At 53.3% G+C, this 57,671-nt stretch carries 53 protein-coding genes and 3 pseudogenes (2 of these 56 cut by a window edge); 49 read left to right on the top strand and 7 right to left on the bottom strand.

What is annotated here, in order from left to right; all coding sequences use genetic code 11:
* The 3 genes from BG910_RS11290 to BG910_RS11280 all read left to right on the top strand — a co-directional run.
* On the top strand, positions 1-1,428 hold the 3' portion of the coding sequence (locus BG910_RS11290) for a DASS family sodium-coupled anion symporter (RefSeq protein ID WP_089036928.1). 24 nt of this gene lie to the left of the window's left edge; only the last 1,428 of its 1,452 coding nucleotides appear in the window; its start codon lies beyond the left edge, outside the window; the stop codon is at positions 1,426-1,428.
* Between the two features lie 269 nt (positions 1,429-1,697).
* Positions 1,698-3,104, top strand: a complete 1,407-nt coding sequence (trkA, locus tag BG910_RS11285; protein ID WP_089036927.1) for a Trk system potassium transporter TrkA — start codon at positions 1,698-1,700, stop codon at positions 3,102-3,104.
* Between the two features lie 268 nt (positions 3,105-3,372).
* Positions 3,373-4,080 (top strand): SIMPL domain-containing protein, encoded by a 708-nt coding sequence (locus BG910_RS11280; protein ID WP_089036926.1) that lies wholly within the window; start codon positions 3,373-3,375, stop codon positions 4,078-4,080.
* 133 nt (positions 4,081-4,213) lie between these two features.
* On the opposite strand, the gene BG910_RS11275 is transcribed toward BG910_RS11280, so the two are convergent.
* A complete protein-coding gene (locus BG910_RS11275) occupies positions 4,214-4,546 on the bottom strand; it encodes a hypothetical protein (RefSeq protein WP_089036925.1) in 333 nt (110 codons plus the stop codon).
* A 669-nt stretch (positions 4,547-5,215) separates the two neighbouring features.
* On the opposite strand from BG910_RS11275, the gene BG910_RS11270 reads away from it, so the two are divergent.
* The 5 genes and pseudogenes from BG910_RS11270 to BG910_RS12920 form a co-directional block, all read left to right on the top strand.
* On the top strand, positions 5,216-5,548 hold the full coding sequence (locus BG910_RS11270; RefSeq protein WP_089036924.1) for a helix-turn-helix domain-containing protein: 333 nt from the start codon (positions 5,216-5,218) through the stop codon (positions 5,546-5,548).
* A 91-nt stretch (positions 5,549-5,639) separates the two neighbouring features.
* The gene (miaA, locus tag BG910_RS11265; RefSeq protein WP_089036923.1) at positions 5,640-6,575 is read left to right on the top strand and encodes a tRNA (adenosine(37)-N6)-dimethylallyltransferase MiaA; all 936 of its coding nucleotides are present in this window, start codon (positions 5,640-5,642) and stop codon (positions 6,573-6,575) included.
* A gap of 664 nt (positions 6,576-7,239) precedes the next feature.
* Positions 7,240-7,956, top strand: coding sequence for a tRNA adenosine(34) deaminase TadA (tadA, locus tag BG910_RS11260; RefSeq protein ID WP_089036922.1), 717 nt, complete (start codon positions 7,240-7,242; stop codon positions 7,954-7,956).
* A 220-nt stretch (positions 7,957-8,176) separates the two neighbouring features.
* Positions 8,177-9,073 (top strand): homocysteine S-methyltransferase family protein, encoded by an 897-nt coding sequence (locus tag BG910_RS11255; RefSeq protein ID WP_089037253.1) that lies wholly within the window; start codon positions 8,177-8,179, stop codon positions 9,071-9,073.
* A gap of 434 nt (positions 9,074-9,507) precedes the next feature.
* Positions 9,508-9,909, top strand: a pseudogene (locus BG910_RS12920) (phage virion morphogenesis protein); the annotation flags it as partial.
* A 93-nt stretch (positions 9,910-10,002) separates the two neighbouring features.
* Here the strand turns inward: BG910_RS12920 and BG910_RS12915 are convergent.
* Positions 10,003-10,803, bottom strand: a pseudogene (locus tag BG910_RS12915) (LysR family transcriptional regulator); the annotation flags it as partial.
* Between the two features lie 101 nt (positions 10,804-10,904).
* Between BG910_RS12915 and BG910_RS11245 the strand changes: the two are divergent.
* The 3 genes from BG910_RS11245 to BG910_RS11235 all read left to right on the top strand — a co-directional run bounded on the left by BG910_RS11245 (position 10,905) and on the right by BG910_RS11235 (position 12,858).
* Positions 10,905-11,210, top strand: a complete 306-nt coding sequence (locus tag BG910_RS11245) for a DUF1330 domain-containing protein (RefSeq protein ID WP_089036920.1) — start codon at positions 10,905-10,907, stop codon at positions 11,208-11,210.
* A 63-nt stretch (positions 11,211-11,273) separates the two neighbouring features.
* Positions 11,274-11,843, top strand: coding sequence for an NAD(P)H-dependent oxidoreductase (locus BG910_RS11240; RefSeq protein ID WP_089036919.1), 570 nt, complete (start codon positions 11,274-11,276; stop codon positions 11,841-11,843).
* Between the two features lie 289 nt (positions 11,844-12,132).
* Positions 12,133-12,858, top strand: coding sequence for a putative quinol monooxygenase (locus tag BG910_RS11235; protein ID WP_089036918.1), 726 nt, complete (start codon positions 12,133-12,135; stop codon positions 12,856-12,858).
* Positions 12,859-13,384: 526 nt separating this feature from the next.
* Here the strand turns inward: BG910_RS11235 and BG910_RS11230 are convergent.
* Entirely contained in the window at positions 13,385-14,233 is an 849-nt protein-coding gene (locus BG910_RS11230; RefSeq protein ID WP_089036917.1) for an MBL fold metallo-hydrolase, read from the bottom strand.
* A gap of 149 nt (positions 14,234-14,382) precedes the next feature.
* On the opposite strand from BG910_RS11230, the gene BG910_RS11225 reads away from it, so the two are divergent.
* The 3 genes from BG910_RS11225 (at position 14,383) to BG910_RS11210 (ending at position 18,183) form a co-directional block, all read left to right on the top strand.
* On the top strand, positions 14,383-15,315 hold the full coding sequence (locus BG910_RS11225) for a GlxA family transcriptional regulator (RefSeq protein WP_089036916.1): 933 nt from the start codon (positions 14,383-14,385) through the stop codon (positions 15,313-15,315).
* 636 nt (positions 15,316-15,951) lie between these two features.
* Positions 15,952-16,614 (top strand): YceI family protein, encoded by a 663-nt coding sequence (locus tag BG910_RS11215; RefSeq protein WP_089036914.1) that lies wholly within the window; start codon positions 15,952-15,954, stop codon positions 16,612-16,614.
* 138 nt (positions 16,615-16,752) lie between these two features.
* Entirely contained in the window at positions 16,753-18,183 is a 1,431-nt protein-coding gene (locus BG910_RS11210; protein ID WP_089036913.1) for a basic amino acid/polyamine antiporter, read from the top strand.
* A gap of 89 nt (positions 18,184-18,272) precedes the next feature.
* Here BG910_RS11210 and era read toward each other — a convergent pair whose 3' ends face one another.
* The 3 genes from era to rnc form a co-directional block, all read right to left on the bottom strand.
* The gene (gene era / locus BG910_RS11205) at positions 18,273-19,199 is read right to left on the bottom strand and encodes a GTPase Era (protein WP_089036912.1); all 927 of its coding nucleotides are present in this window, start codon (positions 19,197-19,199) and stop codon (positions 18,273-18,275) included.
* Positions 19,200-19,226: 27 nt separating this feature from the next.
* A complete protein-coding gene (locus BG910_RS11200) occupies positions 19,227-19,832 on the bottom strand; it encodes a DUF1349 domain-containing protein (RefSeq protein ID WP_089036911.1) in 606 nt (201 codons plus the stop codon).
* Positions 19,833-19,945: 113 nt separating this feature from the next.
* A complete protein-coding gene (rnc, locus tag BG910_RS11195) occupies positions 19,946-20,665 on the bottom strand; it encodes a ribonuclease III (RefSeq protein WP_089036910.1) in 720 nt (239 codons plus the stop codon).
* Between the two features lie 246 nt (positions 20,666-20,911).
* On the opposite strand from rnc, the gene BG910_RS11190 reads away from it, so the two are divergent.
* The 6 genes and pseudogenes from BG910_RS11190 (at position 20,912) to BG910_RS11165 (ending at position 28,172) form a co-directional block, all read left to right on the top strand.
* Entirely contained in the window at positions 20,912-21,235 is a 324-nt protein-coding gene (locus BG910_RS11190; protein WP_089036909.1) for a DUF2185 domain-containing protein, read from the top strand.
* Between the two features lie 114 nt (positions 21,236-21,349).
* Positions 21,350-21,832, top strand: coding sequence for a 6,7-dimethyl-8-ribityllumazine synthase (gene ribH / locus BG910_RS11185; RefSeq protein ID WP_089036908.1), 483 nt, complete (start codon positions 21,350-21,352; stop codon positions 21,830-21,832).
* Positions 21,833-22,174: 342 nt separating this feature from the next.
* A pseudogene (gene nusB, locus BG910_RS11180) lies at positions 22,175-22,590 on the top strand (transcription antitermination factor NusB).
* Positions 22,591-22,793: 203 nt separating this feature from the next.
* On the top strand, positions 22,794-25,628 hold the full coding sequence (uvrA, locus tag BG910_RS11175) for an excinuclease ABC subunit UvrA (protein ID WP_089036907.1): 2,835 nt from the start codon (positions 22,794-22,796) through the stop codon (positions 25,626-25,628).
* 30 nt (positions 25,629-25,658) lie between these two features.
* On the top strand, positions 25,659-27,392 hold the full coding sequence (locus BG910_RS11170) for a DUF262 domain-containing protein (protein ID WP_089036906.1): 1,734 nt from the start codon (positions 25,659-25,661) through the stop codon (positions 27,390-27,392).
* A 492-nt stretch (positions 27,393-27,884) separates the two neighbouring features.
* Positions 27,885-28,172 carry a hypothetical protein gene (locus BG910_RS11165; protein ID WP_089036905.1) on the top strand — a complete coding sequence of 96 codons (288 nt, stop codon included), beginning with the start codon at positions 27,885-27,887 and terminating at the stop codon, positions 28,170-28,172.
* 359 nt (positions 28,173-28,531) lie between these two features.
* On the opposite strand, the gene BG910_RS11160 is transcribed toward BG910_RS11165, so the two are convergent.
* Positions 28,532-29,869 carry a polynucleotide adenylyltransferase PcnB gene (locus tag BG910_RS11160; protein WP_089036904.1) on the bottom strand — a complete coding sequence of 446 codons (1,338 nt, stop codon included), beginning with the start codon at positions 29,867-29,869 and terminating at the stop codon, positions 28,532-28,534.
* Positions 29,870-30,108: 239 nt separating this feature from the next.
* On the opposite strand from BG910_RS11160, the gene BG910_RS11155 reads away from it, so the two are divergent.
* From BG910_RS11155 to BG910_RS11015, 29 genes are all read left to right on the top strand, one after another.
* The gene (locus BG910_RS11155) at positions 30,109-30,294 is read left to right on the top strand and encodes a DUF3460 family protein (RefSeq protein ID WP_089036903.1); all 186 of its coding nucleotides are present in this window, start codon (positions 30,109-30,111) and stop codon (positions 30,292-30,294) included.
* Positions 30,295-30,306: 12 nt separating this feature from the next.
* A complete protein-coding gene (locus tag BG910_RS11150) occupies positions 30,307-30,975 on the top strand; it encodes a class I SAM-dependent methyltransferase (protein WP_089036902.1) in 669 nt (222 codons plus the stop codon).
* Position 30,976: 1 nt separating this feature from the next.
* Positions 30,977-31,690 (top strand): tetratricopeptide repeat protein, encoded by a 714-nt coding sequence (locus BG910_RS11145; protein WP_089036901.1) that lies wholly within the window; start codon positions 30,977-30,979, stop codon positions 31,688-31,690.
* 81 nt (positions 31,691-31,771) lie between these two features.
* A complete protein-coding gene (gene purE, locus BG910_RS11140) occupies positions 31,772-32,257 on the top strand; it encodes a 5-(carboxyamino)imidazole ribonucleotide mutase (protein WP_089036900.1) in 486 nt (161 codons plus the stop codon).
* Between the two features lie 114 nt (positions 32,258-32,371).
* Positions 32,372-34,414, top strand: a complete 2,043-nt coding sequence (uvrB, locus tag BG910_RS11135) for an excinuclease ABC subunit UvrB (protein WP_089036899.1) — start codon at positions 32,372-32,374, stop codon at positions 34,412-34,414.
* A gap of 40 nt (positions 34,415-34,454) precedes the next feature.
* Entirely contained in the window at positions 34,455-35,006 is a 552-nt protein-coding gene (locus BG910_RS11130; protein ID WP_089036898.1) for a YniB family protein, read from the top strand.
* Positions 35,007-35,162: 156 nt separating this feature from the next.
* Entirely contained in the window at positions 35,163-35,513 is a 351-nt protein-coding gene (locus BG910_RS11125; RefSeq protein ID WP_089036897.1) for a DUF1801 domain-containing protein, read from the top strand.
* Positions 35,514-35,904: 391 nt separating this feature from the next.
* Positions 35,905-36,837 (top strand): ParA family protein, encoded by a 933-nt coding sequence (locus tag BG910_RS11120; protein ID WP_089037252.1) that lies wholly within the window; start codon positions 35,905-35,907, stop codon positions 36,835-36,837.
* Complete coding sequence (locus BG910_RS11115; protein WP_089036896.1) at positions 36,830-38,446, top strand: ParB N-terminal domain-containing protein; 1,617 nt, start codon at positions 36,830-36,832, stop codon at positions 38,444-38,446. The genes BG910_RS11120 and BG910_RS11115 overlap by 8 nt, the downstream gene beginning before the upstream one ends.
* Positions 38,439-39,056 carry an STY4526/YPO1902 family pathogenicity island replication protein gene (locus tag BG910_RS11110; RefSeq protein ID WP_089036895.1) on the top strand — a complete coding sequence of 206 codons (618 nt, stop codon included), beginning with the start codon at positions 38,439-38,441 and terminating at the stop codon, positions 39,054-39,056. The genes BG910_RS11115 and BG910_RS11110 overlap by 8 nt, the downstream gene beginning before the upstream one ends.
* Positions 39,053-39,790 carry a hypothetical protein gene (locus BG910_RS11105; protein WP_089036894.1) on the top strand — a complete coding sequence of 246 codons (738 nt, stop codon included), beginning with the start codon at positions 39,053-39,055 and terminating at the stop codon, positions 39,788-39,790. Before BG910_RS11110 ends, BG910_RS11105 begins: the two co-directional genes overlap by 4 nt.
* A gap of 16 nt (positions 39,791-39,806) precedes the next feature.
* Complete coding sequence (locus tag BG910_RS11100) at positions 39,807-40,016, top strand: helix-turn-helix domain-containing protein (protein ID WP_089036893.1); 210 nt, start codon at positions 39,807-39,809, stop codon at positions 40,014-40,016.
* Between the two features lie 14 nt (positions 40,017-40,030).
* The gene (locus tag BG910_RS11095; RefSeq protein ID WP_089036892.1) at positions 40,031-40,702 is read left to right on the top strand and encodes a DUF2786 domain-containing protein; all 672 of its coding nucleotides are present in this window, start codon (positions 40,031-40,033) and stop codon (positions 40,700-40,702) included.
* A gap of 15 nt (positions 40,703-40,717) precedes the next feature.
* The gene (locus BG910_RS11090; protein ID WP_089036891.1) at positions 40,718-42,235 is read left to right on the top strand and encodes a hypothetical protein; all 1,518 of its coding nucleotides are present in this window, start codon (positions 40,718-40,720) and stop codon (positions 42,233-42,235) included.
* Positions 42,236-42,821: 586 nt separating this feature from the next.
* On the top strand, positions 42,822-43,922 hold the full coding sequence (locus BG910_RS11085; protein ID WP_089036890.1) for an AcaB family transcriptional regulator: 1,101 nt from the start codon (positions 42,822-42,824) through the stop codon (positions 43,920-43,922).
* A 5-nt stretch (positions 43,923-43,927) separates the two neighbouring features.
* On the top strand, positions 43,928-44,443 hold the full coding sequence (locus BG910_RS11080; protein ID WP_157694087.1) for a hypothetical protein: 516 nt from the start codon (positions 43,928-43,930) through the stop codon (positions 44,441-44,443).
* 142 nt (positions 44,444-44,585) lie between these two features.
* Positions 44,586-45,035 carry a hypothetical protein gene (locus tag BG910_RS11075; protein ID WP_089036888.1) on the top strand — a complete coding sequence of 150 codons (450 nt, stop codon included), beginning with the start codon at positions 44,586-44,588 and terminating at the stop codon, positions 45,033-45,035.
* A gap of 56 nt (positions 45,036-45,091) precedes the next feature.
* The gene (locus BG910_RS11070) at positions 45,092-45,580 is read left to right on the top strand and encodes a hypothetical protein (protein ID WP_089036887.1); all 489 of its coding nucleotides are present in this window, start codon (positions 45,092-45,094) and stop codon (positions 45,578-45,580) included.
* Between the two features lie 53 nt (positions 45,581-45,633).
* Positions 45,634-45,771, top strand: a complete 138-nt coding sequence (locus BG910_RS12455; RefSeq protein ID WP_157694086.1) for a hypothetical protein — start codon at positions 45,634-45,636, stop codon at positions 45,769-45,771.
* Positions 45,772-46,283: 512 nt separating this feature from the next.
* Positions 46,284-46,694, top strand: a complete 411-nt coding sequence (locus tag BG910_RS11060) for a single-stranded DNA-binding protein (RefSeq protein WP_157694084.1) — start codon at positions 46,284-46,286, stop codon at positions 46,692-46,694.
* A gap of 65 nt (positions 46,695-46,759) precedes the next feature.
* The gene (locus BG910_RS11055; protein WP_089036884.1) at positions 46,760-49,249 is read left to right on the top strand and encodes a TraC family protein; all 2,490 of its coding nucleotides are present in this window, start codon (positions 46,760-46,762) and stop codon (positions 49,247-49,249) included.
* A 45-nt stretch (positions 49,250-49,294) separates the two neighbouring features.
* Positions 49,295-49,879, top strand: a complete 585-nt coding sequence (locus tag BG910_RS11050) for a TrbI F-type domain-containing protein (protein ID WP_089036883.1) — start codon at positions 49,295-49,297, stop codon at positions 49,877-49,879.
* Positions 49,880-49,884: 5 nt separating this feature from the next.
* The gene (locus tag BG910_RS11045) at positions 49,885-50,406 is read left to right on the top strand and encodes a S26 family signal peptidase (protein WP_089036882.1); all 522 of its coding nucleotides are present in this window, start codon (positions 49,885-49,887) and stop codon (positions 50,404-50,406) included.
* A gap of 73 nt (positions 50,407-50,479) precedes the next feature.
* Positions 50,480-51,442 carry a TrbC family F-type conjugative pilus assembly protein gene (locus BG910_RS11040; protein WP_157694083.1) on the top strand — a complete coding sequence of 321 codons (963 nt, stop codon included), beginning with the start codon at positions 50,480-50,482 and terminating at the stop codon, positions 51,440-51,442.
* Between the two features lie 7 nt (positions 51,443-51,449).
* Positions 51,450-52,661, top strand: a complete 1,212-nt coding sequence (locus tag BG910_RS11035) for a TraU family protein (protein ID WP_089036880.1) — start codon at positions 51,450-51,452, stop codon at positions 52,659-52,661.
* A 31-nt stretch (positions 52,662-52,692) separates the two neighbouring features.
* On the top strand, positions 52,693-53,709 hold the full coding sequence (locus BG910_RS11030; RefSeq protein WP_198344800.1) for a tetratricopeptide repeat protein: 1,017 nt from the start codon (positions 52,693-52,695) through the stop codon (positions 53,707-53,709).
* Positions 53,710-53,730: 21 nt separating this feature from the next.
* Positions 53,731-54,717: a conjugal transfer protein TraF gene (gene traF, locus BG910_RS11025; RefSeq protein WP_089036878.1), complete on the top strand. Its 987-nt coding sequence runs from the start codon at positions 53,731-53,733 to the stop codon at positions 54,715-54,717.
* A gap of 10 nt (positions 54,718-54,727) precedes the next feature.
* Positions 54,728-56,263, top strand: coding sequence for a conjugal transfer protein TraH (locus BG910_RS11020; RefSeq protein WP_089036877.1), 1,536 nt, complete (start codon positions 54,728-54,730; stop codon positions 56,261-56,263).
* Between the two features lie 27 nt (positions 56,264-56,290).
* Positions 56,291-57,671, top strand: the start of a protein-coding gene (locus tag BG910_RS11015) for a phage tail tip lysozyme (protein WP_089036876.1). It continues 3,161 nt past the right edge of the window; only the first 1,381 of its 4,542 coding nucleotides appear in the window; it begins with the start codon at positions 56,291-56,293; its stop codon lies off the right edge, out of view.

Here is a 57,671-nt window from a genome sequence, read left to right as displayed (position 1 = left end):
GCCGTCGCACTTGCGCTGACGCTGCTTATCTGGTTCGCCATTCCCGTGCCCGAGGGCGTATCGCCCGATGCATGGCATCTTTTGGCGCTGTTTGTCGGCATTATCGCCGGCATCATCGGCAAAGCCATGCCCATCGGCGCAATGGCGATTCTGGCCATCACTCTTGTCGCCTTTACCGGCGTCACCAGCGGCAAACCTGCGCAAGCCACTAAAGACGCGCTGAGCAGTCTCAACAACTCGCTCATCTGGATGATCGGTATCGCCATCATGATTTCGCGCGGCCTGCTGAAAACAGGTTTGGGTATGCGCATCGGCTACCTGCTGATTTCCCTGTTCGGCAAACGCACGCTCGGCGTGGGTTACAGCCTCGCACTGGCCGACCTCTTCATCGCGCCCGTTACCCCGTCGAATACCGCTCGCGGCGGCGCGATTGTGCACCCCATTATGAAATCCATCGCCCTGAGTTTCGATTCCGACCCCGAAAAAGGCACGGAAGGCAAAATCGGCAAATACCTCGCGCTGGTCAACTACCACGCCAATATCATCAGCTGCTGCATCTTCGTTACCGCCACCGCCCCCAACCCGCTGGTGGTCGAGCTGGTCGCCAAAGCCACCAATTCCAGCATCCACCTCTCTTGGGGAACATGGTTTGCCGCCATGGTCGTACCCGGACTGGTTGCCATGATTCTGATGCCGCTGGTGCTGTATGTCCTCTACAAACCCGAAATCACCCAAACTCCCAACGCCACTTCATTGGCCAAAGAACAGCTTCAAGCCATGGGGCCGATGAAGCGTGACGAAAAAATCATGCTCGGCATTTTCCTGCTGTTGCTGCTGCTGTGGGCAGGCGTACCCGAAATGCTGTTCGGCCTCAAAGTCGATGCCACCGCCACTACATTCCTCGGCCTTGCCCTCTGCCTGCTTACCGGCGTTCTGACTTGGGACGATGCCCTGAAAGAAAAAGGTGCGTGGGACACCATCGTCTGGTTCGCCGCATTGGTCATGATGGCCAACTTCCTGAATAAATTAGGCTTAATCGCCTGGCTCTCCGACTACCTCCAAACCGGCATCAGCCACATGGGCTTAAGCTGGGAAGCCGGATGCGCACTGCTCATGCTCGCCTACCTCTATTCGCACTATATGTTTGCCAGCGGTACCGCCCACGTTACCGCCATGTTCGGCGCATTCTACGGCGCAGGCCTCGCACTCGGCGCCCCGCCCATGCTCTTCGCCCTCGTCATGGCCGCCGCCACCGGCATCATGATGTCGCTGACCCACTACGCCTCCGGCTCCTCGCCCGTGATTTACGGTTCCAACTACGTCACCATGCAGGAATGGTGGAAAGCCGGCTTCATCATGAGCGTATTGGAAATCCTGATTTTCGGCACCATCGGCATTTTGTGGTGGAAAGTCTTGGGTTACTGGTAAACCGTTAAACAGATAAAGCAACACAATAAAAGGCCGTCTGAAAACAGTTTTTCTGTTTTCAGACGGCCTTTGTTATATAGTGAAATAAAATAATAAAGATACAAGGCGGCAAGGCGCAGACAGTACAGGTAATACGGGACAGATGAACTTGGCGCTTCGGCGCCTTAGTGAATCGTTCTCTTTGAGCTCAGCCGCTGCCAACAAAGTAGATTTTTTATTTTAATTCACTATAAAATAGCCGTATCTGTTTCCCCCGCACGCAAACTACCGTGAAAATCCTGATTCTCGGCAGCGGCCAAGTCGGTTCCACCGTTGCCCAAAACCTCGCCGCCATTCCCGCCAACGATGTGAGCATCATCGACATCGACGAAAAAGCCCTGCAACAGCTCGGCAGCCGTTTGGACGTGCAAACCATCGTCGGCAACGGTGCCTCACCGTTTGTGCTGCAACAGGCCGGCGCGGCCGATGCGGATTTGCTGCTCGCGCTGACCCGCAGCGACGAAACCAATATCGTCGCCTGCAAAATCGCCGCCGACCTCTTCAATATTCCCAGCCGCATCGCCCGCGTGCGTTCCAGCGAATACATAGAATACCTCCACCCCACCGAAGACAATCCCGAAGCCACCAGCCTCGACGTTTTCGGCATCACAGAAAACATCAGCCCCGAGCAGCTCGTGACCCAGCAGCTTGTCGGCCTGTTGAGCCACACCAGCTCCCTGCAGGTATTGAGTTTTGCCGACGAACGGGTGCGCATGGTGATTGTTCAGGCGCGCAAAGGCGGTTTGCTGGTCAACAAAGAAATTTCGCAGATCAACAGCCACCTGCCCGACGGCGTCGATTGCCAAATCTGCGCGATTTACCGCAACAACCGCCTGATCGTCCCCTCTTCCAAAACAGTGATTATCGAAGGAGACGAAGTCTTTTTCCTCGCCAGCCGCGACAATGTTTCCGTCATCATGCGCGAACTGCGTCCGCAGGAAGCCCGCAGCCGCCGCATCATGATCGGCGGCGGCGGCAACATCGGCTACCGGCTGGCCAAACAGCTCGAAAGCCAATACGACCTCAAAATCATCGAACACAGCCCCACCCGCGCCGCGTGGCTTTCCGAAAACCTCGACAGTACACTGGTGTTGCAAGGTTCGGCTACCGACGAATCGCTGCTCAACGAAGAATACATCGACGAAATCGACGTTTACTGCGCCCTGACCAACGACGACGAAAACAACATCATGTCCGGCCTGTTGGCCAAAAACCTCGGTGCCAAGCGCGTGATTGCCATCGTCAACCGTTCCAGTTACGTCGATCTGCTCGAAGGCAACAAAATCGACATCGTCGTCTCACCCCACATGGCCACCATCGGCTCGATCCTCGCCCACATCCGCCGCGGCGACATCGCCGCCGTCCACCCACTGCGGCGCGGCACCGCCGAAGCCATTGAAGTCATCGTCCATGGCGACAAACGCACCTCCGCCATCGTCGGCCGCCGCATCAAAGACATCCAATGGCCGGAAGGCTGCCACTTCGCCGCCTTAGTGCGCGGCGAAGAAGTGATTATGGGACACCACGATGCCACTGTTTTGGAAGACGGTGACCATGTCATCTTCTTCGTCGCCCGCCGCCGCGTCTTGCGCGAATTGGAAAAACTGATTCAGGTCAGAATGGGTTTTTTCGGGTAAACGGCGTTTCAGGCCGTCTGAAAAACTCAAAACATACAACCGCAGGCTGGGCTTCAGCCCAGCGAACCCTCTGGAATATTTTTTAATTTGCTGGGCTGAAGCCCAGCCTGCGGCCTAAAAGTCCGCAAGCAAACACCGTAACAAACTTTTAAACCCCAACCTTTCAGACAGCCTCAACAACCATCAAAGGCCGTCTGAAAAAACCGCACACCCCGTCTCTTTTCAGACGGCCACCCCCTAAAAAAACCTCTTAATAAGGCAAACCACCATGTTCCGCACCGTCCTCGCCGCCGCCGTTCTCGCCGCGCTTGCTCTGCCCGCCGCCGCCGAACCGCTCAATTACAACATCGTCGAATTTTCCGAAAGCGCCGGCACAGAAGTCGCCCGCGACACCATGGCCGCCCAATTCCAAATCCGCGCCGAAGGCAAAGACCGCAGCGCCGTCAGCACTGCGTTTACCAAAAAGTTCAACAATTTCAACAGAAAAACCAAAGGCAGCGCCTTCAAAACCGAGCTCCTCAGCCGCCGCGCCTCGCCGCGCTACCAATACAGCAACGGCAAGCAAACCCAAACCGGTTGGGAAGAAAACGCCGAATTCAAAGTCGAAAGCCAAGACTTTGCCGCCCTCAACCGCCTGATTGCGGAAACCCAAAACGACGCCAACGTCGAACACACCTATTTCAGCGTGTCGAAGAAAAAACGCGAAGACGCCATCGACGAAGTGAGCAAAGCCGCGATTGTTCGTTTCAAAGAACGCGCCCAAACCATCGCCCGAACCATGGGTTTTTCCCACTACAAAATTGTCAAACTCAGCCTCGGCCACATCGGCAGCCGCAGCATCGGCCATGAAAGCGGTATGGCGCTGAAAATGGCGCGCGCCATGCCGATGGCGGAATCCGCCGCCGCGCCCGTCGATACTGCCCCCTCCGGCGTAGAAGAAATCAGCATCACCGTATCCGGCTCGATTCAGATGTAAGGCGAAAAGGCCGTCTGAAAACGGGCAAACGCATTTTCAGACGGCCTTGTATCGGGTTACTTTTACGACTGCATTATAGACTCCGACTTCATGAAAATAGTGTAATTTCGACCGCTTGCTATCAACCTGAAAACTAACACAGTTTTTGTATCACAATCGCTTTATCATACCGACCCAATGCGCCAAAACCATTATTGTTATTTTGGGCTTTGGTTTTAATATAACCGGTTAGGCAGATATTTCTTTTGACTAAAAATGCATCATTTTTAGCACGTTCCTGTGCAACTAATTCAGACAATACATTTCGCTCATCATTTAAATAATATATTTGTTTTTGATAGATAAATTTAGCTTCTTCAACGGATATTTGTATTGTTCCATTCATATCGATAGGATTGACTGAGGTATCCGTATCAGTTTGGATACAGGCAGTTAATAAGAGCAAAACAAAGAAAGGAAATCTCATTGTGCTCCTTCCAATTATAAATTAAAGATAACGAAAATACCCACCTAATTTTAGGCGAGGTATTTTCGTCATTTTAGCTCAATTACTGCCAACTAAAGCTTAAGTCCCTCCAGCTATTTGGCAGAATATTACCTGTCGCCCAGTAATTAGCTATCGGATTAGGGACATAGAAATGCGGGCTGATAAAAGGAGTATGAACATACCCTGAACGCATATTCTCTACATTCATACTGGGAGTACGTCCCTGCCAACGCAAACCGCCACTTACTGCATTCAATTCTTGTGTAGAAAGTTCTATCATAATTAACTCTATTAAGTCAATGATTACAAAAATTACTGTACACGGATTATCCGTTACAATACTCAGTATCTTAATCATAAGAAACTTAGTTGAGATACAATTAAGCACTAAGGCTTGCTTGCTAATATCAGCTCAAATTGTACCCAAGCAGTTTTTTAAGGTGTCTCATCTTATTGAATATTAATATCACCCGTACAGAGTCAAATTGACTGATTTTCGGCTATTTCGTCAGATTCTTGGCGTTTTTTGCAGAGAATAGCCAATATGAAAGGAATTACATTATGAATAAACATGTTCCCAGCCTTGATGTTGAAAAAATCCGCAGCCTGCGCGCTTCCAAGCAATAGACACAAGAATATGTAGCCGAAATGCTGCATATTTCCCCATCCCAATATGCGCGGATTAAACGCGGTGAAATTTCCCCGCGTTTAGAACTACTGTTTAAACTGGCAAGCTTATTTGAAAAAGATGCACTGGAATTGCTTGAAGTCGGCCAATACTTCACTAAAACCCAATTCGCATACGACAGCCCTGATACCACACAGGCGCAGCAAAGTAATGTGTACCATAACAATTATTACGGCAATGACACAATGGCTGCTGAAATCGAAAAATTAAAGCAGGAATTACGACATAAAGACGAGTTATTGCAGCAAAAAGACAAAATTATTGCGTTGTTGCAGAAAAAGCAGGCGGATTAGCCTAATAGCGCTTGGAAAGGTCAAAATTCAAGTTTATAAAATTGATTCTCCTAAAATTTATAGCTGCCCTTAAATATTCAGGTTCCACCCCATGACCCCGAAAACCTTCGCCCTGCTCGGCCCTACCGCCTCCGGCAAAACCGGCCTCGCCCTGAAAATCGCCGAAAACCTGCCCGTCGAAATCATCAGCCTCGATTCCGCGCTGGTCTACCGCGACATGGACATCGGTACTGCCAAGCCCACCGCCGCCGAGCGCAGTGCTGTGCCGCACCATCTTATCGACATCATTTCCCCGCTGGAAAGTTACAGCGCCGCAGAATTTGTCGCCGACTGCGTCCGCCTTGCCGCCGAAATCCGCGCGCGCGGACGGCTGCCGCTGATTGTCGGCGGCACCATGATGTATTTCCACGCCCTGACCGAAGGCCTGAACAATCTGCCCGAAGCCGACCCCGCCGTCCGTGCCGGATTGCAGGCCGAAAAAGCTGCGCACGGCCTCGAAAGCCTCTACCGCCGCCTGCAGGAAACAGACCCTGCAACCGCCGCCCGCCTCGCACCCGCCGACAGCCAGCGAATCAAGCGCGCGCTGGAAGTGTTCCTGCTCACGGGCAAACCGCTGAGCCGCCACTTCGCCGAAAAAGCCGCCCACACCCCGCCGCTGGATTTGTCTACAGTAGCTCTGATTCCCGCCAACCGCGCCCTGCTTCACGCCCAAATCGGCAAGCGTTTCAAGCAGATGCTCGAACAAGGCTTCCTCGACGAAGTCCGCGCCCTGCAACAAAAATACCCCGCCCTCCACCCCGACATGCCCGCCATGCGCTGCGTCGGCTACCGCCAGGCATGGGACTACCTCGACGGCGCGTTTGACTACGGCGAACTCGTCGAAAAAGGCAGCGCCGCCACCCGCCAGCTCGCCAAACGCCAGCTCACTTGGCTGCGCAAAATCCCGCTCACGCAAAGCATAGACCCCTGCGCCGACAGCTGTTTTCAGACGGCCTTAGCGGCGGTCAAGCGGCATTTTGGCGTGTGAGAACGTGGATGACTTCCCACATCCTCAGACCTTTGCGAAGATAAAAATGTATATTTGGATACCGTCTGAAACGCTTGATTCTTCAGCCGACATCATTTCCGCACAGGCACGCTGCTGTCCGGAATAAATTCCTGAGGCCGTCTGAAATTCTGAAATGCTGATGATTCCCGCGTTATTAGCTTCGATTGGACTCAAAATCGGCAACGGTTGGGTTTCTGCAATCTACTCCCTCCTCCCCTGCGCCTTGCGCGGGAGTGGGCTGGGGTAGGGGTAGTTTTCCTCCTGAAATGGTAAATTTTTCTGAAAACCAAGCAAAACGTTGCTTCTACGAAGCACCACCCTCTCCCGCGCAAAGCGCAGGAGAGGGGACAGATTGTAGGAACTTCAAAATTGGGCGTCGAAAATCAGCCGTTTTCACAGATTTAAGTTTCACCAACTTTTTGATATTTCGATGTTTTCATCTCATCCGAAATGCCAATTTCGTAATATTTTGATATTAAAAAATTTATTCCGGACAGCGGTGCGCCTGCACGGGAATGACATCCGTAAAAATTCAGTTGCTGAGCGTAGTCGAAACACTTACGCTGAGCCTAACCGAAGTGTCGGACGGCCATTCTGATTTTTACAACGCGTTCATGCCGTCTGAAAACCACACCAAAAAGACATGCTCACCACCCCGCCCCTCGCCCCCAAAACCCTTGCCGCCCTGCAAAGCCTCGGCATCAACACGCTTGACGACCTGCACCGCAGCGGTTCGACCAAAACCTTTCTGCTGCTCAAAGCCGCAGGGCTGACCATTACCGACAGCACCCTCTGGCAGCTCGAAGCCCTGCTGCACGGCTGTACACCGCAAACTTTAGATAGCGCCGCCAAAGCCGCACTCCTCGCCACCGTCAAAACCCATCCGCCCGTCGCCGCGTTCCCTGTGCCGTCTGAAATGGAACGCTTCATGCGGATTGCGCTGAATGAGGCCGAACAATCCGCCGCCGCAGGCGAAGTACCCGTCGGCGCGGTGGTGGTAAAAAACGGCGGCATCATCGCCGCCGCCCACAACACCTGCATTACCGACTGCGACATCAGCCGCCACGCCGAAATCCGCGCCCTCGCCCAAGCCGGTGCCGCGCTGCAAAACTACCGCCTCGACGGCTGCGACGTTTACATTACCCTCGAGCCCTGCCCCATGTGCGCCTCCGCCCTGATTCAGGCGCGGGTCGCAAGAGTCGTTTTCGGTGCCGCCGAGCCCAAAACCGGCGCCGCAGGCAGTGTCATCAATCTCTTTGAAAACAGCCTGTTAAACAAACATACCGCCATAACCGGCGGCATTCTGGCCGACGAATGCCGCGCCGTTTTACAGCGTTTTTTTGAAACACGGCGCGGGTGAATTTTCAGACGGCATCAAACCCCGACGGTGGCTGAACGTAATCGGAGCCGCTTTACGTGACCGTGTGAGCGCATTGAAACGTTAAAATGACGTCTGAAAAATTAGGAATATTTTCAGACGGCATCAGGATCTTTGCGGGTACGCTTTGCGCGGGGCAAAACCAACCGTTCCTATGCCGTATAAAAACCCTGCCAACCGCTGCATACCGAAAGGAAACACCATGAACCCCATCCTCATCCTAGACGGCGGCATGGGCCGCGAGCTGTTGCGCCGCGGCGCGCCGTTCCGCCAGCCCGAATGGTCGGCGCTCGCGCTGACCGAAGCGCCTGATGCTGTGCGCGACGCACATTTGGATTTTATCCGTGCCGGTACGCAGGTCATCACCACCAACAGTTACGCCGTCGTGCCCTTCCACATCGGTGCGCGTTTCGATAACGAAGCGCAGATTTTGGCCGCCTCGGCGGGACGTCTGGCGTGCGAGGCGGTCGGACAGAGCGGCCGGAACGTGCAGGTCGCCGCCTCGCTACCGCCGCTGTTCGGCTCCTACCGCCCCGATTTGTTCGACGCGGAAAAAGCGCCGACACTGGCCGCGCCGCTGGTAACGGGCTTGGCGCCGTATGCCGATATTTGGCTGGCCGAAACCGTCTCCTCGCTGGCCGAAGCCCGTGCCTGGAAAGCCGCACTGCCCGACGACGGCAAGCCGTTCTGGCTGTCGTTCACGCTGGACGACGCCGCGCCGCACACTGTTCCCCAAATCCGCTCGGGCGAAAGCGCGACGCAGGCGGCGCAAACCGCGCTGGAGCTGGGTGCCGCCGCCCTGCTCTTCAATTGCAGCGCGCCCGAAGCAATGGAAGCCGCCGTACGCACCGCGCGCCACACCGTCGGCAGCAAAATGCGCGTCGGCGTCTATGCCAACGCGCTGGTGACGGAAGACAACAACAGCGACGACGCCAACGGCGAACTCAGCAGCCTGCGCGACGACACCCAACCCGAAGCCTATCTGCGATGGGCGCGGCAATGGATTGCCGCCGGCGCAGACACCGTCGGCGGCTGCTGCGGCATCGGCCCAGAACACATCCGCGTATTGGCGGACGGGTTGGCCGGTCAGGCCGTCTGAAAACCATAAACGGCGACGGCGCCACACCCGAACCGGAAAAAGCGACCCGCCAAGTATCGGAAACGGAACTGTCCGTCCTTCGGCACCCGATAACGTCTTCAGCGCGTCCTCCGGCATCTGGGATGCAGCCCGTTAAAAATGCCTGTCTGAAAACGGTTTTTCAGACAGGCATTTTTAGTGAAACAAAACAAAAAGATACAGGACGGCAAGCCGCAGCCTGCGAAGCAGATTTCTTGATGTGGGTTCGCGATACGTTACCGCTCCGCCATTCCCGCTTTAATCTTCTCCGCCAAAAATTCCGCCGCCGCCCTCACCCTCGGCGCCAGCAGGGCACGGTGGGGGTAAAAGCCATAAAACTCATTGCCTGATTCGAACAGGATAATACGCGACACGATGACGTGGCCGTAACCTTTCCAGTAGGAAACCCGAGTTTTATGGCTATTGAGAGCAATATACCCATGATCGAAATAAAAATCAACACAAAAGAGCTGGAAAGCCGTCTGAATGAGGCAGCCGACAAAATCGGCAACACCAAGCCCTTGATGGCGGATTTGGCACGGATAATGCACAACGCCGTGATTGAAAACTTCGAGGCAGGCGGACGGCCTGCGCGCTGGGAGCCGCACAAGTATCCGCCGCTGCGCAAGGGGTCGGGCATTTTGCAGGCGACAGGCCGTCTGAGAAACTCGATTACGCAGGCGAGCACCGGCAACGAAGCCGTTGTCGGCACGAATGTGGTTTATGCGGCCATCCACCATTTCGGCGGCAAAACGGCGGCGCACGTTATCCGCCCTAAACGTGCCAAAGCGTTGCGGTTTGGCGGCAAGTTTGCAAAGCAGGCCAACCACCCGGGCAGCAAGATTCCGGCGCGGCCGTTTATGGTACTGCCGCCGGAATTGGAGCACGAGGCGGGCGCTGTCTTTGTGGTGCTGTTTGGACAGAACGGTTTTCAGACGGCCTGTTTTGAGGTGGGCTTGGGCGAGGTAAAGCGGCAGCTCGGCGATTCCGCAGCCGGCAAGCGTGGCTTCGAGCAAGGTTTCGGGTTCGGAGAGGATGAGTGCAGGGGCAGCGGGCAGGTAGGTTCGGATGCCGCCGTCTGCATTTTTGAAGTGCCACGGCATGAGTTGGTCGGTGCCTAGACGGCGCACGATGAGGCGGTGGGCGGACAGGCCGTCTGAAAAACGGGGCGTGCCGTATCGGGAGAGATAGTCGGGCGAGGCGGCGAGGCAGAGGGGCATTTCGGCCAGCTCCCGCGAAACCATGGAGGAATCGGGGATATTGCCGCCGCGCACGGCGAGGTCGCAACCGGCTTTGACGAAATCGACGGGGCGGTTGTCGAAATCCAAATCGAGCCGTATCAGCGGGTGACGCTTCTGCCATTCGGCCAGATGGGGCACGACAAACAGCCGCCCGACAGTGTTGGGCAGGGAAATGCGCACGCTGCCGGCGCTGTCCTGTCCGGCTGCGAGACGGACGTTTTCGGCGGCGTTTTGCAGGAGTTCGAACGCTTCGGCGGCCTGCGCGGCAAAGAGACGGCCTCCGTCGGTCAGGTTTAACGTGCGGGTGGTGCGGTTGAACAGGCGGATGCCCAGCGATTTTTCGAGGGTGGAAACGTTTTTGCTGACAGCGGCGGCGGTAAGGCCGAGTTGTTGGGCGGCGGCGGTAAAGCTGCCGCTGTGCGCGGCCTGGATAAAGGATTGGATGCAGCGCCAGTCTTCGGTTTTCTGCATGATTGTCAACTACCGGTTGAGTATGTTTTTCCGATTATAGGATTTTTCAGACGGCCCGAACACGTCATAATGGCTTCCGTTCTTCGAACAGGAGCAAAAACATGGGCAAACCCGTTTACTTTATCATCGACGTCAAAATCAACGACCCCGAAGCAATGAAACCCTATCAGCAGCAGGTTGCCGCCACATTTGAAAAATTCGGCGGCCGCCGTCTGATTGCAGGCGGTGCGGCCGAAACGCTGGAGGGCCGCGCGCCCGAGGGCAAAATCGTGATGGTGCGCTTCGACAGCATGGAACAGGCGCACGCCTGGCACGAATCGCCCGAGTACCAAGCCATCATCGGTATCCGCCACACCGCCGCCGAAAGCCGCGCCTGGTTTGTCGAAGGCGTGGAACAGGCCGTCTGAAAAACAGATGTCTGTCTGAAAAACCCGGTTTGACAACCCTCCAACGCCCAAAGGATTCCCAAAATGAAAACCCTTGTCATCGTATCCCACCCCTACTACAAAAACTCCCGCGTCACCCGCGCGCTGGCCGAAGCCGCAGGCGCCGTCGAAAACGTAACCGTACGCAACATCGACGAGATGTACGGCAGCGATTTTGCCGCCATCGACGTCGCAGCCGAACAGGCCGCGCACGAAGCCGCCGACCGCATCGTTTACCTGTTTCCCGTCCACTGGTTCAACCTCACGCCCATGCTCAAAGCCTATATGAACGCCGTCTGGGCATACGGCTGGGCGTTTGGCGAAGGCGGTTATGCACTGGAAAACAAAGAGCTGCAAATCATCGCTCCCGCAGGCGCCGCAGCGGAAACCTATACCCGCGAAGGTTTGGTCCAGCGTACGCCCGAAGACGTCTTCAGCCCGCTCGAAGCCAGCGCCTACTACACCAGCATGACCTACAGCACACCGCTGATGTTCAACGGCTCGAATGCCGTAGACGATGCGGGCCTGAAACAATGGCAGGCCGCCGTAACCGAACGCCTGCAATCCCCGCTCGGCAGCCATGTTCGCGGCAAGTCCGCACGCCGCCACCACTGACACACCCAGGCCGGACATCAATGCCCGGCCTGCAAACCTTTCAGACGGTTCAAACAGCCCGAAAGGCCGTCTGATGAAAAAAGCAAAATGCCTGTCTGAAATCTGATTGCCGGACGCAGCCTGCAATCTTTCAGCACCGTAACCGTAGGCTTGGCATTTACGCCTGACGCAAATTGAAACAGGCGGAGCCAAAGCCTGCACGAATGCCCGGCCACAAAACCTTTCAGACGGCCAAAACAGGCAGCCTGAAAGGACGTCTGAAAACCGCTTCCAAATAAGGAATCCCGCCATGTTCAAAAAATCCCTTGCCGTAGCCGCATTGGCCGCCGCGTTGACCGTTCAAACGGCCGCTGCCGCGCCCGTGTTTAACCTGTTCGAACTCGGCATCCAAAACGGCAAAACCGCACATTACGACGACATCGGCAGCCGCAACATCACCGCCTCGGTCGGCGGCGAAAAAGGCACGCCGGCGATGTATTCCGTCAAGCGCAAAGACAATCCGAACCTGGCCTATATGGTTGAAATCTATGCGGACAATGCCGCCTATCAGGCGCATTTGCAGTCGCCGCAATACAAGGCGTTCCTTCAAGCCTCGCCGCAGATTCTGACCGACCATAAAAAGCGCATCGAACTGGTGTCACAGTTTCTCGGCGACAAAACCGTGCGGCAAAGCGCCGCAACCCGCACCAACCTCGTCATCGTCGATGTCAAACCCGAACACGCCGCCGCGTTCGCCCGCACCGTTCACGACGAAATGGCGCAGGCCGTGGCAAAAGAGCGCGGCGTACGCGCCATCTACGCCGCTACCGAAAAATCCGCGCCCAACCGCTGGTATTTCTTCGAAATCTACGCCGACGATGCCGCCTATCAGGCACACCGCCTAACACCGCATTTTCAAACCTACCTCAAACAGACCGCGGACATGACGGCATCCAAACAGGCCGTCGGAATCACCCCTGCCCTTCTGCAAAACAAAGGCGGACTGCGTTTCGACGTTTTAAAAAGCAGGGAGTAACACCCTAAAAAAACCTACCAAAAATCTCATTGGGTACCTGATTTTGGGGCACACGGCAGTACGGCCTCCACCTCTGGGACACCGCCGCCGTATACGGCATGGGTTCGTCCGAAACCGCGCAAACCGCCATCACCCGGGCAATCGCCAAAGGCATGCCGCCGCTTATCGGGCTTAACCAAACCGCACCACGTTACCGACGCCGCAGCCGCTGCAAAAATCGTTTTATCCGCCGACGAAATCCAAACTTTCGAGAAGCTGGCGGAAGAAACCGGCGCCGATACCAAAGGCGCATGGGAAAACCCGATGGTGTGAGGGTTTTCAGACGGCCCGGCTGTTTTTTTTCAGGCCCTCTTGCCGTCTGAAAGACAGAATGCCTGTCTGAAAACAGTACCGCCGCAGGACGGGTATCGATACCAGGCCTGTCCTCCGCAAAGACCCTCTGAAACATCAAATGCCTGTCTGAAAATCTTTTCAGACAGGCATTTTGTCGTTCGAATGGCGAAGCGGGTACCTCGAACGGCCGGCATCAATACTTCAACACTTCTCCTTCTTCCGGCACGGCGACGCGCTTGCCCAACCCGTTGGCTTTCACATAGCGCCGCATATCGTTGCGGCTGACGGTAGCATGATTGACCGCATCCATGTGCACGGTAATGATGTTTGCGTTCGGTGCGGCACGGTAGGCCCTGCCCACGTCTTCCGTACCCATGATGATGCCGCCCTCCATATTCTGCAGCATGGCTTTGCCGGTGTTCATCACGATGATTTCGGGCTTGTATTGCGCAAGTGCGTGGTCAACATGGTAGTTCCACAATGTATCGCCCATGATGTACAGGGTTTTTTCGTTCGGAGCTTGGAACACGACACCCATTGCTTCACCGAGCAGCTCGGCCAGCTGCGGAACTGCATACATTTGATCGGTGCCGTGCTGGCCGCCCGTTTTACTCAGGCGTACATTTTTAAATACGGTGTTTTGTCCGACTACGCGTACATCCCGGAACCCTTGGCTGCGGATGATTTTGGCATCGCCCGCATTTTGTACGAATACAGGCAGATTTTTCGGCAGCAGTTTCTGCGCGGCCTTATCCCAGTGGTCGTCGTGGGTATGGGTAACAACAACGGCATCCACGCCTTTGATGATTTCGGCCGGAGAAGATTTCATATCAATCAGCGGGTTGCGTTTCCGGCTGTTGACCGTACCTTCGAAACCCGCATACGCACCTTTGCCGGCGAGATACGGATCGACTAGGAAGGTTACGCCGCCGTAGTGGATTTTGGCGGTTGCGTTGCGGATATGCCGGTAACCGACTTCGGCCATCGCCGGAACGGCGGCAAGCAGTGCGGCGGTCAGGAGCATGGTTTGACTGGCTTTCATGGTATTTCCTTATTCTTGCATCGGGTTGAACGGATAAAACGAATTGTATCTATGTAAAAATCTCCCGATAATTGACTATCGGCTCAAAAAACATAAAAATCGGGTCAGATATTTTTCCATGCCGCCTGATTCCGATTCGGATACCAACCATGCTCAAAACCGCCCTGCTGCTCTATCCCGACATCAATCCTTTCCATTTTTCCGTTCCTTATATGGCTTTCCAAGATGCATCGGAAGGCTTGTTTGACGTTAAAATCATCACGCCGACGGGCAAACCCTTGGCAAACAATATCATGCAGCCGAAAATCGACGGCGGCTTGGATCTCTTGGAAGAATGCCGCATCATCGTCATTCCCGGCTGGGCAGACGCAGATACGCAGCCCGATACCGCAACGGTCAAAGCGCTTCAGGCCGCCTGCGGACGCGGCGCATGCCTGGTGGGGCTTTGTTACGGCACGTACGCGCTGGCCTATGCCGGACTTTTGAACGGCAAAAAAGCGGCCACGCATTGGCTGGGAAGCGACGATTTCCGCCGCCGTTTTCCCCAAGTGGCGCTGGACATCAATTCGATCTACGTCGAAGACGGCAACATCATTACCTCTGCGGGCACAGCAGCGGCACTAGACTGCTGTCTCCATATTATCCGCAAATTCTACGGTGTGAAAGCCGCCAACAAAGCGGCCCGGCTCCTGGTCGTACCGCCGCACCGCGAAGGCGGGCAGGCACAGTTTATCGAACGGCCGCTGGCGCAATCAACCCGAGACAAGAAAATCAACATATTGATAAATACGTTGAAAGACACGCTGCATTTACCGCACAGTACCGACAGCGCAGCCGCACAGGCCAATATGAGCCGCAGCACTTTTACCCGCCACTTCAAAAAAGCCACCGGCATCACTTTTCTCGAATGGCTGCACCAAGAGCGCCTGCAACTCAGTCTGGATTTACTGGAAAACACCTCGCTCACCATCGACCAAATCGCCGAACGCTGCGGCTTTCAAAATACGGTTTCGTTCCGTACGCAGTTTTACCGTTACTATCAGGTACAGCCGAACGCGTGGCGCAAGCAGTTTGGCAGGTAAAAAACAAAAAAGCCAGCCGCAGCTTGGGTCAGCCGCGCCTTTTGCGGCGTAACCCGACACCCGCTGCAAACGACCCAACCCGTTCAACCCAAACGAGTAGGGTGTATGCCGAAGCATGCACGCGTTCTATGAGATTCACAAATAAAGCCGCCTGAAAAAACTTCAAACAGGCTTTTTTCCAAAACCTGTTTTTCAGACGGCATGACCCGCCCGAAATCAGCGGCGGCTGTAGCGCCTGCATGAAAAAAACCAGCCTGCATCAGCCGCGCCCGCCGTATATCTGCCCTGATACGGCAGCGGCCGCGTCCGTTTTTCAGACGGCATTCTTTTACATATGAATGCCGTCTGAAACTTTCGGAGCACCACCGCCCCGCGGCTGCCGTGCCATGCCGTCTGAAAACAAGGCATCCCGCTTTTTTGTCCGAATATTTTTCCCAAACGGTTTTTTACAGAAAACATACCGAAAACAACAGTTTAAAAATTTTTTAAAAATAATTGTCAGATTTCTTCATGCTGTCCGTCAAATCAGACAGATTCAGTTCGCAACACCTTTCCTCCCGCCGCCTACCGTTCTGGAAACATCCGAAATCCGGTGCAGGTGCGGAATAAACTCTCACTTTTAAAGAAAGAAATCATATGTTCAAACAAACACTTATCGTAACCGCGTCTTTACTCGCCCTTGCCGCATGCTCGCCGGCCAGCTCTGGTTCGGCTTCGACAAAAGCCGCCGATGCGCCCGAAGTCATGATGGCCGTACCGCAAACAGCGGCAAACTGGGAAGTATCCGATGCAACCATTTCTTTCCTCAGCAGCAAAATCAACAAGCAGCTCGGCAGTACCACCGAGCAATCGAGCTTTACCGCCAGCCAAGCCATGCTGGACAAACAGGGCGAATTTAAGATGGAAGTGGATTTGAGCAGCGTCAAAACCGGCATCGAAATCCGCGACCAACGTTTGAAAGACTGGGTATTCGAAACCGCCAAATTCGCCAAAGCCGGCATCAGCGGGAAAGTAGACGTCGATGCAGTCAGCAAATTGGCACTGGGCGAAACCCTCAAGCTGAAACAGCCTTTGGTGTTGGACATCCACGGCCAGCAAATCAACCTTGAAGCCGATTTGTCTGCCCAACGCGTCAGTGCGGATAAGATTATGGTCAGCACATTGAGCCCGGTTATCCTGGATATTAAAGCCATGGAAATGACCGAAGGCGTGGCCAAACTGGTCGAAGTAATGGGCTTGAGCTCTATCGTCCAGCAGATTCCCGTTTCATTTAATGCAGAATTCACCCGCAAAGAGTAAGGAGCAACGCAAACCGAACAATCAGATTTTTTCATTTTTCCTTCTTCATCGAGGCCGCAGGCCGTCTGAAAATTTCAGACGGCCTGCGGTTTATTTGCGTACAATCGCTTCCTTTCGACCAACAAAGGAGAATATTTCATGAGCAGCAAATCACAAATCGGCCTGACCGCGCTGACGGCGCTGGTCATCAGCTCGATGATAGGTTCCGGCATTTTCAGCCTGCCGCAGAATATGGCGGCGGCGGCAGGCTCGCAAGCTCTGCTTATCGGCTGGCTGATTACGGGCGCGGGGATTATGTTTCTCGGCGTGTCGTTTGCCTGTTTGGCAAAGCTGAAACCCGATCTGGACGGCGGCATCTACACCTACGCGCGCGACGGCTTCGGCGATTTGATGGGCTTTTTCTCGGCGTGGGGCTACTGGCTCTGCACCACGGTGGGCATCGTCGGCTATCTGGTGGTGGCCTTTGAGGGCATCGGTACGCTTGTGGATACTCCGGATGCGGTGGTGTTCGGCAAGGGCAATACGACGGCCTCGTTTGTCGGGGCGTCGGCGGTGGCGTGGCTGGTGTATGCGCTGGTGGCACACGGTATCCGCGAGGCGGCGGGCGTGAATCTGGCGGCGACGTTTGTGAAGGTTTTCCCGCTGCTGCTGTTTATCGGTTTGGCGGCGTATTTCTTTAAAAGCGATGTGTTTGCGGCCGACTGGTCGGGCGCTTCGCTGGCGACGCCGGAAAATCCCGATACTTCGCTGATGACGCAGGTGAAAAACACGATGCTGATTACGCTGTGGGTGTTTACCGGCATCGAGGGCGCGGCGGTGTTGTCGAAACACGCGAAAAGCCGCGCCGATGTGGGCAAGGCAACAGTCATCGGCGTGGCGCTGACGCTGGCGATGTATGTGGCGATTACACTCTTGGCGCAGGGCGTGCTGCCGCGCGCCAAGATTGCGGCAATGGCGAATCCGTCGATGGCGGGCGTGCTTGCGTATATGGTCGGCGGCTGGGGTAAGGTGCTGATTACGGTTTGCCTGATGGTGTCGGTTTTGTCGTCGTATCTGAGCTGGACGCTTTATGCGACGGAAATTCCGCATCTGGGTGCGAAAAACGGCACATTTCCGCCTTCGTTTATTCCGCTCAACAAAAACGAAGTGCCGCAGGGTTCGCTGCTGTTTACCACGCTGACGGTGCAGCTTTGCCTGTTTCTGGTTTGGCAAACGGGCAACAGTTACAGCGCGCTGCTGATGATTTCGACTTCGATGATTCTGATTCCCTACCTGCTGGTCGGCGCATATCTGCTCAAGCTGTCGTTTACGCAAAAGCTCGCGCCGAAATACAGGCTCATCGGCGCGGCGGCGACGCTGTATTCGCTGTGGATTGTTTATGCGGCAGGCACGGAATACCTGCTGTTTTCGGTATTGCTCTATCTGCCGGGCGTGTTGCTGTTTCTCTATTCGCAACGCAAACACCACGGTGGCTGGCGGTTTAACGGCTATGAAAAGGCGGTGTTGCTGGCATTGGTGGTATTGGCCGTGCCGGCAGTGATGAAGTTTGTGGAGAGTTTGGGGGCGTAAGGCTGTCTGAAACCTTGCCCACCGTTTGACCATCAATCAAACGGCCGTCTGAAAACTTTCAGACGGCCTTTGTTTACACCAAACCCACTCTACAGCCCGATCTCGCGCAGGAAGCGGATATCGTCCGCCCAACCGGATTTGACTTTCACCCACACTTTTAAAAACACTTTGGTATCGAAGAGTTTTTCCATATCCAAGCGTGCTTCGGTGGAAATTTTCTTCAGTTTTTCGCCGCCTTTGCCGATTAAAATCGCCTTTTGGCTGTCTTTGTCGACCAACACCGCGATATAAATCCGATACAGCCCGTCTTCTTCCTCAAACTGCTCGACCTCCACATTCATCGCGTAAGGCAGCTCCTCACCCAGATAACGGAACAGTTTTTCGCGCACGATTTCCATCGCCAGAAACCGCGCCGATTTGTCGGTAACCATATCCTCGGGGTACATCGGCACGCTCTCGGGCAGATACGGTTTCAGGCACTCGAACAGATTGGCGATGCGCAGGCCGTGTTTTGCGCTGACGACTTCGTGTCCGGCAAATTCGAATTCGGTTTTGACTTCGTTCACAAACGCTTCGAGCGCGTATTTGTCTTTGGCTTTGTCTTTGTCGATTTTGTTGACAACCAATAATACGGGCGTGTGTTTCGGGAGCTGTTTCATCACGACACGGTCGGCGTCGGTAAACCGCATGGCTTCGACGACGAAGACGACGGCATCGACGCCGCTCAAGGCTTCGGTGACGTTTTGGTTCAGGCGGTCGTTGAGCGCGTTGCGGTGGTTGGTTTGGAAACCGGGGGTATCGACGAATACGAATTGGGCGGTGTCGTCGGTGTAGATGCCGGTTACGCGGTTGCGCGTGGTTTGGGCTTTTTTGCTGGTGATGCTGATTTTTTGGCCGATTAAGTGGTTCATCAGCGTGGATTTGCCGACGTTGGGGCGGCCGACGATGGCAACGAAGCCGCAGCGATAGCCGTCGGCGGATCGGGTTTCGTTGTTCAGGAAGGTTTCGATGTCCATGTTTGCTTTCTGCTGGATTGGGTTTTCTTAATCGGGCTGTTGGCCGTTGTGTGCCTGCCATTGGCACTCGGTCAAAGCCATCTCGGTAAAGACGGCTTTAAACGACGAATCTTCGGGCGAACACGCATATACGCCGAAACGGATGCGCTCCGCACCTTTCCATAAATGGCACACCCGCATTTGCCGGAAATCCGAGCCGTCAAACGAGCATTCGATGCAATAATCGTCTTCGCGCCTGCTCAGGCGGTACCACATGGTTTTGATTCCGGCAGCGATTTCGGTCGTCGCCCAATCGGAATAACCGTGGTTCGTGACCACGCTGCCCAAATGCTGAATCCGTTCGTTTTCGTATTCGACGGAGGCTTTCAGCCAATTTTCGCTGTCCAGATAAACCGCAATGCCGCATTGGTCGAACCGCTGATGACTTCCGTGAAATTCCGTTTTCACGGTAAAACTGAAATAGCGTTCGTCGGTCGTCATTTGCAGCACGGGCGCATTATCGTTCCGGAAACGGTAGTAAGTGCGCTGCCACAAATCGGTATGCGGTTCGGTCGTGATTTCGATACAGTCTTCGCCGATATGGAAATCTTTCGGCGGCCGCGTCCAATGAAAATCATGCAGATTGAGTGTCATATGATTCTTCCCGACATGAAGCCGATGTTTTGAAACGTAAAATCCATAGAGTTTAAGTTTCGCCAGATGCCGTCTGAAAATTTCATACGCGGCCTCAACTCCAAAGGTTTTGTTTATTTCTTGGGCTTTTTCATCGGAAACTTCTGCTCCAGCCATTTCAAGGCTTCGGCGGCGGTTTCCTGCTCGGCGGCCTTGCGGCTTGCGCCCTCGGCGCGGGTAATGAAACCGAGTTCGCCCAGGTCGCACGAGATGACGAACCGGGTATCCGAACCGCTGCCGGTCTGCCCGTCAATCCGGTATTTCGGCAACGGCAAACGGCGCGCCTGCAATGCTTCCTGCAATGCGGTTTTGTTGTCTTTGCCCTGGTTTTTGAAATTGACGTGTTTCACGCGTTCGGCAAACAAATGACGCACGACTTTTTCGGCGGCGCCAAAATCGGCATCGAAGCTCACGGCGGCAAACAGGGCTTCCATCGCATCGGCCAGAATCGAAGGCCGTCTGAAACCGCCGCTTTTGAGTTCGCCCGCGCCCAAATACAGACCGTCGCCGACATTCATTTCCAGCGCGATTTCGGCCAATACGCCCTCGTTGACCAAATTGGCGCGCAGCCGCGACAGCTCGCCTTCGGTCAGTTTGGGGAATGCGTCAAACAGCATTTTCGCCACGGTATAGTTCAACACCGAATCGCCGATAAATTCAAAGCGCTCGTTGTTTTGCGCACCGAAACTGCGGTGCGTCAGCGCCTGCCGCAACAGCGCCGGCTGCCGGAATTCATAACCCAGACGCCGCTGGATGCCCCGCTGCGCCTGCTCTTTGATTGCATCTTTTTTCATCGTCGTTTCCGCAAAAAGGCAGCCCGAACGCGTTTCGATACTTTATGGATTCCGTAAAAACCAAATACCGAAGCACTTTAAAGCTGCGATTGAAAAAGGCCGTCTGAAGTCGATACCACCGCTTTCAGACGGCCCGAATTGTACATCAAACCGCGCCTACCCGCGATTGCAAGATGGCGGCGCCACCGTGCGGAAAACGCCCGAATCGTGTAAAATCGTGCCTGATTTTATCCGCCGGGAAACGCCGTGAACCTTTTTGCCCAAGCCCTCTCTGCCGCGCTCGACCGCTGCATCGCCACCAAAACCGTCACCGAAGGCGGCGAACCTGTCGGCTTCCTCTACCGCGAAGCCCCCGTATTCGAACACGACAGCGGCTGGCGCTTTTTCAGCGGCGACGAAAGCGACGAATACACCGACAATCCCGACAATTTCACCGTGTGCAGCGTGGCCGACATTACCGCGCGCAATCCCGAAATCGCCGCGCTGCTGGCCAAACCCGAAGGCAGCGCTTGGGAAACCGGCGAAGACGGCGCATTTCAGGCCGTTGCCGACTGGCAGCCGCAGGATTGAAAAAACGGTGCGTTCCAAACCGAACGCCGTGTTCCTTATTTTCATTTTTCAGACGGCCTCAACATCAAAGGCCGTCTGAAAACAAAAAACCATTTCTAAAAACAAGGATTTAAAATGAATACCATCACCCCGAACCTCGACGGACGCCAACTGCGCATCGGCATCGTCCAAGCCCGTTTTACCAACGAAATCGGCAGCGAAATGCTTAAAGTCTGCTGCCGCACCCTGAAAGAATTGGGCGTGGCCGATGAAGACATCACCGTCGCCACCGTGCCCGGCGCGCTGGAAGTGCCGATTGCGCTGATGAATCTGGCTTCGTCCGAACAATTCGACGCGCTGATTGCCATCGGCGTCGTCATCCGCGGCGAAACCTACCATTTCGAGCTGGTCTCCAACGAATCCGGCGCCGGCGTTACCCGCGTCGGCCTCGATTACAACATCCCGATTGCCAACGCGATTCTGACCACCGAAAACGACGAACAGGCCGTCGCCCGCATCGAAGAAAAAGCCTCGGACGCCGCCAAAGTCGCCGTCGAATGCGCCAACCTCGTCAATCACCTGCTCGAAGCGCAGTTTGCGGAAGAAGACGAAAAATAAGGTTCAGACGGCCGGCCTGAGACTGTTGCAAAAATCGAAAAGGCCGTCTGACACTTCGACTGCGCTCAGTACAAAAATTTTCACGAACGTCATTCCCGCGTAGGCGGGAATCCATATTTGATTTTCTGAAACTGTGTTAAAACAAAATATTGTTGTCTGTTTTTAACCGCAGATTCCCGCCTACGCGGGAATGACGTCGGTTATAAGATTGGCCGTTTCAGACGGCCTTTAGGCGGATTCTTCTGATTTTTGCAAAAGTTTCGGCCTGAAGTTTCGTTAGTCTGAAAAACAGCCCGCCGCTTTCAGACGGCCTGAACAACTGTTTCACCCAAAGGAATCCCCATGAAAACCCCACGCCGCCGCGCCCGCGAATTTGCCGTGCAAGCCCTGTATCAGGCCATGCTCAACCAAACCGCCGCGCCCGAAATCGCCAAAAACATCCGCGAAAGCGCCGATTTCGACAAAGCCGACGAAGCGCTGTTTTCTTCGGCGCCAGCAGCAACACCGCCGAATACATGGCGCACATCCGCCCGCTGCTTGACCGCGACGAAAAAGACCTCAACCCGATCGAGCGCGCCGTCCTTCTCGCCGCCTGCCACGAACTTGCCGCCATGCCCGAAACGCCGTATCCCGTGATTATCAACGAAGCCATCGAAGTGACCAAAACCTTCGGCGGCACCGACAGCCACAAATTCGTCAACGGCATCCTTGACCGCCTCGCCGCAGAACTGCGCCCGAATGATCCGAAGCGCGGTTAACGCCAAAATCTAAAAAAACAAAAAGGCCGTCTGAAATTTCAGACGGCCTTATCAATACCGGCATCCGCATCAGTCCTATTCAAACGCCGGCTGCAAGCACAAATCCGCCAGACAAACCGTTTCCGCATTTCCTCCGCATTGCGCATCCCCGTCCCAAAGCCTAAAATGCTTGGTTTCTTGATAATTTCAGACGGCCTTTTCCCATGAGCAAACTCCACGACAACGACACCATCCGCATCCGCGGCGCACGCACTCACAATTTGAAAAACATCGATTTGGACATTCCTCGCCACAAGCTGGTGGTGGTAACGGGTTTGTCGGGCAGCGGCAAATCGTCGCTGGCGTTCGACACGCTCTATGCCGAGGGGCAGCGGCGTTATGTGGAAAGTCTTTCCGCTTATGCGCGCCAGTTTTTGCAGATGATGGATAAACCTGATGTCGATTTGATTGAAGGCTTGTCGCCGGCAATTTCCATCGAGCAGAAATCCACCAGCCATAATCCGCGTTCGACTGTCGGCACAGTAACCGAAATCCACGACTATCTGCGCTTGTTATACGCGCGTGTCGGTACGCCGTATTGTCCCGAGCATAATCTGCCGCTGTCGAGCCAAACCGTTTCGCAAATGGTCGATAACGTGCTGGCATTGCCTGAAGATACGCGTGTGATGATTCTTGCGCCTGCGGTACGCGAACGCAAAGGTGAGTTTGTCGATTTCTTTGCCGACTTGCAGGTGCAGGGTTTTGCGCGGGTGCGCGTGGACGATGAAGTCTATACGCTTGACGAAGTGCCGAAGCTGGAAAAAAACATCAAGCACAATATCGATGTGGTCATCGACCGAGTGAAAGTGAAAGCCGATATAAAACAGCGGCTTGCCGAAAGTTTCGAAACCGCGCTGCGGCACGGCGGCGAGCGCGCGCTGGCTTTGGAAATGGACAGCGGCGAAGAGCATTGGTTTTCCGCCCGCTTCGCCTGCCCCGTGTGTTCGTACAGTTTGCAGGAGCTGGAGCCGCGTTTGTTTAGTTTCAACAACCCGATGGGTTCCTGCCCGACCTGCGACGGCTTGGGCAACATGAATTTCTTCGACCCCGAACGCGTGGTGCTGCACCCCGAATTATCGCTGGCCGCGGGTGCGATTAAGGGCTGGGACAAGCGCAACCAGTTTTATTTCCAAATGATACAGTCGCTGGCCGCGCATTATGATTTCGACGTGAACACGCCGTTTGAAGGCCTGTCTGAAAAAGTGCAGAAAATCGTGCTGCACGGATCGGACAAGGAAGTGATTGATTTCAAATACTTATCCGAAAAAGGCACGACCTTCAACCGCAGCCACGCTTTCGAGGGCATCATTCCCAATCTGGAACGCCGTTTCCGCGAAACCGACTCCGCCACCGTGCGCGAAGAGCTGATGCAGTACCAAAGCCACCGCGCCTGCCCGAGCTGCGGCGGCGCGCGCCTGCGCAAAGAAGCGCGTTACGTTTATGTCGGCAAACAGCCGCTGCACGAAATTTCCGCTTGGCCGCTCACCAAAACCCACCAATTCTTCGAAACTCTCAATTTGGGAGGCAACAAAAAACAGATTGCCGAAAAAATCCTCAAAGAAATCACCGAACGGCTCGGCTTCCTGATTAACGTCGGCCTCGACTACCTCAACCTCGCCCGCTCCGCCGAAACCCTGTCCGGCGGCGAAGCCCAGCGCATCCGCCTTGCCAGCCAAATCGGCAGCGGCCTGACCGGCGTGATGTACGTGCTTGACGAACCCTCCATCGGCCTGCACCAGCGCGACAACGACCGCCTGCTCGCCACCCTCAAACGCCTGCGCGACCTTGGCAACAGCGTCATCGTGGTCGAACACGACGAAGACGCCATCCGCGAAGCCGATTTCGTCGTCGACATGGGGCCGGGCGCAGGCGAACACGGCGGCAACGTGCTGATTGCCGACACACCCGAAAACGTTGCCAAAAATGAAAATTCCATTACAGGCCAATACCTCAGCGGCAAAAAAACCATCGCCGTGCCGTCTAAAAGAACGCCCGCCAACCCCGAGCGCATGCTCGTCTTAAGCGGCGCGCGCGGCAACAACCTCAAAAACGTCACCCTCGAACTCCCCCTCGGCCTGATCACCTGCATCACCGGCGTTTCAGGCAGCGGGAAATCCACCCTGATTAACGACACGCTGGCCAAAATCACCGCCCGCGAACTCAACCGCGCCCACGAAGAACCCGCCCCCTACGACGACATCCGCGGCCTCGAACACCTCGACAAAGTCATCAACGTCGACCAATCCCCCATCGGCCGCACCCCCCGTTCCAACCCCGCCACCTACACCGGCCTCTTCACCCACATCCGCGAACTTTTCGCCGGCGTCCCCCTCTCGCGCGAACGCGGCTACAACGTCGGCCGCTTCTCCTTCAACGTCAAAGGCGGCCGCTGCGAAGCCTGCCAGGGCGACGGCGTCATCAAAGTCGAAATGCACTTCCTGCCCGACGTTTACGTCCCCTGCGAAGTCTGCCACGGCAAACGCTACAACCGCGAAACCCTCGAAATCCAATACAAAGGCAAAAACATCAGCCAAGTGCTCGACATGACCGTAGAAGAAGCCCGCCAATTCTTCGACGCCGTGCCCACCGTATCACGCAAACTCCAAACCCTCATGGACGTCGGCCTCGGCTACATCCGCCTCGGCCAATCCGCCACCACCCTCTCCGGCGGCGAAGCCCAACGCGTCAAACTCGCCCTCGAACTCTCCAAACGCGACACCGGCCGCACCCTGTATATTCTCGACGAACCGACGACGGGTCTGCACTTCGCCGACATCGCCCTGCTGCTCGAAGTCATAGGCCGTCTGAAAGGTAAAGGCAACTCTATCGTGATTATCGAACACAATCTGGACGTGATTAAAACCGCCGATTGGATTGTGGATTTAGGGCCGGAAGGCGGCGATGGCGGGGGGCGGATTATTGCTGAAGGTTCGCCGGAGGAGGTAGCGAAAATTAAGGGAAGTTATACTGGCAAGTACTTGAAATCAATTATAAAATAATCTAAATTTATCATCATAAAGGACTTCATTATGGCAGCGACGAATTTTAAAACTGAAAATAATACTTTCAGAAAATTAATTGGCAATGGACTAACTTACCGTATACCACGATTTCAACGCGATTACAGTTGGGAAGTGGAGCAATGGGAAGATTTATGGGTGGATATTCTATCCAGCCTTAAACAAGATGAAGATTCTGCACACTATATGGGTTATTTAGTATTGCAATCAGCTGATGATAAATCATTTGATGTTATAGATGGGCAGCAACGCTTAACGACAGTTAGTCTGATCGTCCTTGCGATTCTTAAAAATATTCAACGACTGATCGAATTAGGTAATGAAGCAGAAGCCAATACACAGCGTTTGAATCAAATACGACAAACCTACATTGGTTATTTGGATCCCATTACCCTAATTTCCCGCCCAAAATTAACACTTAACCGTAATAATAACGAGTATTTTCAAACCTATCTGATACCTTTAGGCCATTTGCCGCAACGTGGCTTCCGCGCATCGGAACACCTTTTACGAAAAGCATTTGAATGGTTTGATAAACGGATTTCCGATTATTTGAAATCCAGCATAGGAAACGAAGGCCAACGCCTGGCTCAACTGGTTGAAAATATTAGTGATAACTTATTTTTCACTGTTATTACAGTAACAGATGAATTGAATGCATATAAGGTGTTTGAAACGTTGAATGCCCGAGGAGTCCGTTTATCATCAACCGATTTATTAAAGAATTATCTATTTTCTGTACTAGATCGAGGCCAAGAAACTGAACATGAATTGCGAACCCTAGAAGAACGTTGGGAAAGTATAGTAAGCCGTTTGCAGTCAGAAAAGTTTCCGGATTTCTTAAGAACATATTGGAACAGTCGTTATAAACTGACTAGGCAATCCGAACTATTTAAGATAATTCGAAATCATATAAAAGATCGGGAGAAGGTTTTTTCTTTAATTCGTGGTATGGAAGAAGATTTAGATAATTATCTTGCTCTTACCTCTCCTGATATTTCAGATTGGTCTCAAGATAATAAATATTTAGCAAATGTGTTAAAGATGTTTCGCGTGCGTCAACCGTTTTCTCTGCTTTTAGCTGCACGGCGGAAATTTACTGATTCGGAATTCAACACATTATTACGTGCTATTATGGTTATTTCACTTCGTTATAACACAATAGGCGCATATAGTCCCAACGAACAGGAACGAGTATATAACAATGCCGCTGAACAAATCAGTAGTGGGGAAATAAATAATTTAAGCCAATTATGGAATCTTTTAAAATCAATCTATATTGATGACAACCGATTTAAAGCAGACTTTTCTGAAAAAGCAATTCGTACATCTGATTCACGTGGAAAGAAAATTGTGCGATTTATTTTATGCGGATTAGAAAAGCAAGTATCGGGTAGTGAACATGATTTTTCTAGTGATAGCTTTAATATTGAACATGTGCTACCACAGAATGCACCTGATAATTGGGGAGGATTTACCTATGAAGAAAGTACAGCATTAGTCGACCGTTTAGGAAATATGACTTTACTGAAGACTGGAACCAACCGTGATCTTGGTACAGAGGAATATTCACAAAAACGAAATGCTTATGAAAATAGCAATTTCGAATTAACCAAACAGCTAGCAAGACAAAACCAAGAATGGGCTCCAGAAAAAATAACGACACGGCAAAACTGGATGGCTGATCAAGCAACTGCTATTTGGCGTATAGCACAATTAAGTTATTTATACAATACATTATAAATAGCAAGCAAGCGTAGCTTGGGTTGTAAACCCAACATTTCGGAACGGTAAACGGTTTTGTTGGGTTTACAACCCAACCTACGAAAAAACGCACGCCACCATCAATGCCTGTCTGAAAACAAGTGTAGCGAGTTTCGCTAAAACATCTTTCAGACGGCCTGTCATCGTAGGATGGGTGTCAACCCATCGTGCCGAAACACCCCGAAACAGCGGCTTCCCCCACCACCGTTTCAGACGGCCTTGCCATCCGCAATGCCTTAATTCCGTCATTCCCGCGCAGGCGGGAATCCAGACCTCGTCAGCATTCCGAAACGGCAGCGGCTGCTGGCATTACGACCTGAAAGCAGCCTGCCCCAACCTACATCTGCCAATCCGTTCCCCTGTATCTGTCCCCGCAAAAGGCCGTCTGAAAACCTGCTTTCAGACGGCCTTTTGTACGACAATAACGTTTTCAACCACTGAACCGCCAAACGGTTTGTTTAAGGAAACGCCATGAAAAAATTATCCGCCCTGCTTTGCCTGATACCCCTTGCCGCCTGTATGTCCGTCGGCTCGTCCGAACAGGGCAGCGACTACCCGCAAGGCACTTACGAAGTGAAAGTGTTCGAACGCGACGGCCACCAAGTCTCCCGCGGCGCCCGCCTGCCCGTGCGCGAATACGAGTTGGATGCTACCCTTGCCGCCGTCTGCCGTATTCATGCTGGCAAAGGGGTTACCGCACGCGTGTACAGTCCTAACGGACAAGAATTTACCACGCTCAGCCCGCGTCAGTGCCGCTGAGGTTCAATGCCTGTCTGAAGTGTTTTTTTCAGCAAGCGCAGGTTGGATTGCAAACCCAACAAAACAGTCCCTCTTTCTCTGAAACGTTGGGTTTACAACCCGACCTACAAAACTGCATACAGCAAGTGCAGCATGTATGTATGAGCAACAATCCACGCACGCATCTTCCCCAATCCGATGCCGTCTCAAACCATAAATGCCCGACTGACAGTTTTTCGAAACATGGTGGGTTTACACCACCCTACGCAGTTCTAACCATATCTGCGCAGGCTTGCATTCTGATTTACCACCCTATAAGCCAAAGGCCGTCTGAAAACTTCAACCTCAGGTTTTCAGACAGCCTTTAGTGTTTCAAACCTTTAATCCGCCGCGGCTTTTTTCCTTCGCGGTTTACGGCGACGGCGTTTGGGTTTGTCGGCGCTGTCGCCGTTTTGCGGGGCGGTGTTGCTCATTTGGTTGCGGGTTTCGTCGTCGGCATGTTGGAAGCGCGTCCACCAGTCGGCTAACTCCTGCGGCACTTCGCCGGTTTGGGTGCGCAGGACGAGGAAATCGTAGGCGGCGCGGAAACGGGCTTGGGCAACGAGACGGTGGGGGCGGGCGCCGAGCCGGTTGTCAAACTGGGGCTGGAGCTGCCAGATTTCGCGCATGGTGGCGGAAAAGCGCTGCGGTACGCCCCAGCCTTTTTCGACGGTATCGCGCATGGTGTTGACGGCTTCGGTGAGCGCAGGTACGGGCTTCATGCCGTGTTTGCGGTAGTGTTGCCAGTGTTGTTCGAGCCGAGGCCATAAGACGGCGGCCAATACGAAGCCGACGGAAACGGGTTTGTCTTGGCGCAGGCGCTCGTCGGTGTTTTTCAGGGCGAGGGTGATGATGCGGTTTTCGGGTTGTTCGGCGGTTTTGAGCGCGGTCAGAAGCGGATGGATGTCGTCTGAAACGCCGAGGGTGTTGAGCCGGCGCAGGCAGTCGCGGGCGTGGCCGGAGAAGAGGATTTTCATGATTTCGTCAAACAGCCGCGCGACAGGCTCGTGTTTCAGACGGCCTGCACATTCGGGGATGGGGGCGGCGGTTTGCGCTTCGACGTCGAAGCCGAGTTTGCCGGAAAGGCGCACGGCGCGGAGGATGCGTACAGGATCTTCCTGATAGCGGGCGGCTGCGGCGCCGATGATGACGAGGCGGCGTGCGGCGATGTCGGCGGCGCCGTTGTGAAAGTCGGTGATTTCTTGGCGGATGGGGTCGTAATAAAGCGCGTTGCAGGTAAAGTCGCGGCGCTGCGCGTCTTCTTCCATGCTGCCGTAGGTGTTGTCTTTCATGATGCGGCCGTGGGCGTTTTGCAGCGCGTTACTGCCGCCGCGGAAGGTCGTGACTTCGATGGTTTCGGGGCCGACCATGACGTGCACAATCTGAAAGCGGCGGCCGATGATGCGGCTGCGGCGGAAGATTTTGTGCACTTCTTCGGGCGTGGCGTTGGTGGCGACATCGAAATCTTTCGGCTCGACGCCCAAAAGCAAATCGCGCACCGCACCGCCGACGACATAGGCTTCATAGCCCTGCTCGTGCAGGCGGCGGACGACTTTTTCGGCGGCAAAACTCAGCATATCCTCGCGGATGCCGTGTTGCGAAAAGGGAATGACGGTTTTGTGCAGCTTGGATTTGCCTGCTTTGGCGGGCATGACTTTGCGCAGCAGTTTTTTCAGCATGATGTGGATTTCTTTTTGTATCAGGCCGTCTGAAACTGACGGGTTCCGCAGATTGAAACCTTTGCGGAGTCTTCTTGATAAAAACACTCGGCAAAGGTTTCAGACGGCCTGTTTTTTCAATAAAAACAAAACGGCGGCATCGCGCCGAAACAGCTCGCCATTATACCTGAAACCCTGCCGCGCCTGAAAATATCGGCTATAATAAACCGCATCGAAACTACCGTTTTGGGGAACAGAAAATGTATGACTACCAATCCGATGCCACCAAGTTTTTAAACAAACTGCTCGAAGAGCGCCCCGAGCTCGCGCAGCAGCGTTTGGACAACCGCAACCTGCTGTGGGACGTTACCCTCAAGCCCGAAGAAGAGGCCGGTTTTGAAGCCGCCAAAGTCGCCAAAAAGCCCTACACCTATTACCAAGATTAATTTTCAGACGGCATGACCACGCACACCGCCAACATCGCCCCCGCGCTGCAAGCCTATCTCAACAGCATCGGCGAGGCCGAACATCCCGCGTTGGAAAAGCTGCGCCGGCGCACCAAATCACACCGCTTGGGCAAAATGGCGATTGCGCGCGAGCAGTCCGCCCTGATGACTTGGCTCGCACGGCTGATCAAGGCCGAAAAATATCTGGAAATCGGCGTGTTCACCGGATACAGCAGCACCGCGATGGCGCTCGTTCTGCCCGAACACGGTCGCATTACCGCCTGCGACATCAGCGTCACCTTTACCGACCTCGCCCGCGAAAGCTGGCAGGCCGCAGGCGTGGTGCACAAAATCACGCTGCACCTTCAGCCCGCGCTGCTGACGTTGGACGACTTGATTGCAAACGGCGAAGCCGGCAGTTACGACCTCGCCCTCATCGACGCCGACAAACCGCCGACCCCGCAGTATTTCGAACGCTGCCTGACTTTGGTCAGAAGCGGCGGCATCATCGCCATCGACAACATCCTGCTCGGCGGCCGCGTGATGGAAGACGACATCGCAAACGCCCCGCCCAGTTTGGATATTTTGAAAACCTTCAACCGCAGCCTGCCGCACGATACGCGCATCGTTCCGATTACCCTGCCCGTCGGCGACGGCCTGACCCTGTTAATGAAAAAATAACATGAACATCATCAAACAAACCGCCATTCTGCTCAGCATCATCGCCCTTTCCGCCTGCGCCAACCTCCCGCCGCCGGCGCCCGACAGCGCCGAAGCCGTGCCTGACAAACACGAAGATTACCGCCGTCCAGGTAAGCAAAGCGAGCTCAACCGTCTCAACATGCAGCTTGCCGGCATGGAATACGAAATCGAGCGACTCAAAACCCGCGTGCAGCAGCTTGAGCGCAGTGGCAAGATTCCGTCGGAGAAACGTCCGCCCGCCGACTACCGCATCAACGATGCCAAACTCAAAAACCAATACCTGAAAAGCAGCGCCGCCGGCGTCGGCGCGGACGACACCGTTGCCGCCCGCGAAACCCGCCTGTATGCCCACGCATCCAAACTCTATAAAAGCGGCAACTATGCCGCCGCCGCCGCCGCCCTCAAAGGCGCAGACGGCGGTAACGGCAGCGACGCCGCGCGGCGCAATATGTTTTTACTTGTTCAAAGTCAGCAGAAACTCGGCAATTGTGAAACCGCCATCGAAACCGCCGGCCGTTTAGCCAACCGTTTCCGCGGCACGTCCGAAGCGCCCGAAGCGCTGTTTGTCATCGGCCAATGCCAATACAGAATGCAGCAGAAAGACATTGCCCGAAACACTTGGCGCAAGCTGATCCAGACCTACCCCGACAGCCCCGCTGCCAAACGCGCAGCGGTAAGCATCAAGCAGCGTTAGGATTTTTCAGACGGCCTTTGAAAGCAGATTAGGCCGTCTGAAAACCATTCCCCCCCTACCAACCCGCCTCTAGGAAAACACATGATTCAAGTCGGTATCATTATGGGCAGCAACAGTGACTGGCCGGTTATGCAGCACGCCGCCGAGTTTTTAAAACAGTTCGGCGTCGAATTCGAAGCGAGCGTCGTTTCCGCACACCGCACGCCCGATTTGATGTTTGAATACGCTGAAACCGCCCGCGCGCGCGGCATCAAGGCCATCATCGCCGGCGCAGGCGGCGCCGCACACCTGCCGGGCATGGTCGCCGCCAAAACCACCGTCCCCGTGTTGGGCGTGCCCGTGCCGAGCAAATACCTGCGCGGCGAAGATTCGCTGCTGTCCATCGTGCAGATGCCCAAAGGCGTGCCCGTCGCCACCTTTGCCATCGGCGAAGCCGGCGCCGCCAACGCCGCGCTGTTTGCCGTTTCGCTTTTGGCCAACGAAAACGCCGAACTCGCTCAAAAACTCGCCGCCTTCCGCGCCAAGCAGGAAGCCGCGGTTTTGGCGATGGAACTGCCGCAGGAATAGTCTGCAAAATATATAAAAGCCGTCTGAAAACTCTGCCCACCGAGCGCAGCCGAAGTTTTCAGACGGCCTTTTGCTATAATTCCTTCTTTCCGCATCCCTTTAGGCCGTCTGAAAATGCAAGTCATCCAATATCCCGGTTCCCCCTTCAAACTCCACCAGCCTTTCCCGCCCGCAGGCGACCAGCCCTCCGCCATCGCCGGCCTGCTCGAAGGGCTTTCAGACGGCCTTGCTTACCAAACCCTGCTCGGCGTAACCGGTTCGGGCAAAACCTACACGATGGCGAACGTCATCGCACAGAGCGGCCGCCCGGCCATCATCATGGCGCACAACAAAACGCTGGCGGCGCAGCTTTATGCCGAAATGCGCGAGTTTTTTCCCGAAAACGCGGTGGAATATTTCGTGTCCTACTACGACTATTACCAGCCCGAAGCCTATGTTCCGTCACGTGATCTGTTCATCGAAAAAGACAGCGCGATTAACGAACACATCGAGCAGATGCGCCTTTCCGCCACCAAAAACCTGATGACGCGCAACGACGTGATTATCGTCGCCACCGTGTCCGCAATTTACGGTATCGGCGACCCGACCGAATACCAGCAGATGGTGCTTTCCGTGAAAGAGGGCGACACCATCGAGCAGCGCGACATCATTTCCATGCTGGTTTCCATGCAGTACGAACGCGGCGAGATGGATTTCAAACGCGGCTCGTTCCGCGTGCGCGGCGACGTGATTGACGTGTACCCCGCCGAAAGCTCCGAAAGCGCGCTGCGGATTTCCCTGTTCGACGACGAAATCGACCGCCTCGATTTGTTCGACCCGCTTACCGGCGGCAGCCTGCAAAGGGTGGGGCGCTACACCGTGTTCCCGTCCAGCCACTACGTTACCCCGCGTGACACCGTTTTGCGTGCCTGCGAAAGCATCAAGGCCGAGCTGCGCGAACGCATTGATTTCTTTACCAAAGAAAACCGACCCGTCGAGCAGCAGCGCATCGAGCAACGCACCCGCTTCGATCTCGAAATGCTCTACGAAATGGGCTTCTGCAAAGGCATCGAAAACTACAGCCGCCACTTTTCCGGCAAAAAAGAAGGCGAACCGCCGCCCACGCTGATGGACTATCTGCCCGACAATGCCATCATGTTTATCGACGAAAGCCACGTTACCGTCACCCAAATCGGCGGCATGTACAAAGGCGACGCCAGCCGCAAGCAAAATCTGGTGGACTACGGCTTCAGGCTGCCTTCCGCCCGCGACAACCGCCCGCTCAAATTCCACGAATTCGAAAAAATCATGCCGCAAACCATCTTCGTATCCGCCACCCCCGCCAAATACGAAGAAGAACACGCAGGGCAGGTGGTCGAACAAGTCGTGCGCCCCACCGGACTGGTTGACCCGCAAATCATCATCCGCCCCGTTGGCACGCAAGTCGATGATTTGCTAAGCGAAATCAACGACCGTCGCAAAAAAGGCGAGCGCGTGCTCGTAACCACCCTCACCAAACGCATGGCCGAACAGCTCACCGACTATTACAGCGAACTCGGTATCAAAGTGCGCTACCTGCACAGCGACATCGACACCGTAGAACGCGTTGAAATCATTCGAGATTTACGCCTCGGCCTCTTTGACGTGCTCGTCGGCATCAACCTCCTGCGCGAAGGTCTCGACATCCCCGAAGTCTCCCTCGTCGCCATCCTCGACGCCGACAAAGAAGGCTTCCTGCGCTCCCACCGCAGCCTGATCCAAACCATCGGCCGCGCCGCCCGCAACGTCAACGGCGTCGCCATCCTCTACGCCGACAAAATCACCGATTCGATGAAAGCCGCCATCGACGAAACCGAACGCCGACGAGAAAAACAGATGAAATTCAACGAAGAACACGGCATCGTACCGCAGCAAATCAACAAAAAGGTCAAAGACATCATCGACGGCGTGTACCACGAAGAGAATAATGGTCTTTCAGGTAGCCTGAAAACCAAAAAAGGCGGCAAAGGCAAGGTTAAAGTCGGCGAAATCCACACCGAAGAAGATGCGCTTAAAGAAATCGCCAAACTGGAAAAAGCCATGCAGCAGGCGGCCAGGGATTTGCAGTTTGAAGAAGCGGCGGTGTTGAGGGATAAGATTCGGGGGATTAAGGAAGGATTGTTGTTTGGGGCGGAGTGATTATATAATTTAAAAATTAGAATGAAATTGGAGCTTTTATATGAATTTTAATGATGCTAAGCGAAAGGTAATCATCAGGTTTATATGTGGTTTTCTAATTTCTCTGCCATCCGCTATTTCTACTATTGTTTCTATTTGTAAAATGTTTTATTTTAGATTAGATGATGGGACTAGTTTAGGGCACGCAATTTCGTTACCTTTCAAAAATATAGTTTACTCTATCTATGAAAGAACAGAATTTCTCAATTTCTTTTGGAAACGTTCTCCAGTTCCCAATCAAATAGATATAATGGATAAGCAAAATTTCATCTTCTTGTTAATTTATATGATGTTTTTTATTGGGTGGATTGTAATTAACTCTGCACTTGAACTTAGAGGTCGCATAAAAATGATTGATAGAGAAATTGAAGATTACTTACTTAGGGATTCGATTAAAAGTTCAGTTAACGAAACTAGAAAACAGATCAAACATAATGTTGAACTCCCTCAGTCCTCAAATAAATTCCATGATTTATATCTCGCACCACTAATAGTTGGGCTGATTTTAGCAGTAGTAGGAGCTGCTTTAGTTAAAGCTCTTGGATTAAACTAGCAAGCGTAGGGTTGGGTTAGGCCGCTTCAAGGCCGTAACCCAACGACCGTTACCGCTTCGGAAACTTAACCGAACTCCTGTGGTTGCGTTGGGTTACGGCGTACCGCCTAACCCGACCTACTCTTGCTTATGCAGAACTCAAATTAGGAGGAAATCATGAACCAAAAAGTAAAAAGTCTGCTGAATGACTGGCAAATTGGTAATCCCGCCTTGTATGAAATCGCCGATAGCGTGCGCACGAGAATATTGCAGCTGGCAGATACAGTAGAGGAAGAAGTGAAATATGGCGGCATTCTGTTTGCCGCACCTGAACCGTTTTGCGGCATTTTTGTTTACAAGCAACATGTATCTGTGGAATTTAATCATGGCGCCGAGATAGCAGACCCGCACGGTTTATTAGAAGGAAAAGGCAAAGACTGCCGTCATTTGAAATTACATACGCTTGAAGATATAGAAAATAAGCATTTAACGGATTACTTACGATTGGCGCAAAAAGCAGCAGAATAAAATGTCAGTCTAGCAAGCGTAGGTTGGGTTAGGCCGCTTTAAGGCCGTAACCCAACAACCGTTACCGCTTCGGAAACCCAACCGAACCCCTGCCGTTGCGTTGGGTTACGGCGTACCGCCTAACCCAACCTACATGGCTACATGGTTGCCGTTTCATCGGGTTGCGGCATACCGTCTCACCCAAGCAAGCATAGAACCCGTAGGTACGGTTAGCCGCCCAAAGCGGCGTAACCGTACGAATATGTATCAAATCCTGCCCACACCAAAACGCCGTCTGAAAACGGGTGTAGCGAGTTTCGCTAAAACCGTTTTTCTGTTAGTTCAGTTTGACACAGTGCGATGATTTTTACGCCCCCAAGAGAATATGCTTTTGATAGAAAAGGATATTTTCATGGTAATCATAACTGTGTTCTCGACCAAAGGCGGTACGGGTAAAACGACAGTCACAGCCAACCTCTCTGCCGTTCTAGCAGACATGGGTTTCCGGGTGTTGATGATAGACACCGATGTTCAGCCATCATTAAGCAAATACTTTCCGCTGCACTATCGTGCACCCAACGGAGTGGTGGAGTTCCTGCTGGAAAAAAATGATGAAACAACCATCCGTTCCACCATCTCAAACACAATTTATCCCAATCTCGACATTATTTTTTCTAACGATGTGAGCGATGACGTACAGGTTAAAGTTCAAAACCGTCCTGATCGCGCCTTCCTTCTACGCAGTAAGTTGGTTCATCCCTACATTGCCGAAAACTACGATGCTGTCCTGATCGACACACAAGGATCGGTAGGCGTGATACAGGATGCAGCTTGTTTTGCGGCCAATCTCGTACTCTCCCCCATAATGCCCGAAACCCTGAGTGCGCGCGAATTTATTTCCGGTACCCAAGACGCACTTGAACGGCTCGCACACGGTTCAATTATGAATCTGCCGATTCCGCCTCTGCGTGCATTGATTTATGCCCGTGACCGCACCAAAGATGCGCGGATGATTTCCGAACAGATCAGAAAATACTTCAACAGTACGTTGGATCCCAATAAGCGGCTGCTTACATTGGAAATTCCATCGGCTAAAGCCTATAAAGAAGCCTCAACGTTGCGGATTCCAGTGCATTGTCACGAATATACCCACTCCGGCAAGTCTTCTTCAGCCCGTCGCCAGATGATTAACCTCGTATACGAACTGTTCCCGTCAATTGAGGAGCAAAAGGTAGAGTGCCACTTATTCGGCGACAACCTCGAAAACCTGCTGCCAGAAGAAAATACAGCGAATTTATCGGCTGAAAACATTCAAAACGGTGCGGAGGACGGCAGCCATGAATAAAAACACAGTATCTGCCCGTCCGAAACTCACATTGGAAACCGCAGGATTAAGCCTGAACGTACCACAACCGGTGCAGACCGGCATGGACATTGCCCGCAAAGACGATGTTTTTCCGGGGCTGTTCATGAACGTTTCGGTATATGAAATCGATTTCTTCGACAAAAACCCGCGTACCCGGCACGACCCCGAACTGTACCGCCAAATCAAGGAGTCCATCCGTGAGTCCGGCGTACAGCAGCCCGTGCACATTACCCGCAGACCCGATAGCAGCCGTTTTGTGCTGGCACAGGGTGGCAACACCCGCCTGAAAATCTGCCAAGAGCTGCATGAAGAAACAGGATTGGAACGTTTTGCCGTCATTCCTGCCATATTTGCCGAATACACATCCGAAGCCGACATCCAAATTGCCCACCTGATTGAGAACGAACAGCGGGCAGAGATGTGCTTTTGGGACAAGGCTCAAGCATATGCGGCCATCCGGGAAATGTTCCAGGCTCAAAGTGATAAAAAACTGAGTTTGCGTGAATTGGAGAGCCTCTTTGTTTCTCACGGCTTATCTTTAACATATCAAATTCTAGGCTACCTGTTTTTCGCCAAAGATATGTTGTCTTCTTTGAGAGAGAAATGTATCCATTTATCCAATCCCAAAACGATTGAACTCCGCAAACTTGCCAACGAACTGGAAGGCAGCCTGAAAACCGTGGGACAGCAAGACCGCTTCCTCGGATTCTGGGACAGTACCCTGCAAGAATGGGCAGAACAGCAAACCGAAGCCGACGGACTGGACACCGCTGCGCTGGGTAAATACCTGCAACAGCGGTTCGCCGAAGAATTTGGCGGCATATTGCCGGAACAGCCGCAGCAGACCGCAAAAAACCGTTCTGCAACAGCACACGGGCAGACACAGGCAGCTGCAACAGATGCTTCAGACAATGCAGCGCAGCAACAGGGCACGGACAAAAGCCTGCCTGAAAACGGTACGGGCGGAACGACGGATTCTGTTTCCGTTTCTGACCACGGCAACCCCGACGGCACCGTTACGCCGCCGGTCGATCCGGCTGCGGAACGGCAGCATGGGCAAGAAACTGCGGCAGAGCCTTTCAGGCTGCCTGAAAACCGCGACGAAGCCTTGCGCCGTCTGCACCGCTCCGTGCGCAAAATGCTGTCTCTGGTACATCTGGACAACTGTTTCCGCAGCCACGATATGTTCCGTTACGGCTTCTATATTGAATACCCCGATTTCCACAACATTCCCAAAACACGCCCCGATGCCCTGTTCGTCATCGACAACCTGCACGAGGATGCCGGCGACGTATTCGCGTATCTGGCCAAAGTCTCCATGCAGGAATCCCTGCTCGCCAAACCGGATTTGGGCAGCAGCAACCCCTTGCTGATGCTGCCTGAAAGTTCGCCGTTACGCACAGCCTACCAAGACCCTGACGTACTTGACGAATACAACGTCATGGGTATCGGCGAACGGGTTTATCTGCTGGATCGGGTGTTGTACTGGCAGACCGTCGACACACCCTACACGGAACCGGTATCGGAAATCCTGAATGCACTCCGTGCCGTACACCGTTGCGAAAAACAGGAGAACGGCCATGAGTAAGCAAGTCGCAGAACAATACCGTATTCAAGTCCACGGTCACACACCCGTACATACGCAAATCCTGTCCGTCCTGCCCGCGTTGCTGGTTTTGCCCAAATCACGCAAAGAAGCGGCAGCCAATGCCGTGATGCTACACCGCTATGCCGACGTGTTCGCACAGATACAGGCAATGACACCCGACCGCTTGATGCAGATTGCCCGCAGCATGTCCGGCTCGGTGGAAATCCGCATTGACCTTCCCGCTTTACGCAACGCCGTCTGCCGTGCCGCCGGCGACGGGGAACGGTGCGAACGCCACCGTCGGCAGGCAGAATGGCTGATACGGTACGGTGCCAGCAACCACATGATACTGATGCTGTGCAGCGAAGTATCGGTAGAAGACATCCGCAGGATGCGGCACGAACTCGGTATGCCCGTCAGCAAAGGCCGCCGCTCGGCGCTGCCGATGGAAACCCGCCTGTCCCTGCTGGCCGATTGGCAACAGCTTCAGAGCGAAGAAACCGATACCTTCTCCTGTTACCAGAAACTGGCGAACCTTTATCCGGAATACAGCTTGGACAGGCTGTACAGCACCATCGTATCCGATGAGGCGGAGAGAAGCGGACGATGAGGACGGACAACCTCCGCGAAGGCCTACTGCACCATCCCGGCATGGTGCAGCAGGAGGCCTCCGACACCGCCTATCTGGCCGCACTGTGGGACGAACCGGTCAGCTATGTCGTTCAGTTTGCCCAAGCTCTAGATTCGGTTACGGCAGGCTATTTCCTCAGCTGTTACGTTACCCGTTACGGCGAAGGCGAATGGGCGGCATTCAACGAACACACCGCCGCTGCCGAAACGGGATTGGGGCGCGGGCAATGGTATGCCGTACGCGACCGCCTGCTGGACAAAGGTGTTTTGATGAACGACCGCAATGTCCGCGCTTCACTGTACTGTCTGAACGGAGCAAAACTGGAAGCAATGATGCGCCGGCACAGCAATCTCTCCCTGACGGCCGTTACCGCCCCGCCCCTTTCCATCAACCGTCTGCACCTGCGTACCCTGCTCCACTACGGCCTGTCGGTCAAAGCCTGCCTGTATCTGGCGGTTATCCAATCGGAAACACCGCATACGGACTTTGCCAAACGCAGCAGTTTCAGCGATTGGATTCTGCTGCCTGAAAAAACCGTTACCGAACGAAGCTACCTGAGCAAGCGCGAACAGCAAAACGCATCGGAAGCCCTGCGCACCGCCGGTTTGATCGAAAACGAGTATAGGGGTTTCCCCCGTATGCGCTACTGCCGATACAGCCTGAAAAGGCTGGCAGAATTGACCGACGGTTATATGCAGACGCTGACCATCTGAAAGAAGGAAAAAGGACATGAACAAAGAAACATCATTACTGGATATGGCCGATGCGCAAATTCTCGGCTTTGTATCCCACAGAAACGGAAGCAGCTTGGCCGACTTGGTTAGAGCCATGGGGTTGACCCCTCAGGAGTGGGAAATACTGAAAAACGAATACCCGACTACTGCCTATCTTGGCGAAGCGGATATGTTGGAAATCGAAGCAGCATTGCAAGACAGATAAGTAAGGACAACAACATGGACAAACAATCTGCTCTGGAAAAAATCAAGAAATGCCTGGCTCTGGGCAAATCGGCAAACGAGCATGAAGCCGCCCAAGCCTTAAAACACGCCCAAATTCTGATGACTCAGTTCGGTTTGGATGAACTCGACGTTTCCCTGTCAGAAATATCCGAAGACCGCATAGCCGCTCCCCTGACCGTACCGCAATGGCATTGGAATCTGGTACACCTTTGCGGCATCGCCTTTGGCTGCGAGAGATGGCACAGCGTCAACAGCATCGGTAGCGGTTTTATCTTTTGCGGCATAAACGGTCGCTCCGAGCTGGCTGCTTATGCCTATACGGTTTTGTTGCGCCAACTCAAAGCCGCACGGCGCGGATACATGAAAACGGAACTGTCACGGGTACGCATCGGCAAAAACAAAACCGCCCGTGCCAACAAATTTTGTGACGGCTGGGTACGGGGTGTCCGGAAAAACGTCATCAGTTTTGCCCAATCCGAACAGGAAATCGGACTGATTACGCAGTACAGGGAGCATAAATACGGCGAGATGAAACAGGCCAAAACACGTGACGTAAAAGGCGTACGCAGCTACAGAGACGATTATCGGGCAGGCATCGAGATAGGCAAAGACATCAAACTGAATGTACCGCTGGGACAGTCGGAAACAAACCTGTTGGCGAAATAAACAGGTATCTGCATCATGAATCTTCCTGCCCCGCATGAGTACAACCGCGACATCATGCTCTGCAAACAGATTTTGCAGGGTGGGCGTACTATTGCCGTTTATAAATGCCTGATCGGTGTAGCAGGTTCCATCAAAGCCGCCGTATTCCTGTCGCAACTGGTTTACTGGACGCAGCGTGGCACCGACATCGTTGGTTCAGACGGATGGATACACAAATCCGTAGAACAGATGCACGGTGAAACCGGATTAAGCAAACGCGAACAAGGAACCTGCAAACAGAAACTGCTGGAATCCGGGCTGATCGAAACACGCTACAAGCGTTACGGTTTCGGCAAAGGTCGTTTGGAATTGCGTATTCGACTGGATGCGTTGGCAAAAGCGGTCTGTACGGCCAATGGTGCGGAAACACCTGACATCAGCCTAACCGATTTCAGACAGCCTTCCAATCTGTTTTTCCTACGTTATTTCAAAGAACGCATTGCCTACCACCGCGACTTGGTTGACCTCACAGGCTGCATCCATTCAGCCATCATGTTGTCGTTCATCATGCAGCAGTGCATTGCCAAAGGCGGCATGGACAACGACAGCGACCGCTGGTTTGTCAGCTTCAACATACAAGGCTGGCAAAAATACCTGTTTCTCCCCTACAAGACCCAGAAAACTGCCAGAGACCGGCTCAAAGCACATGATTTTATTATTGAAAAACACTTTTTCGCCTCGCGCCGCATTTTTACCCTGCTCAACGGCAAAGCCATTTGGAGTGCGCTGAAAAACCGCAGCCGGCTTCCCAAACCACCGGAAAATGCGACCGTACAAGACACCAACCCAGCAGGTACTTTTTCAGAGCACACAGGTAACAAAAGGGCGAATACAGAAGGTACTTTTTCGGAGTACACACGTTACAGAAGGGTTAATACAGTAGTGCCTTTTTGGAAGAACATAGGTTACAAAAGGGTAAATACACAGGTAACAAAAGGGCGAATACATACGTTACAAAACGGCGAATTAACAGGTGACAAAACGGCAAATACACAAGGTACAAAAGGGCGAATTCTTGAAGATATAAATTACAGTGAGTTTTCTGAAGAAAACAACTACAACAAAGACAATAATGTAGTGGGAGTGTTTGACGGTTTGATTTACCCGAAAACATGGGGCCAATCCATGCAGGGAAAAAGCAGGGAAATATTTACCCGCTTACACCCCGAAGCCAACAAGGAGCAGTTGCAGGAAATACTGGACGAAATCGCCGGGCAGACCAAACCCATTACCAGCCCATTGGGATTGCTGACCGTCCTGTGCCGTAAAGCAGCCATCGGCGAACTGATTTGCGTACTGGCCCCAATAGTACGGGAACGGCGTGAACAGCAGGCAATTTGGGAAGCGGAACGCCTGCGTGCCGAACAGCGGTTCCTGCAATCTCCGGATAAACCCGAAACACCAGTGGAAACATCCAACTCGGAAGTCTACCAGAAGGTTAAAGATTCAATGAAGGCAGCACTGAAAAAAGCAGGTGCCAAGGCTAGTTGGTAACAGCAATCCATAGCAAAAAAGTTTGTGTGCCCCCCACACAAAACCCGAAGCGGAAAGTTTGTGAACCCCGTTCACAAAATCCAGAGCGGAAAGTTTGTGTGCCCCCCACACAAAATCCGAAGCAGAAAAGTTTGTGAACAGTATTCACAAAATCCAGAGCGGAAAAGTTTGTGAACACTGTTCACAAAATCCAGAGCGGAAAGTTTGTGAACCCCGTTCACAAAATCCAGAGCGGAAAAGTTTGTGAACACTGTTCACAAAATCCAGAGCGGAAAGTTTGTGAACCCCGTTCACAAAATCCAGAGCGGAAAGTTTGTGAACCCCGTTCACAAAATCCAGAGCGGAAAGTTTGTGTGCCCCCCACACAAAATCCGAAGCAGAAAAGTTTGTGAACAGTATTCACAAAATCCAGAGCGGAAAAGTTTGTGAACACTGTTCACAAAATCCAGAGCGGAAAGTTTGTGAACCCCGTTCACAAAATCCAGAGCGGAAAAGTTTGTGAACAGTATTCACAAAATCCGAAGCGGGAAAGTTTGTGTGGGGCCCACACAAAACCCGAAGATTTTTCACAGGAGTATCGTCAATCATGACCCAAAACAACAAACAAAAACTGGTTATCAAACCGAAATCCATCCGTGTGCCGCAGCAGTTTGATACGTCCTTTCCTGTGTCGGAACAGTCGGTGTTTTCCGATGGGTATGACTGGGAGGCGGAACGGAAGCGTTTGGCAGCAGTAGCAGCAGACGGTGTAGACAGCAGTCATCCTGATGCAGGGGCTTTGGCGGTACTGGCCGAACATGAGATGCTGTTAAAGCAGCATATCCTGCGTCAGCGTATCCGGAACGGGCAGAAACGCTCCCGTTCTTTGGGTTCGGTCAATTTGGATGATTATGCAGTTTACCTGTCGGAAGACAAAATCTTTGATGAGGTCGGCACGCTGGCCGGTAGCGAAGATGCCTTTGAACTGCATACCAAACAAGGTATCCGTATATGGGAGGGTAAAAACGATAAAAAGACACACCGGTGGCCCGGAATACGTTACGGCATGGCTTTGTCCGGTGAGTTGGTCCGTGCTGCGAAAGCCGATAATCCTTTTGCTCATGCCGAACTGCTGGCATTTGAAACAGAACTGGATACTGTCTCGGGTGCATTGGCAGCAGAAACCAATAAGATGCAGCAGATGCTTGAACAGTATCGTGCAACAGGGATACACATCGGCGTTTTCGCCAATGCCCAACCGGTATTGATTAAAACCTCTGCCGTACGCGGTTACGGTTTCAGACTGTTGCAGCTTTTGACGGCCTACGATTATTTGGTTCGTCTGGCAAAGACGATGGGACTGAAAGGTCTGATGTCGAATACAGCCAGCAATGACGTAATTCATGAGTGCGGTAAAAAAATCAGGGTGCTGCTGCAAGGTCTGTACACCTCTGCGATGAAAATCAGACAGATTCAGTCAATATCGCGTACTACGCTGCTGGAAGATGCGGTAATTGCCGAGAAGTTGGGTGTGGCCGTGGCAAACGGTGTACTGTCGCCTTTACAGGAAGATGTACTGTTGTACCGTAGGATGCCTGCCTTTACCTTTGTTGATACAGTTATCCCCCCAAAACGTCAATCCGAGCTTTATGAAGCAGCAGTAAGGTTCGGTTTGACAGAGATTCTCTCTCAGGAACAACTTGGATAGATGCTATGGGCGATCTGTTTCCTGACCGTAAAAAATCTATGTGCGACAAAAGCCTTTTAAGGGTAAGGGAGCCTGAAGCTGTCGCAATGGAAATTGCAGCAACTGAAAAGGCTGTGTACGAACTTGTCGCCAATGCCCGGCATTTTTTGGAGCAGTCGAGACAAATGGGATTGGTCAGGAGACTGGCCTACCGGACAATCGCGGTTGCTCACCCGAATCTGCCTGAATATCCGCGCAAAGAATTCCATATACCCAGTATCTGTTGGGCCGAGTACGAAGGTAAAAAACGAACGGATATTACCGACTGGGCAAAAATTGCCGTTTATCTGGATAAAGCCAATGCGTCTTATGACGAACGTCTGCTCCATATACGCGTACACCTAACAATGCGGCAATTCCATTCGGAAGGCCGACGGCTGTATGAAATACTGAAAACCGACTATGCACTGGTTCAGGAAATACAGCAGATGTCCGAATCGCAAAATATTCCTGTGGCAGCGATTTGCCTACCATATCTGTGAGACAGACAGAAAATTTGTGTGCCCCCCACATAAAATCCAAAGCGGAAAGCTGTAAACACTGTTTACAAAATCCGGAGTGGGAAAGCTGTAAACGGGGTTTACAGCAACCAAGAAGGAATAATTTAATAAGGAAGTAATTCTCATGTTGGAACAGGAAATCCTATCGGTCATCCGATTTTATCTAGATAGCACGCCACCTTATTACACGATAAGCTGGTACGGCGCAGTTTTTATATTCGCGATATGTATACTCAAAATCATCATTGATACGATCCAACGCTTTAAAGGCATTCAAACCCACTCTATGCCTTGGCTGTCGTGGGCTGTCGGTATGCTCGCCTTCATATTTATCGTTCATGATGATCGACCAAACCTGACCGTTTATTATGGTCACATCGTGCAGGAAAAACTACCATCCGAAAACATCGACTACAGCCAATGCACCTTCGGCAACGAAGATTACAAGGTGGCCAGGCAGATAGGACTCGAAGCTTATGCCGATGCCAAATCCAAAGCCATCATGCAGGCGGCGCAATCCGGTGGTGACACCGGGGCGAAATCCTGCGGCGTTCTTCCGTCAACTATTTTTTAAAAAGCCGTAGCTATGAACCGGCTGCTGAAAACCCGTGGAGCAATGAAAGGAAAGATATGTATATGATGAAGAGAAGGAGTTTGTCGGACTTCGAGAAAGAAGCCGAAATTTACTGTAAAGCGGACAATGACAGAAGGATTGCTGACTGTATAAAAAAATATAATAGAAAAATATTTTGGATGGAGCAGGCACTGAAAAGCAATCCTAATGACGAATGGATTGAAATTTCAGAATACGAAGCCAAAGATATATTGTCAATCCGTAAGAAAAGAGCATTTTTTGTGGTCTTAGGGCTTTGCATTATTTTCTGGTACATTTTTATAAAATTCTTTTGGAATATTGAATTCTTCTGCTTTATTTTTTTCATGTCGCCATTGTACCTTATTTTTTTCGATATTTTTACATGTGGCATGGATGTTTATAACATGACTAATTATCAATCAAATAAGGAAGTTTTTTTTGTAAATAGAAAATCTCTTGAATATTCCCTTAAAAGATATAAAAAAGACCTGAGTGATTTAAAAGAGTCGGCAAAAGAAACTTAAATAGGAAACGGTTTTTTACTATCCATCAATACCCACCTGAAAGGAGTATTTTTATGCTGGAAAACTTTGAAAAACGCCTGCTGGCCGATTTTCTCGGCGAGCATTGGCAGATGTTTGTAGACTTTTGCGAGGAAAACGGCCAAGCGGGTTATGCGGAAGCCGTTTTTGATAAATTGGAAAACCCGTCTTAAAAGGAAAGGAGACAAGTATGTTTTTATCGGTGAAACGGGTTTTAAAACCCGCAACGTATTCGGTAATCGGCACTTATCCGACGGCAGAGGCGGCTGAACGGCAGGCGGAACTGATACTGCTCAGTCGGGGTTCGGACGTCTGCCTGAACATCGTACAGTCAGAAAAAGGCTATACCGTGCAGACGGTACGCTGGCAATAGCAAAGCCGCTTTGTTTCCAAAGCGGCTTCTTTCAAGATAAATATTGTCAGACACGCTCAAAGGCCGTCTGAATTTTCTGAAGCTGTGTCCGGCAAGTGACGAAAAAGATATGCATGCCGATTCAAAGGCAAAGGCATTAGTTGATTTGGTCGCCATTGAGCGGAAAAGTTTTCTATCTGACGGAAAATCCGAATAAAGGGCTTGACAACCACCACAAGACACTTTAACATACTCTACCCCTATCTGTATTTTGGGATATTTTAATCCAAATTTCTGCAAATTCGGCTGTTTCTCCCGATGGAGATCAGCTTTATGTCTATTAATCTTGTTGTCCGCGGTAATCTAGGACAGACATTTTCTCTCAAAACCATCAACCGTGACGGTTCAAACGAACCGAGCACGGTCTTGAATTTTTCCATTGCTTCGACACGTTATAAAAAACAGGGCGACCGTTATGTTGCGGCTGGTCCGACCGAATGGCTGGAATGCGAATACTGGAACCGCCGCGCACAGCATCTAGAAAACATACTGTGTAAAGGTATGCCAGTCATCATCGAAGGCGAAGAATTGGTCGAATTCTACGAAAAGGACGGCCAACGGGTTAAAGCCCGCAAAATCCGTGTCGAAAACATCTATCTGAACCTATCCTCCGACCGTATCGAATCAATTACCCTGAAACCGCCCCGCACTGCAGAGGACGAACAGGATGATACGCCATTCTGAAACCACTCCTGGGACGGCCGCTGCACTGCCGTTCCGGTTTCTGACGGATACGGATTGATTTCGGTATGAATATTTTTCAAAAAAATGCCGGGCGCGACCTCGGCTGGGAATTTATCACACTGACGGCAGGTAATGACGAAGACGGTATTTTCTATTGTGAAAAAGACAATGCCATCGGCTCGGTATGCCTGTTTTCGCCGATGGCCGGATGGAGCGAAAAAACCCCGGTCGATGCGGCCGTGCTGCTCAACGAACCCTATCCGGGCGGCACAATTATGCAATTCATCAATATCGGCTCCCCTTTCGTACAGCCGATAATGGATGCCTATGCCAATGCCAGAATGGGCGTATCCGGCGATATATCGGTACAGACCGCCCAGTATGCGGTACGCGACCGCGCGGCATTTTTACAGCGCGGCACCCGTCAGAAACTGGTGGCTTCTTCGGATACCCGCATATTGGAAAGCCTCGGCCTGTGGACGTTCAAAGTACCGCTGAAAACACAAAATCCCTTTTCGGGAAATGCCAAAGAAACAGCCGCCTTCCAGCAAGAGTGTGCCGCTTTCCTGAAAATGCGCCGCAATGCCCTGTCACAGCTGACCGTCATGGGCATCAATGCCGAAGTATTGCGTACTGCCGCCATGATGGGGGTACTGCGCCGTTATTTTTCGATATACGAACCTTGGGACACCGGCGTAGAAGAAAATGTACCGCTCAACGAGCAGCTGTTTCCCGTCGGTTCGCGTATGAACTGGGACAACCGCCGTCACGACGTGCTGCACTGTTCTGGCTTTTCTTATTCCCGGGAGAGGCAGTATATGGGGATACTGGTTCTGGACCGCTATCCCGGCGCGGAAAACCCGTTCCACTTCTCCAAGATGATCGAACTTTTAGGCAACCCGCCCGGCAACGGTGCGCAAATCGGAATGCCTTATGCGCTCTGCACCACCATTCATTTTCCGGATCAGGGCGTAAAAGCGGCAAAGGTGCGTACATCGCAAGTGCAGACCGAAAAATCGGCCAATGCACTGATGCTGAAATGGTCACCACGCTTGCGTAAGAAGCGTGACAGTTTTCAGGCATTGGCCGAACTGATGCTGGAAGGCGGTAATGCCGTGGAGGTCAGCACCAGTTTGTGTCTGTTCAACCGTTCGGCCAATGCCGTCCGCACCGCACAGTCAACCATGGCAACGTACTACAAGCGTTTGGGCTTTGTCATGCGTCCGGAAAAATATATTCCGGAAGTCAGCTTTTTCAACCAACTGCCTTTAAATGCCTCCCCCGAGAGCATCAAAAACACCCACCGCTTCAAAACCATGGTGGGTTCCCAAGCCGCACACCTGCTGCCCGTAACCGATGAATGGCAGGGTTTCGGAAACGAAATGCTGCTGACCACCCGTTTGGGCCGGCTGTTTCACTACTCTTTGTTCGACAAGCGCAATCTCAACTACAACTGGACTTGGATGGGTGCATCGGGTACGGGCAAATCATTTGCCGTTCAGCGTCTGATACAGGACGAACTGTCTTTGGGTACCAAAATCTGGCTCATGGATACCGGCTCTTCCTATTTGGCATCAGGCATGGTTTCGGGGGCACAGATTCTAGATTTCCATTTCGACTCGGACGTCTGTCTAAATCCCTTTACCAAAGTATCGGACATTGATCAGGAGATCGAACTTATTCTGCCCATTCTCGGCAAGATGGCCAAACCGACCGAAGGCACGACCGACACACAGCGTGCGCTGCTGGAAGAAGCGGTCAAATCAGTGTTTTCTGCCAAAGGCAACAAGGCCGAAATTACCGACATTATCCAATACCTGAACAATCAGACCGGTTCGATGGCTGCGCAACAGCACGAGCTGGCCATGCTGCTGTCTCCGTTCGGCTCGACCGGTTCGATGGGACGCTGGTTCAGGGGAGCGAACAACTTCCGCGCCGAAGCGGATTGGACGATATTGGAATTGTCGGGACTGACCGGCAACAAGCATCTGTGCGACGTGGTGCTGATGATTTTGTCCACCACCATTGCGCAGGAAATGTTCACTTCGCGCGATTTGCGCAAACGGATGATGATCGTCGAAGAAGGCGGCGACCGCTTGGGCGATCCTTCTTTTGCCGAATTTACCGCCAAACTGTTTTCCAAAGTCCGCAAAGAACACGGTTCCGCAGGCGTGGTTATACAGTCGCCGAAACAGATTCACGCCACCGAATTCGGTTCGGCCATCATGGCGTCGGCACACACCAATTTTTATATGCAACAACGAGCGGAGTCCATCGAAGAAGCCAAAGCAAAAAACTGGCTGCAAGTAGATGCCTATACCGAAAAATTGATGCGGGAAGTAAAAACCGCCAAGGGTCAATACAGCGAAATCCTGATCCGCAGCGGCGAAAACGCTGGTATTGCCCGCCTGATCGAAACTCCGTTCAACCGCGTACTATTCTCCACCGAAGGCGAACTCTTCAAGGAATTGCAGCAGCGCGTACGCCGTGGGGAACAGATTACCCACATTGTCGAAGCCGAAGCAAAACGCCTGTACGGGGACGGCACGGTTTAACCCTTTCAGACAGCCTTTCAACCGGAATCACAGAGGATCCCTTTCATGAACGAGACACCGAACAAAACAGACGAAGCAGGCAAAACGGGCAGCACCGGCACAGCGGCACAGCAACCCGAAACGCTGCCTGAAAACGGCCGCCCTGCAACCTCCGGCGGCAGCGGCCTGACGACGGTCATGGTATTGCTGGCCTTGGTATTGGGCGGGTACAGCTTTTTCCGCACCATTGTTCCGACAGCCGCAACGACAGAGAAATTGGCCGTAGTCGATTCCGATCGTTTGGCTGCTGCCTACATCCGGCAGGCATTGTCCGACCCACAGGCGGATACGCCTGCGGCACAGCAGAAGCTGGCCGCGCAACTGAGCGGCATTCAAGCCAAGCTGGATGCCATGGCCGCAGAAGGCAGGATCATCGTACGCAAATCAGCCGTACTGACCGCACCGCCGGGTGCCGACATCACCGCCCAAGTAGCGGCAGAACTGGGCATTACCCTGCCATCAGAACAGCCTCTGCCGCAGGCAGGCAGCAGTAACAGCTTTTCAGGCAGCACACCGGTTCCTACGGGCTTACCGGCAAACCAAACACCCGCAAACGCATCAGATGCCCGCTTGGGCAGCCAGTTGGATTGACACATATGACCCAAAAACCGCTGCCTCCGCTACGCGTCAGACTGGCAGTCTGCGCTGCCGGCTTGGCCGTTGCCGCCTGTGCATGGACCGTACGCCCGTGGTTGCAGGAACAGGGCTCGGTCATGGTGGAAGCCAAAACGGCGGGCTGCCTGCCATGGCAGGTGTACTGGTACGACAAAAAACAGACATACAGACCGCTGCGCCGTAACGACGTCATCCTGTTTCCGGCACGGGGCATGGCTCCCGTCATACCGGACGGACTGCCTGTCGGCAAACTGGTGGCGGGACTGCCGGGCGACAAAGTGGAAATCCGCAACGGCAACGTCTATATCAACGGCAGCCTGATCGCGGATGTCCGCTACGGCGCAGGCAAACTGGGCAAACCCGTGGATTATTGGGATACGGCATACAGATTGGAAGACGATGAGATTTTTGTATTCGGCACGGAAAAACATTCCTGGGACTCCCGCTACTGGGGGCCGTACCGGGCTTCTATGGTTCGCGGCCGTCTGCTGCCTCTGTTTTAGCGGGACGGCAAACGGGGAAACGTTTGACCTGAAACGGCTGCTCGACAGCCAAAAGGCAAATACAACAAGATTTATGCAGAGCCTGAAAGGCCAAGTGGTTCCCGGCGGCAGCCCTACCCAGATGCTGACCCGGGGCGAAAATCCTGCCCGGGCACAACTGGCCGGTATCCGCACGGTGGTATTCGTATCCCGTTCCATGCCCGAACAGGAACTGTTGAAGCTGCTGACACAGGGAGCCGGACGCCGGGATACGGTATTTCTGTACCGCGGCTGGGGCAGCGGAGGTGCCGACAAGGCGTTTGAGTATGCAGAAACATTAGTACGCAAACTGCCCGAATCCGCCCGCAAAAACCCGCCCAACATCATGGTTATGCCCGAAGCATTCCGCCGTTACCGCATCAGCCATGTACCTGCGCTGCTGCATCAGGATAAAGGCAAATGGTATCTGGTTCAGGGTACACCATCCCTAGATCAGGCATTGACCGCCATTACCGGTCGCCGGTTCGGACAACGTCTGAGTCGTCAATGGGCAGTATCGGAACCCGATCAGGCAAAAATCATGAAACAGGCGGCAGCCCGCGTGGACTGGAAAGCGCAGGCACGTTCGGCAGCAGAATCTGTATCTGCCCAGATGGCCGGCAATATGGATCTGCCGGTTTCCAAAGGCATCGAGAACCGGCTCCACATTCCGTATATGCGTGCGGATTTCGACATCCGAAATCCCAAAACCGGCATGACGGTTTATCCGCGCGGCACAATGTTCAATATTTTGGCCGCTGACCCACTCGGCAGACGTTCCATATTGGCACTTGACGGACGGGACATCCGCCAAGTGCGCTACGCGCAGCGTATTATCAAAGAACGCCCCCAAACCTTGGTACTTTATACCCGGCTAGGCAAACTGGCAGGAACCGGCATTCCGGCCTCCCCTTTGAACACATCTCTGGCACAACGCCTGAGCATCCGTACGGTACCCACCTACCTGCAACAAGAAGGCATGGCATTCCGGGTAGTTTCAGTACACCCGTTCGATTGAGGCAACAATGAAATACGGCAAAAAAACAGTCAGATTATCCGTACTGGCAGCGGGACTGCTACTTTCAGGCAGCCTTTACGCCTTTGATAGCGGTGCAGACAGCAGCAGCGGCAACGGCAGCAGTCAAACCTGCTCCAACGCCGGTTTCGACGCGTTAATCAATTTCGACTTCGATTCGGCCTTTCCGCTGCGGATTATGGGCAATACCGTCATCTCAGGCGGAGATGTACCGCACCCGCCCCATGCCACCACACAATCTACCTGCAAATGCGGCGAAGAACCGTACGCCATTTATGGTTATACAAGAGGTATGTGGCTGCCGACACGTTTCGTCGAAGTCGTTCGCAACGCAAGCTGCTCTCCCGTGTATGGGGATGCGGTCAAACCGTTGCTGCAACAGATGGCCGCACTAGCCGGCACCGGGCAGTCGGAACAGGTCACCCGCCTGACTGCAGGCGAATCCTCAGGCCGCTACGACACCTCATTCCGCCATTTCCACAGTTGGTCGTTCCCGTTCAACCCCTACGGCTGGAATCCCCGCTGCTTCCACAAAGGTGGCAACCTCGAAACTTCGATTGCCCAACCGGTTTGGTCGAAAAAAGACCCTGTGTACATGAACCTGCTCTATCCGGAATGGATGGCAATCGGCAACTTGGTCAACAGCCCCCTGTTCGACCTGCCCGCACACACCGCTTCCTGTATCGCCAACACCACCGGTATCGGCTGGGGTATGGTGGACGATGCCGCCTACTGGTTGGGCGGATGCATGGGTAACAACCTGCCAGCCGCCGGATCGATGTCGGCTGAGAAAAACAGCATCATCGGCACCTCCACCATCCTGAACCGGTCCATCATGCTATCCAACCGTACCGGCGGTTACGCATCGGTTTCGACGGTCGGTGACAAAGCCCTGTGTACGCCGGTTCCTGTGCCGTATGCGTCCAAATCGGAATTCAAGTCCTCCATGCTGTTCCCCTACCCCGAATCAGGATCGGGCGGCAGCAGCGGCGGAGACATGGGCATCAGCGAAGGTGCTCTGTTCGGTCAATTGAGTGGCGAAGTAGCCAACTTTCTCAATATGGGTGGTAAAGGTGCGCACCGTTTGGGTTCCAGCAATTTTGCCTGGGCTGTTTCCCGCAGCGACCAATCCCTAGATAACAATGATTCCGATGCCGTCTATCTGCTGTGGCGGTGGGTGGACTGTTGCGAATTCAACTGACAGATCAATTCCACAAGAAGGCAATGTCAATATGAAATACAAATTTTCCGTTTTTTTGGTAACCGCCTTGGCGGTTTTTCCGGTTCATGCGGATACGGGCAAAGTATTCGGCAGCAGCGGTCTGCACGGCAGCCGACAGCAGGCTCGCACCGCCCAAACAGAAAGCGGGCAACGGATTTGGCAGCGCGACCAAAGCTATGCGCTGGATCTGTACCGTCAGGTACAGTCGGGCAATGCGTCCGCCGTTACCGAACTGAAAAAATCCGCCAACAGCGGCAACCGCTGGGCGGCATTACAGTACGGCTATCTTGCCCATACCGGCAAATTACCCGGTTCGGGCGGCAAGCCGGACATGTCCACAGCGATTAAAGCCTACAACCTGTCGGCCAAACGCATGGATAAAGGCCGCCTGGCGGACATCAACGGCAACTATATGGCTGCCTACAACATGGGGCTGGTTTACTACTACGGCCAAGGAGTAGCGGCCAATGGTGCGGAGGCCCTGCGCTGGTTCAGGGCTGCGGAGAGTGCCTACCGCGCACCGGGCCAGCATCGAGTATTTTGGCCTGCGACCGTTTATATTGCCCAGATTTTGGAACGCGGTTACGGAGTTGCCAAAAACGAAAAAGAAGCATTGGAGTATTGGGAGCGTGCTGCCAAAGCCAATGAAGCCGAAGGACTGTACGGATACGGTATGGCGATATTGAACGGCAAAGGAGGAGTACAGAACCCCTATCGCGCCTACCCCGTCCTGTTGAACGCCGCCAACCGCTGGCATGTCGGAGCCATGGTGGCTTTGGCCAAATACCAAGGCAGCGGTGATAAGCTGCGCGAAGCCAATCCGGTCGATGCCGCTAAGTGGTGGACGATTGCAGCCATGGTAAACAAACGGTACAGCCGCCAGGCAGAGAAAGCTATGACAGCCCTGCCCGTCGCCAAACAGCAACAGGTACGCTCGCAGACACGCAGCTGGCTCAGCACCCACGGCACGGTTCCGAAATCCTTTGACTGGAAACAGCCGATTAATACCGAAATCCCGCAACGCTGACACAACAGGGGAGGCGACGATATGAACAAAAAACTGAAAACGGCCGCAACGGCAGCCGTCTTGGCGGTTACCGCCGCAACCGTATCGACTTTACCGGTGTATGCCGACAATGCCTACCGGAAAGCACAACCTCAAGGCTGGTTTTGGTACGAAGACCCCACACCTCAGAAACAGGAACAGGCCAAACCCAAACCAGAACCTGTCCCGCAAAAACCTGCTCCTGCCAAAGCGGATAAACCTGCCGAGGTAAAGCAGGATGACGAACCGTTTTCTGCACCGTGGGTACGGAAGAATCTTCAGGTACTTCTGGAACGTGCCATCACAAATCCGACCGAAGAAAACGTCCGTGCCTATAAATACATGGAACGCGTTATGTCGGACATGTCCACCAACTTCGCAAACATGAGTGAAAAAGTGGTACAGAACGATCCGATGTTGGACGAATCGGTACGCTTTCCGATTTCGTCCATGGCGCGGGCGCAGGCATTATCGCGGGTTGCCCAGGCCAAAGACGGCATCATCCGCGACCTGAAAGGCAAAGCCGGTTTGTGGATGTTTTTTGATTCTAAATGTTCGTTCTGCCACAGCCAATACGAAACCACCCGACTACTGGCACAGAAACACGGTCTGACCGTCCATTACATCAGTACGGACGGCGGCATCATCCCGGGTATGACCGCAGCACAGATACGCTACGACCGTAACGCCGAGCGTGCACGCACCTTGGGCATCAAACTGACACCTGCGGTGGTTTTGGTCGCCCCTCCTGAAAAAATGGCCATCGTTGCCCACGGTGCGATGGCCCAATCCGAATTGGAAGAAAAAATTGTTTTGGCGGCCGTCGACATGAAACTGGCCGATCCCGAACTGAGCAATCTGGCCAAACTGCAAGACAGGGGCATTCTGTCGGCACAGGACATGGCGGAAGCCAAAAACCGGATGCGCAACCCGGACAACCCGGACGAACTGGTCAAAATGCTGAACGAAATGATCCGCAGAAAAATGTAAAGGACACATCATGAAATCCACCCGTAATTTATTGCAGCAGTATGCCGTCCCCACCATCGCCGTATTATCTTTATGGCTGGCCACAGCCGATGCCAAGGCAGACATTGCCAAAGGCATGGATGCCATGTGGAACCAGACCTCCCCCTCTTTGGGCGGAGTCAACGATAACTACGGTGGTACGCTGGGCGGTTTGTCGGTACGTTCCCCCGTACGCAGCTTCAACATCTTGGCTTTCGACCCACCCCGCATTTCGGCGGGCTGCGGCGGCATTGATGCCTATTTCGGCAGTTTTTCGATGATTTCGGCGAAAAATACACAAAACCTGATACGGGCAATCATCGCCAACGGTACCGGCTACGCCCTCAAAATCGCTATGGATAATTTGTGCCCGCCCTGTCAGAACATCATGTCCGGCTTGCAGGACTGGACTACTAAAATCAACAGCTACGCCAAAAATACCTGTCAAATCGGCATGGCCGCGGTGGATTGGGCACGCGGGCAGCGTAATCCCTCAGCATTCGGCGACGATGGCAAAAGCTCCGCAGAAGCGGTTCAGGCTGCCTCATCCGGCGCAGCCGCAGACTTTGCCGAAGCCAACGACAACCGCACCTACCGCGGAAAAAACGCCAACCGCCCTGACAATGCGGCAGAAAAATCGACCGAATACGGCAACAACATGATGAACACTCTTGTTTCCGCCGGCGTATTCAACGCATCGGGAAACGGTGCGGTGGATACGGCTCCTTACGGTGGAAATCAGGGATTCCTGCAAATGGCCATGAATCTGTACGGAACCCAAGTTACCCTGACCGGCGGCAATGCTTCATCTTCGGCTTCCGGCGGGCGGTTTGCCAAAGGCTCGAGTGAGCGGACCGACAAGGAGCTCGCTCCGATTTGGACGTTCAACGACATCGTGTACGGCGCACCGACAGGAGCCGCCTTAAGCGGCTACAAATGTTCGGACTTCGACATCCAAAAGGCGGACAGCTGCCAAAACGTCAGTACCGCGGATTCGGACTTCCCCGGTACGCACCGGTACATCCTTAATCTGCTGATCGGAAAACAAACCGCTTTCGGCGACGGTAACAAAATGGGGGATTCCATTGCCACACAGATACAGAACGGCAGCATCATGGCCTATTTTGCCGACAATACCCAAACCCTGAGTACCGAACAGTCCGCCTTTCTGAGCCGCCTGCCGAAAGAAAGCGTCGACGTATTGAGCCAAGCGGCTAAAGCTGGCAGACAGACCGCCATTCAGGCTGCCGATGCCGCTGCACGGCTTTACGGAGAACAGATGGCGGCCGATTTGGTACTGAGTATGAATAAAACCTTATCCGTTGCCTATTCGGCCAACGTCGATACAAACGGCAAACGGATTGTGGCCATGTCTCCTGCGCAACAGAAACAGGTGGATACTCTGGCCGCACAGGCACAGAAATATCAGGACAGCGGCAGCCGTTCCGCCGCACAACAGGGCTTCGTACGTCTTGTACGCGGAGCGGTCATGCTGACCGGCAACAATTCCGGTCTGCTGCAACAGTAAATACCAACCTTCGGGAATTAACGTACCATGGACAAGCATGTCATCGGACAATCAAAAGGAATTTTTTCAGGCTGCCTGAAATATCTGGGCATCCTAACTCTGATATTGGCACCTTTGGCCGCATGGGCAGATGCACTGCCGGCAAGCATCGAAACCGAAGGAAACAGCGACATCACTACCTTATGGGTGGTCGGCGACATTGATGTGATTGCTCGCGGTCTGAATGCAGTAGCCATGTTTTTCAACGGTGCCGGCACCGGCTCCCCCCTGATCAGCCTGCTGACCTTGGGAGCATTGATAGCATTAGCCGTGATGTTGACCCAGTTCATTACCAAACGCACCATGGATCCGGCCAATACTTTTCTGATGATTGTGATTGTGGCCACGCTGTTCATTCCGAAAACGTCGGTATGGGTATCGTCTTATTACGACGCGCGCGGTGGAGCCGGTGCCGGGGCAGTCGGTTTCCGCAAAATCGACAACGTACCCATCGGAGTGGCATGGCCGTTGGGTTTTTTCTCCAATATTTCCAAAAAGGTTTCCGAAATCTACGATACCGGTATGCAGGTACTGCCGGACACCGCCGCTACCGGTAGCGGTACAGCTGTTACCGAGGGCGGCATCCTAACCCACGGAGCCGAAGGCTATTTCAGCCCTCTGAAAACCGTACTGCGCCTGAGAAACCAGTTTTCCGCCCCGGAAAACACCCTGATGCTCTCCAACCTGGCCAACGCTTCCCAAGTATGCAACTGGTCGGACCGCTGGGGAGACGCTGACAAAGGCGGCATCTTCAATGTGATGGCCAGAGGACACCAAACCGGCATGGTCCGCATCGCACTACCTGCCGCCAAGGCGGGTGATCCGCCGGTCATCGGTTTGGTCGGCTGTTCCGATGCCGGCAAAATCATTTCCCTGATGATGCTGAAAAACGTTGTCAACCTACCCGGGAAAAACTATTCCCAAACTGCCGTTTCCGCCACCAATACACGCAACCTGTCGGCAGTCAAAGGTACACATATAGCCGATACGCAGCGTTACGAAAACGCACAGAGCGAACTTGACCAGCTGCCGCAAGCTATCGCAGCGGCAGCTAGAGGCGATACTTCCCGCACCGCCGATGCCATGGGTGTCGGCAACCCGGATACCCTGCTCAATCTGGTTCGTAGTCAGATCGAGCAGGGACAGATGCAGCCCGCCGCACTGGCTCAAGTATTCACTTCAGCCAATGCGGTCAGCGCGGTGGAAATCGAAGCCAACATGATCTTTACCAACATCGTCCAAAGCTGTGTCGGCAGCAATGACGCCAATTGCGCCAAACAGGCTTTCATGATGTCCGAGGCACGCAACCGCGCCGCTGTCGATGCCGCCGGCGAAGCATCGATGTTTCAGAATTTCATGGGACACTCCA

It is taken from the genome of Neisseria chenwenguii (assembly GCF_002216145.1).
GTDB classification, from domain to species: Bacteria; Pseudomonadota; Gammaproteobacteria; order Burkholderiales; family Neisseriaceae; genus Neisseria; species Neisseria chenwenguii.
This window is presented reverse-complemented; position numbering and strand designations above follow the sequence as displayed.

What these genes read in the sequence shown, in the direction of transcription:
- BG910_RS11030 (WP_198344800.1), top strand. Translation starts at nt 52,693, where the DNA reads ATGAAATACAAATTTTCCGTTTTTTTGGTAACCGCCTTGGCGGTTTTT.
- BG910_RS11060 (WP_157694084.1), top strand. Translation starts at nt 46,284, where the DNA reads ATGTCTATTAATCTTGTTGTCCGCGGTAATCTAGGACAGACATTTTCT.
- BG910_RS11225 (WP_089036916.1), top strand. Translation starts at nt 14,383, where the DNA reads ATGCTCAAAACCGCCCTGCTGCTCTATCCCGACATCAATCCTTTCCAT.
- uvrB (WP_089036899.1), top strand. Translation starts at nt 32,372, where the DNA reads ATGCAAGTCATCCAATATCCCGGTTCCCCCTTCAAACTCCACCAGCCT.
- ribH (WP_089036908.1), top strand. Translation starts at nt 21,350, where the DNA reads ATGAATACCATCACCCCGAACCTCGACGGACGCCAACTGCGCATCGGC.
- BG910_RS11270 (WP_089036924.1), top strand. Translation starts at nt 5,216, where the DNA reads ATGCTGCATATTTCCCCATCCCAATATGCGCGGATTAAACGCGGTGAA.
- rnc (WP_089036910.1), bottom strand. Translation starts at nt 20,665, where the DNA reads ATGAAAAAAGATGCAATCAAAGAGCAGGCGCAGCGGGGCATCCAGCGG.
- miaA (WP_089036923.1), top strand. Translation starts at nt 5,640, where the DNA reads ATGACCCCGAAAACCTTCGCCCTGCTCGGCCCTACCGCCTCCGGCAAA.
- BG910_RS12455 (WP_157694086.1), top strand. Translation starts at nt 45,634, where the DNA reads ATGCTGGAAAACTTTGAAAAACGCCTGCTGGCCGATTTTCTCGGCGAG.
- tadA (WP_089036922.1), top strand. Translation starts at nt 7,240, where the DNA reads ATGCTCACCACCCCGCCCCTCGCCCCCAAAACCCTTGCCGCCCTGCAA.
- BG910_RS11105 (WP_089036894.1), top strand. Translation starts at nt 39,053, where the DNA reads ATGAGGACGGACAACCTCCGCGAAGGCCTACTGCACCATCCCGGCATG.
- BG910_RS11280 (WP_089036926.1), top strand. Translation starts at nt 3,373, where the DNA reads ATGTTCCGCACCGTCCTCGCCGCCGCCGTTCTCGCCGCGCTTGCTCTG.
- BG910_RS11150 (WP_089036902.1), top strand. Translation starts at nt 30,307, where the DNA reads ATGACCACGCACACCGCCAACATCGCCCCCGCGCTGCAAGCCTATCTC.
- BG910_RS11275 (WP_089036925.1), bottom strand. Translation starts at nt 4,546, where the DNA reads ATGAGATTTCCTTTCTTTGTTTTGCTCTTATTAACTGCCTGTATCCAA.
- BG910_RS11115 (WP_089036896.1), top strand. Translation starts at nt 36,830, where the DNA reads ATGAATAAAAACACAGTATCTGCCCGTCCGAAACTCACATTGGAAACC.
- BG910_RS11075 (WP_089036888.1), top strand. Translation starts at nt 44,586, where the DNA reads ATGTTGGAACAGGAAATCCTATCGGTCATCCGATTTTATCTAGATAGC.
- BG910_RS11245 (WP_089036920.1), top strand. Translation starts at nt 10,905, where the DNA reads ATGGGCAAACCCGTTTACTTTATCATCGACGTCAAAATCAACGACCCC.
- BG910_RS11230 (WP_089036917.1), bottom strand. Translation starts at nt 14,233, where the DNA reads ATGAAAGCCAGTCAAACCATGCTCCTGACCGCCGCACTGCTTGCCGCC.
- BG910_RS11080 (WP_157694087.1), top strand. Translation starts at nt 43,928, where the DNA reads ATGGGCGATCTGTTTCCTGACCGTAAAAAATCTATGTGCGACAAAAGC.
- BG910_RS11210 (WP_089036913.1), top strand. Translation starts at nt 16,753, where the DNA reads ATGAGCAGCAAATCACAAATCGGCCTGACCGCGCTGACGGCGCTGGTC.
- BG910_RS11155 (WP_089036903.1), top strand. Translation starts at nt 30,109, where the DNA reads ATGTATGACTACCAATCCGATGCCACCAAGTTTTTAAACAAACTGCTC.
- BG910_RS11090 (WP_089036891.1), top strand. Translation starts at nt 40,718, where the DNA reads ATGAATCTTCCTGCCCCGCATGAGTACAACCGCGACATCATGCTCTGC.
- BG910_RS11085 (WP_089036890.1), top strand. Translation starts at nt 42,822, where the DNA reads ATGACCCAAAACAACAAACAAAAACTGGTTATCAAACCGAAATCCATC.
- BG910_RS11240 (WP_089036919.1), top strand. Translation starts at nt 11,274, where the DNA reads ATGAAAACCCTTGTCATCGTATCCCACCCCTACTACAAAAACTCCCGC.
- BG910_RS11120 (WP_089037252.1), top strand. Translation starts at nt 35,905, where the DNA reads ATGGTAATCATAACTGTGTTCTCGACCAAAGGCGGTACGGGTAAAACG.
- uvrA (WP_089036907.1), top strand. Translation starts at nt 22,794, where the DNA reads ATGAGCAAACTCCACGACAACGACACCATCCGCATCCGCGGCGCACGC.
- BG910_RS11255 (WP_089037253.1), top strand. Translation starts at nt 8,177, where the DNA reads ATGAACCCCATCCTCATCCTAGACGGCGGCATGGGCCGCGAGCTGTTG.
- BG910_RS11020 (WP_089036877.1), top strand. Translation starts at nt 54,728, where the DNA reads ATGAAATCCACCCGTAATTTATTGCAGCAGTATGCCGTCCCCACCATC.
- BG910_RS11215 (WP_089036914.1), top strand. Translation starts at nt 15,952, where the DNA reads ATGTTCAAACAAACACTTATCGTAACCGCGTCTTTACTCGCCCTTGCC.
- BG910_RS11095 (WP_089036892.1), top strand. Translation starts at nt 40,031, where the DNA reads ATGGACAAACAATCTGCTCTGGAAAAAATCAAGAAATGCCTGGCTCTG.
- BG910_RS11170 (WP_089036906.1), top strand. Translation starts at nt 25,659, where the DNA reads ATGGCAGCGACGAATTTTAAAACTGAAAATAATACTTTCAGAAAATTA.
- BG910_RS11235 (WP_089036918.1), top strand. Translation starts at nt 12,133, where the DNA reads ATGTTCAAAAAATCCCTTGCCGTAGCCGCATTGGCCGCCGCGTTGACC.
- BG910_RS11045 (WP_089036882.1), top strand. Translation starts at nt 49,885, where the DNA reads ATGACCCAAAAACCGCTGCCTCCGCTACGCGTCAGACTGGCAGTCTGC.
- BG910_RS11110 (WP_089036895.1), top strand. Translation starts at nt 38,439, where the DNA reads ATGAGTAAGCAAGTCGCAGAACAATACCGTATTCAAGTCCACGGTCAC.
- BG910_RS11130 (WP_089036898.1), top strand. Translation starts at nt 34,455, where the DNA reads ATGAATTTTAATGATGCTAAGCGAAAGGTAATCATCAGGTTTATATGT.
- BG910_RS11160 (WP_089036904.1), bottom strand. Translation starts at nt 29,869, where the DNA reads ATGCTGAAAAAACTGCTGCGCAAAGTCATGCCCGCCAAAGCAGGCAAA.
- BG910_RS11145 (WP_089036901.1), top strand. Translation starts at nt 30,977, where the DNA reads ATGAACATCATCAAACAAACCGCCATTCTGCTCAGCATCATCGCCCTT.
- BG910_RS11050 (WP_089036883.1), top strand. Translation starts at nt 49,295, where the DNA reads ATGAACGAGACACCGAACAAAACAGACGAAGCAGGCAAAACGGGCAGC.
- BG910_RS11125 (WP_089036897.1), top strand. Translation starts at nt 35,163, where the DNA reads ATGAACCAAAAAGTAAAAAGTCTGCTGAATGACTGGCAAATTGGTAAT.
- era (WP_089036912.1), bottom strand. Translation starts at nt 19,199, where the DNA reads ATGGACATCGAAACCTTCCTGAACAACGAAACCCGATCCGCCGACGGC.
- BG910_RS11200 (WP_089036911.1), bottom strand. Translation starts at nt 19,832, where the DNA reads ATGACACTCAATCTGCATGATTTTCATTGGACGCGGCCGCCGAAAGAT.
- BG910_RS11035 (WP_089036880.1), top strand. Translation starts at nt 51,450, where the DNA reads ATGAAATACGGCAAAAAAACAGTCAGATTATCCGTACTGGCAGCGGGA.
- BG910_RS11040 (WP_157694083.1), top strand. Translation starts at nt 50,480, where the DNA reads ATGCAGAGCCTGAAAGGCCAAGTGGTTCCCGGCGGCAGCCCTACCCAG.
- BG910_RS11100 (WP_089036893.1), top strand. Translation starts at nt 39,807, where the DNA reads ATGAACAAAGAAACATCATTACTGGATATGGCCGATGCGCAAATTCTC.
- purE (WP_089036900.1), top strand. Translation starts at nt 31,772, where the DNA reads ATGATTCAAGTCGGTATCATTATGGGCAGCAACAGTGACTGGCCGGTT.
- traF (WP_089036878.1), top strand. Translation starts at nt 53,731, where the DNA reads ATGAACAAAAAACTGAAAACGGCCGCAACGGCAGCCGTCTTGGCGGTT.
- BG910_RS11070 (WP_089036887.1), top strand. Translation starts at nt 45,092, where the DNA reads ATGTATATGATGAAGAGAAGGAGTTTGTCGGACTTCGAGAAAGAAGCC.
- BG910_RS11055 (WP_089036884.1), top strand. Translation starts at nt 46,760, where the DNA reads ATGAATATTTTTCAAAAAAATGCCGGGCGCGACCTCGGCTGGGAATTT.
- BG910_RS11165 (WP_089036905.1), top strand. Translation starts at nt 27,885, where the DNA reads ATGAAAAAATTATCCGCCCTGCTTTGCCTGATACCCCTTGCCGCCTGT.